The sequence below is a fragment of the Paenibacillus sp. FSL R7-0204 genome, assembly GCF_038002225.1.
In the GTDB taxonomy this organism is placed as follows: Bacteria; Bacillota; Bacilli; order Paenibacillales; family Paenibacillaceae; genus Paenibacillus_AQ.
On sequence record NZ_JBBOCA010000001.1, the window covers coordinates 2823923 to 2881593 of the forward strand.

Annotated in this window: 56 protein-coding genes (2 of these 56 running past the window's edge); 51 read left to right on the forward strand and 5 right to left on the reverse strand. The window is 55.0% G+C overall.

What is annotated here, in order from left to right; translation table 11 throughout:
* On the forward strand, positions 1–978 hold the 3' portion of the coding sequence (locus tag MKX42_RS12475) for an ABC transporter ATP-binding protein (protein ID WP_340752773.1). The gene continues 870 nt to the left of window position 1, outside the view; 978 of the gene's 1848 nt are visible here — the last part of the coding sequence; its start codon lies beyond the left edge, outside the window; the stop codon is at positions 976–978.
* A gap of 61 nt (positions 979–1039) precedes the next feature.
* A complete protein-coding gene (locus MKX42_RS12480) occupies positions 1040–1243 on the forward strand; it encodes a hypothetical protein (RefSeq protein WP_340752774.1) in 204 nt (67 codons plus the stop codon).
* 265 nt (positions 1244–1508) lie between these two features.
* Here the strand turns inward: MKX42_RS12480 and MKX42_RS12485 are convergent, their stop codons facing one another.
* Positions 1509–1814 (reverse strand): DUF2627 domain-containing protein, encoded by a 306-nt coding sequence (locus MKX42_RS12485; RefSeq protein ID WP_076086477.1) that lies wholly within the window; start codon positions 1812–1814, stop codon positions 1509–1511.
* Positions 1815–1981: 167 nt separating this feature from the next.
* On the opposite strand from MKX42_RS12485, the gene lpdA reads away from it, so the two are divergent.
* The 5 genes from lpdA (at position 1982) to lipB (ending at position 8232) form a co-directional block, all read left to right on the forward strand.
* A complete protein-coding gene (lpdA, locus tag MKX42_RS12490) occupies positions 1982–3403 on the forward strand; it encodes a dihydrolipoyl dehydrogenase (RefSeq protein WP_340752775.1) in 1422 nt (473 codons plus the stop codon).
* 294 nt (positions 3404–3697) lie between these two features.
* Positions 3698–4729, forward strand: coding sequence for a thiamine pyrophosphate-dependent dehydrogenase E1 component subunit alpha (locus MKX42_RS12495; RefSeq protein WP_340752776.1), 1032 nt, complete (start codon positions 3698–3700; stop codon positions 4727–4729).
* Positions 4730–4732: 3 nt separating this feature from the next.
* On the forward strand, positions 4733–5719 hold the full coding sequence (locus tag MKX42_RS12500; RefSeq protein WP_340752777.1) for an alpha-ketoacid dehydrogenase subunit beta: 987 nt from the start codon (positions 4733–4735) through the stop codon (positions 5717–5719).
* Positions 5720–6024: 305 nt separating this feature from the next.
* Complete coding sequence (locus MKX42_RS12505; RefSeq protein WP_340752778.1) at positions 6025–7440, forward strand: dihydrolipoamide acetyltransferase family protein; 1416 nt, start codon at positions 6025–6027, stop codon at positions 7438–7440.
* A gap of 60 nt (positions 7441–7500) precedes the next feature.
* Positions 7501–8232, forward strand: coding sequence for a lipoyl(octanoyl) transferase LipB (gene lipB, locus MKX42_RS12510; protein WP_340752779.1), 732 nt, complete (start codon positions 7501–7503; stop codon positions 8230–8232).
* Here lipB and prli42 read toward each other — a convergent pair.
* Positions 8229–8330, reverse strand: a complete 102-nt coding sequence (gene prli42 / locus MKX42_RS12515; RefSeq protein ID WP_143803916.1) for a stressosome-associated protein Prli42 — start codon at positions 8328–8330, stop codon at positions 8229–8231. The genes lipB and prli42 overlap by 4 nt on opposite strands.
* A 99-nt stretch (positions 8331–8429) precedes the next feature.
* Here prli42 and MKX42_RS12520 point away from each other — a divergent pair, with 99 nt between their 5' ends.
* Positions 8430–9557, forward strand: coding sequence for a M20/M25/M40 family metallo-hydrolase (locus tag MKX42_RS12520; protein ID WP_340752780.1), 1128 nt, complete (start codon positions 8430–8432; stop codon positions 9555–9557).
* Positions 9558–9724: 167 nt separating this feature from the next.
* Here the strand turns inward: MKX42_RS12520 and MKX42_RS12525 are convergent, their stop codons facing one another.
* The gene (locus MKX42_RS12525; protein ID WP_340752781.1) at positions 9725–9898 is read right to left on the reverse strand and encodes a hypothetical protein; all 174 of its coding nucleotides are present in this window, start codon (positions 9896–9898) and stop codon (positions 9725–9727) included.
* Positions 9899–9975: 77 nt separating this feature from the next.
* Here MKX42_RS12525 and MKX42_RS12530 point away from each other — a divergent pair, with 77 nt between their 5' ends.
* The 12 genes from MKX42_RS12530 to MKX42_RS12585 all read left to right on the forward strand — a co-directional run bounded on the left by MKX42_RS12530 (position 9976) and on the right by MKX42_RS12585 (position 22668).
* The gene (locus MKX42_RS12530) at positions 9976–10548 is read left to right on the forward strand and encodes an NUDIX domain-containing protein (protein ID WP_051493868.1); all 573 of its coding nucleotides are present in this window, start codon (positions 9976–9978) and stop codon (positions 10546–10548) included.
* Positions 10539–11732, forward strand: a complete 1194-nt coding sequence (locus tag MKX42_RS12535) for an endonuclease Q family protein (protein WP_340752782.1) — start codon at positions 10539–10541, stop codon at positions 11730–11732. The genes MKX42_RS12530 and MKX42_RS12535 overlap by 10 nt, the downstream gene beginning before the upstream one ends.
* A 67-nt stretch (positions 11733–11799) precedes the next feature.
* A complete protein-coding gene (gene spoIIM, locus MKX42_RS12540; protein WP_340752783.1) occupies positions 11800–12435 on the forward strand; it encodes a stage II sporulation protein M in 636 nt (211 codons plus the stop codon).
* Positions 12436–12585: 150 nt separating this feature from the next.
* Positions 12586–13053 (forward strand): ferric iron uptake transcriptional regulator, encoded by a 468-nt coding sequence (gene fur, locus MKX42_RS12545; RefSeq protein ID WP_036732017.1) that lies wholly within the window; start codon positions 12586–12588, stop codon positions 13051–13053.
* 535 nt (positions 13054–13588) lie between these two features.
* Complete coding sequence (locus MKX42_RS12550; RefSeq protein WP_076086452.1) at positions 13589–13822, forward strand: DUF4227 family protein; 234 nt, start codon at positions 13589–13591, stop codon at positions 13820–13822.
* A gap of 139 nt (positions 13823–13961) precedes the next feature.
* The gene (gene xerD, locus MKX42_RS12555; RefSeq protein ID WP_340752784.1) at positions 13962–14855 is read left to right on the forward strand and encodes a site-specific tyrosine recombinase XerD; all 894 of its coding nucleotides are present in this window, start codon (positions 13962–13964) and stop codon (positions 14853–14855) included.
* Positions 14856–15053: 198 nt separating this feature from the next.
* The gene (deoB, locus tag MKX42_RS12560; RefSeq protein WP_076086447.1) at positions 15054–16232 is read left to right on the forward strand and encodes a phosphopentomutase; all 1179 of its coding nucleotides are present in this window, start codon (positions 15054–15056) and stop codon (positions 16230–16232) included.
* Positions 16233–16281: 49 nt separating this feature from the next.
* Positions 16282–17106, forward strand: a complete 825-nt coding sequence (locus tag MKX42_RS12565; protein ID WP_036698291.1) for a purine-nucleoside phosphorylase — start codon at positions 16282–16284, stop codon at positions 17104–17106.
* Between the two features lie 57 nt (positions 17107–17163).
* A complete protein-coding gene (locus MKX42_RS12570; RefSeq protein WP_340752785.1) occupies positions 17164–18027 on the forward strand; it encodes a purine-nucleoside phosphorylase in 864 nt (287 codons plus the stop codon).
* Positions 18027–19358 (forward strand): pyrimidine-nucleoside phosphorylase, encoded by a 1332-nt coding sequence (locus tag MKX42_RS12575; RefSeq protein ID WP_340752786.1) that lies wholly within the window; start codon positions 18027–18029, stop codon positions 19356–19358. Before MKX42_RS12570 ends, MKX42_RS12575 begins: the two co-directional genes overlap by 1 nt.
* Before the next feature lie 352 nt (positions 19359–19710).
* Complete coding sequence (locus tag MKX42_RS12580) at positions 19711–19971, forward strand: hypothetical protein (RefSeq protein WP_340752787.1); 261 nt, start codon at positions 19711–19713, stop codon at positions 19969–19971.
* A gap of 219 nt (positions 19972–20190) precedes the next feature.
* Entirely contained in the window at positions 20191–22668 is a 2478-nt protein-coding gene (locus MKX42_RS12585; protein WP_445669316.1) for a hypothetical protein, read from the forward strand.
* Positions 22669–22787: 119 nt separating this feature from the next.
* On the opposite strand, the gene MKX42_RS12590 is transcribed toward MKX42_RS12585, so the two are convergent.
* Positions 22788–23837 carry a serine hydrolase domain-containing protein gene (locus MKX42_RS12590; RefSeq protein WP_340752789.1) on the reverse strand — a complete coding sequence of 350 codons (1050 nt, stop codon included), beginning with the start codon at positions 23835–23837 and terminating at the stop codon, positions 22788–22790.
* A 245-nt stretch (positions 23838–24082) separates the two neighbouring features.
* On the opposite strand from MKX42_RS12590, the gene MKX42_RS12595 reads away from it, so the two are divergent.
* The 20 genes from MKX42_RS12595 to MKX42_RS12690 all read left to right on the forward strand — a co-directional run bounded on the left by MKX42_RS12595 (position 24083) and on the right by MKX42_RS12690 (position 45523).
* Positions 24083–25033, forward strand: coding sequence for a DUF1177 domain-containing protein (locus tag MKX42_RS12595; RefSeq protein WP_340752790.1), 951 nt, complete (start codon positions 24083–24085; stop codon positions 25031–25033).
* A 102-nt stretch (positions 25034–25135) separates the two neighbouring features.
* The gene (locus tag MKX42_RS12600) at positions 25136–25804 is read left to right on the forward strand and encodes an AroM family protein (protein ID WP_340752791.1); all 669 of its coding nucleotides are present in this window, start codon (positions 25136–25138) and stop codon (positions 25802–25804) included.
* Positions 25805–25821: 17 nt separating this feature from the next.
* A complete protein-coding gene (locus MKX42_RS12605) occupies positions 25822–26766 on the forward strand; it encodes an aminopeptidase (protein ID WP_340752792.1) in 945 nt (314 codons plus the stop codon).
* Positions 26767–26946: 180 nt separating this feature from the next.
* Positions 26947–27603 carry an aspartate/glutamate racemase family protein gene (locus tag MKX42_RS12610; RefSeq protein WP_340752793.1) on the forward strand — a complete coding sequence of 219 codons (657 nt, stop codon included), beginning with the start codon at positions 26947–26949 and terminating at the stop codon, positions 27601–27603.
* A gap of 946 nt (positions 27604–28549) precedes the next feature.
* Positions 28550–30076 carry a PucR family transcriptional regulator gene (locus MKX42_RS12615; RefSeq protein ID WP_340752794.1) on the forward strand — a complete coding sequence of 509 codons (1527 nt, stop codon included), beginning with the start codon at positions 28550–28552 and terminating at the stop codon, positions 30074–30076.
* A gap of 241 nt (positions 30077–30317) precedes the next feature.
* Complete coding sequence (locus MKX42_RS12620) at positions 30318–31328, forward strand: ABC transporter permease (protein ID WP_340752795.1); 1011 nt, start codon at positions 30318–30320, stop codon at positions 31326–31328.
* A 30-nt stretch (positions 31329–31358) separates the two neighbouring features.
* Positions 31359–32255 (forward strand): ABC transporter permease, encoded by an 897-nt coding sequence (locus tag MKX42_RS12625; RefSeq protein ID WP_445669317.1) that lies wholly within the window; start codon positions 31359–31361, stop codon positions 32253–32255.
* 147 nt (positions 32256–32402) lie between these two features.
* Entirely contained in the window at positions 32403–34004 is a 1602-nt protein-coding gene (locus MKX42_RS12630; RefSeq protein ID WP_340752796.1) for an ABC transporter substrate-binding protein, read from the forward strand.
* Positions 34005–34111: 107 nt separating this feature from the next.
* A complete protein-coding gene (locus tag MKX42_RS12635; protein ID WP_340752797.1) occupies positions 34112–35395 on the forward strand; it encodes a M20 family metallopeptidase in 1284 nt (427 codons plus the stop codon).
* Between the two features lie 99 nt (positions 35396–35494).
* Complete coding sequence (locus MKX42_RS12640) at positions 35495–36472, forward strand: ABC transporter ATP-binding protein (protein ID WP_340752798.1); 978 nt, start codon at positions 35495–35497, stop codon at positions 36470–36472.
* Positions 36469–37431 (forward strand): ABC transporter ATP-binding protein, encoded by a 963-nt coding sequence (locus tag MKX42_RS12645; RefSeq protein ID WP_340752799.1) that lies wholly within the window; start codon positions 36469–36471, stop codon positions 37429–37431. The genes MKX42_RS12640 and MKX42_RS12645 overlap by 4 nt, the downstream gene beginning before the upstream one ends.
* Before the next feature lie 919 nt (positions 37432–38350).
* Positions 38351–39361 (forward strand): acyltransferase family protein, encoded by a 1011-nt coding sequence (locus MKX42_RS12650; protein WP_340752800.1) that lies wholly within the window; start codon positions 38351–38353, stop codon positions 39359–39361.
* 75 nt (positions 39362–39436) lie between these two features.
* A complete protein-coding gene (locus tag MKX42_RS12655) occupies positions 39437–39862 on the forward strand; it encodes a hypothetical protein (protein ID WP_340752801.1) in 426 nt (141 codons plus the stop codon).
* 188 nt (positions 39863–40050) lie between these two features.
* Complete coding sequence (locus MKX42_RS12660) at positions 40051–41286, forward strand: D-alanyl-D-alanine carboxypeptidase family protein (protein ID WP_445669318.1); 1236 nt, start codon at positions 40051–40053, stop codon at positions 41284–41286.
* A gap of 194 nt (positions 41287–41480) precedes the next feature.
* Positions 41481–41834: an anti-sigma F factor antagonist gene (gene spoIIAA / locus MKX42_RS12665; RefSeq protein WP_036727462.1), complete on the forward strand. Its 354-nt coding sequence runs from the start codon at positions 41481–41483 to the stop codon at positions 41832–41834.
* Positions 41831–42286 carry an anti-sigma F factor gene (gene spoIIAB / locus MKX42_RS12670; protein WP_036698265.1) on the forward strand — a complete coding sequence of 152 codons (456 nt, stop codon included), beginning with the start codon at positions 41831–41833 and terminating at the stop codon, positions 42284–42286. Before spoIIAA ends, spoIIAB begins: the two co-directional genes overlap by 4 nt.
* A gap of 11 nt (positions 42287–42297) precedes the next feature.
* The gene (gene sigF / locus MKX42_RS12675) at positions 42298–43053 is read left to right on the forward strand and encodes an RNA polymerase sporulation sigma factor SigF (protein ID WP_209984211.1); all 756 of its coding nucleotides are present in this window, start codon (positions 42298–42300) and stop codon (positions 43051–43053) included.
* A 553-nt stretch (positions 43054–43606) separates the two neighbouring features.
* Positions 43607–43924 carry a transposase gene (locus tag MKX42_RS12680; protein ID WP_340750981.1) on the forward strand — a complete coding sequence of 106 codons (318 nt, stop codon included), beginning with the start codon at positions 43607–43609 and terminating at the stop codon, positions 43922–43924.
* 11 nt (positions 43925–43935) lie between these two features.
* Positions 43936–44799 (forward strand): IS3 family transposase, encoded by an 864-nt coding sequence (locus MKX42_RS12685; protein WP_339311273.1) that lies wholly within the window; start codon positions 43936–43938, stop codon positions 44797–44799.
* Positions 44800–44983: 184 nt separating this feature from the next.
* Positions 44984–45523, forward strand: a complete 540-nt coding sequence (locus MKX42_RS12690) for an RNA 2'-phosphotransferase (protein WP_340752803.1) — start codon at positions 44984–44986, stop codon at positions 45521–45523.
* 101 nt (positions 45524–45624) lie between these two features.
* Here the strand turns inward: MKX42_RS12690 and MKX42_RS12695 are convergent, their stop codons facing one another.
* A complete protein-coding gene (locus tag MKX42_RS12695; protein WP_340752804.1) occupies positions 45625–47796 on the reverse strand; it encodes a YDG domain-containing protein in 2172 nt (723 codons plus the stop codon).
* A gap of 286 nt (positions 47797–48082) precedes the next feature.
* Between MKX42_RS12695 and MKX42_RS12700 the strand changes: the two genes are divergently transcribed.
* The 11 genes from MKX42_RS12700 to MKX42_RS12750 all read left to right on the forward strand — a co-directional run.
* Positions 48083–48310, forward strand: coding sequence for an RNA polymerase sigma factor (locus tag MKX42_RS12700; RefSeq protein ID WP_340752805.1), 228 nt, complete (start codon positions 48083–48085; stop codon positions 48308–48310).
* A gap of 54 nt (positions 48311–48364) precedes the next feature.
* On the forward strand, positions 48365–49678 hold the full coding sequence (locus tag MKX42_RS12705; protein ID WP_340752806.1) for a sigma factor-like helix-turn-helix DNA-binding protein: 1314 nt from the start codon (positions 48365–48367) through the stop codon (positions 49676–49678).
* A gap of 98 nt (positions 49679–49776) precedes the next feature.
* Complete coding sequence (locus MKX42_RS12710) at positions 49777–50538, forward strand: metallophosphoesterase family protein (RefSeq protein ID WP_340752807.1); 762 nt, start codon at positions 49777–49779, stop codon at positions 50536–50538.
* 85 nt (positions 50539–50623) lie between these two features.
* Entirely contained in the window at positions 50624–51232 is a 609-nt protein-coding gene (locus MKX42_RS12715; protein ID WP_340752808.1) for a TetR/AcrR family transcriptional regulator C-terminal domain-containing protein, read from the forward strand.
* Positions 51233–51362: 130 nt separating this feature from the next.
* Entirely contained in the window at positions 51363–53057 is a 1695-nt protein-coding gene (locus MKX42_RS12720) for an oleate hydratase (protein WP_340752809.1), read from the forward strand.
* Between the two features lie 73 nt (positions 53058–53130).
* Positions 53131–53352, forward strand: coding sequence for a hypothetical protein (locus MKX42_RS12725; protein WP_340752810.1), 222 nt, complete (start codon positions 53131–53133; stop codon positions 53350–53352).
* A 95-nt stretch (positions 53353–53447) separates the two neighbouring features.
* On the forward strand, positions 53448–53759 hold the full coding sequence (locus MKX42_RS12730; protein ID WP_340752811.1) for a hypothetical protein: 312 nt from the start codon (positions 53448–53450) through the stop codon (positions 53757–53759).
* A gap of 174 nt (positions 53760–53933) precedes the next feature.
* A complete protein-coding gene (locus tag MKX42_RS12735; RefSeq protein WP_340752812.1) occupies positions 53934–54992 on the forward strand; it encodes a FecCD family ABC transporter permease in 1059 nt (352 codons plus the stop codon).
* Positions 54993–54994: 2 nt separating this feature from the next.
* A complete protein-coding gene (locus MKX42_RS12740) occupies positions 54995–56029 on the forward strand; it encodes a FecCD family ABC transporter permease (RefSeq protein ID WP_340752813.1) in 1035 nt (344 codons plus the stop codon).
* Between the two features lie 27 nt (positions 56030–56056).
* Positions 56057–57097, forward strand: coding sequence for an NAD(P)/FAD-dependent oxidoreductase (locus MKX42_RS12745; protein ID WP_340752814.1), 1041 nt, complete (start codon positions 56057–56059; stop codon positions 57095–57097).
* A gap of 180 nt (positions 57098–57277) precedes the next feature.
* Positions 57278–57671, forward strand: the beginning of a protein-coding gene (locus tag MKX42_RS12750) for a spore germination protein (protein WP_340752815.1). Its footprint extends 1139 nt past the window's final position; only the first 394 of its 1533 coding nucleotides appear in the window; the start codon lies at positions 57278–57280; its stop codon lies off the right edge, out of view.

Below are 57671 nucleotides of genomic sequence, written 5' to 3' on the forward strand. Positions count from 1 at the left end.
CTGAGCTTTGCCATCGTGGCCGGAGTCGGGGGGCTGCTTGCGATCCGAGGACTGGTAACGGTGGGGATTATTATCGCTTTTGCCGAATATGCCCGCCAGTTCACCCGGCCGCTGAATGATCTGGCGAACCAGTGGAATACCTTGCTGTCGGCTATTGCCGGGGCGGAGCGCGTCTTCGAGGTGTTGGATGAGGAGACGGAGGCCCGGGATGAAGGCGAGGCGGTGAAGCTGGAACATGTGGAGGGAGCCGTAAAGTTCACGGATGTGTCCTTCTCTTATGAAGGTGGCGCTGATACGCTCCAGGGAATTACGTTCGAGGCGAAGCCCGGGGAGATGATTGCGTTGGTTGGACCTACCGGTGCCGGCAAAACAACGCTAATCGGCCTGCTGTCCCGCTTCTACGACCCAAGTCGTGGCAGTATTACGCTGGACGGGCGGGAGCTGTCAACGGTCACCCGTGAGAGTCTGCGCAGCCATATGGCCTTCGTCCTCCAGGACTCCTTCCTGTTCAAAGGCACGATCCGCGATAATATCCGCTACGGCCGGCTGGGTGCAACCGATGAAGAGGTGGAGGAGGCCGCGAAGCTGGCCAATGCCCATGCCTTCATCATGAGACTTCAGGACGGCTACGACCGGATGCTGTCTGTGGACGGCAGCGGCATCAGCCAGGGACAGAAGCAACTCTTGGCTATTGCCCGGGCAATTCTGGCGAATCCGTCCATGCTGGTGCTGGATGAGGCGACGAGCAGCATCGATACGGTGACCGAGATTAAGATTCAGGAAGGGCTCCAGGCACTGATGAGCGGCCGGACCAGCTTCGTGATCGCCCACCGGCTGGGCACGATCCGCGCGGCCGACCGCATCCTGGTGCTTGAGGCCGGACGCCTGATCCAGCAGGGCTCGCATGAGGAGCTGCTCCGGCAGGGCGGCCTCTACAGCGAGCTGGTGCGGGGCAGTAAGGAAGCGGCTGGGGAGTAAGGATGAGGGATGGTTGGGGCATGAGTGAGGTATAGTGAGGATAAAGCAAGGAAGTGTAACTTTGATGCTGGCACTGATGCTGACGCAGGCGCTGGCGCTGATGCTGGCGCTGACGCAGGCGCTGATGCTGGCGCTGATGCTGGCGCTGATGCTGGCGCTGATGCTGGCGCTGATGCTGATGCTCACCCTTGCATTGAAGGCTGTACGTAGGGGCTACGGCGGTGGAATGGGTAAGGTAACTGTATATTGTGCAATAGATATCTGATTTTTGAGTGGGAAATGGTATTCTACTGTATTTGGTACATTAGATTTTGCTGATTTGAGCAGAAAAGTGGGATTTGTTCGAATTCTATTGTACGAAGTGCAATAGCTTTTGAATTCTGCTGGAGATTACCCTTTTCTGTTGTACATTGTGCAATTGCGCTGTTCGTCAGCGCTTACAACTATACCCTCTCATAGGACAACAAGGGGATGCCTCAGCAGCCGGTTCGTTCATGGCTTGAGGCATCCCCTGTTTCAATGGAATATAATTAGGAGCGGGCTTCGGAGGACGGGGGCTGCTGCGCTTGCTGCTTCTCCCGGAAGCGGGGGCCTACGTAGTTCTTTTTGCGGTCACGGGTCAGAATCCAGCCGCCTAGGAAGGTCATGCCCGCCAGGAATAAAAGCAGACCGCCGCCGAAATGCAGCCACGCGAACACCGGAACGACCGAGTCGTCTCCATGCATCGCGAAATAGTTGAACAGATCATCTTTCATCATCAGGAAGCCCGTCATCGCCAGGAGGCCGGGGATCACCAGAATAAGGATGGCAATGAAGCGTGAAATCAGCAGTTTCATCACAGTCGCTCCTCTTCGCAGCTCTTTGAATTCACCCATATGATAACGCTTTAACCTGCAAAAGTCCATGAATACATGACGTTTGTAAGTTTTGTATTACTCCCGAAAGAGAGTACAATATAATAGATTGAACTGAATTCAAGAGGAATGACTGGAGGATACATATCATGACAATGACCTGTGATGTGGCGATACTTGGGGGAGGCACCGGCGGTTATGTGGCAGCGATCCGCGCTGCGCAGCTGGGCAAATCTGTTGTCGTTATTGAAATGGACAAGCTGGGCGGAACCTGCCTGCACCGCGGCTGTATTCCCAGCAAATCACTGCTGCGCAGTGCAGAGGTATTGGCTGAAATCAACGAGAGCGAAAGCTACGGTATAGAGACTACGGGCACAAAGCTGGTGTTCCCCAAAGTGCAGCAGCGCAAGGAAGCGGTAGTGGAGCAGCTTCATCAGGGTGTGCAGTATCTGATGCGCAAGCATAAGATTCAGGTGCTGAAGGGTAAAGGACGGATCATCGGGCCTTCGATCTTCTCCCCGCGAAGCGGCGCAGTGGCTGTAGAACTGGAGAATGGAGAGATGGAGACTGTGGTCTCTACGAATCTCATCATTGCTACCGGCTCGCGTCCGCGTGTTCTGCCGGGCCTGGTGCCCGACGGCAAGGTGATTCTGAGCAGTGAGGAAGCGTTGACGCTTGAGGAGCTGCCGGCCTCGATTATTATTGTGGGCGGCGGGGTGATCGGAGTGGAGTGGGCATCCATGCTGGCTGATTTCGGAGTGCAGGTGACTGTCGTCGAGGCAGCCGGGCAGCTGTTGCCGCAGGAGGATGAAGAGGTGGCCCGCGAGCTGCTGCGTCTGCTGAAGAAACGCGGAGTCCGGGTGCTCACCGGAACAACGGTGGATGCAGAGACCCGCACAGTGTCGGAGACAGGGATTACGATTGAAGCCCGCAAGGGGGAGCAGAGCCAGACTCTATCGGCTGATAAGCTGCTCGTATCCGTAGGACGCGTGGCGAATATCGAGAATCTCGGACTTGAAAATACAGATATCCGCTTCGATACAGGTGTCATTGCGGTAAATGCCAATATGCAGACGGGTGAGCCGCATATCTATGCAATCGGCGATTGTATCGGAGGACTGCAGCTGGCCCACGCTGCCAGCCATGAAGGCATTCGTGCCGTCAACCATCTGGCGGGCGAAGCGCTCCATCCTTATGAGACTCATCTGGTTCCCCGCTGTGTCTATACACGGCCGGAAGTGGCAAGTGTCGGCTACACGGAGAAGGAAGCGAAGCAGCTCGGCCGTGAGACGGTGACAGGCAAGTTCCCGTTCTCCGCCATCGGCAAAGCCATTGTGTACGGCATGAAGGACGGCTTCGTGAAGGTGGTAGCGGACGCGAAGAACGGGGATATCCTCGGTGTGCAGATGATCGGCCCGCATGTGACTGATCTGATCGGCGAAGCGGCGCTGGCGCAGATTCTGGATGCCACACCTTGGGAGGTCGGGGAGGCTGTGCATGCCCACCCGACACTGTCGGAGGTGCTGGGCGAGGCGATGCTGGCGGTGGATGGAAGAGCAATCGGATTCTAGCGTGAGTTAAAGAGCTTAACAAGAAGGCCGGAGGGAGCGGAAGGCGTGTACTGCGCCAATATCGCTCCAAACCGGCTATATTTGTTCGGTTTCAGAGTTCCCGCTTGGCGGAGGGATTTTGACTTTTCTTTTTGCCGGGAAAACGATTATAATGAATTTAGTACCTGGTTATAGGATCAGGGCATATATACTAATATTAAGGTCAATCCGCCTGGCGGACGCGTCCTGAACCGGTTAGTGATAGCGGGGGCTGGAAGCTGGCGCCGGCAATACTTTCAAGGAGGTACCTCTTATATGGAATCCCAAGGTACTGTAGACACCGTTAACAGACATAAGCAGCTTGGACTCACAGACGGCCAGGTTATCGATATGTACAGATTCATGCAGCTCGGACGGAAGTATGATGAGCGCAGTCTGCTGTTGCAGCGTGCGGGCAAGATCAATTTCCATGTATCCGGCATCGGGCAGGAGGCGGCTCAGGTCGCGGCGGCATTTGCACTGGACCGGGAGAACGACTATTTCCTTCCTTATTACCGGGACTATGCGTTTGTCCTCTCTGTTGGCATGACCACGCGCGAGCTGATGCTGTCCGTCTTCGCCAAGGCGGAAGATCCGAACAGCGGCGGCCGGCAGATGCCGGGCCACTTCGGACACAAGCGCCTGCGGATTGTAACGGGCTCAAGCCCCGTCACGACCCAGGTTCCTCATGCGGCAGGCTTCGCACTGGCGGCGAAGATGCAGAAGAAGAAGTTCGTCTCCTTCGTCACCTTCGGGGAAGGCTCCAGCAACCAGGGGGATTTCCATGAAGCGTGTAACTTTGCCGGTGTGAATAAGCTGCCGATGATTATTTTTTGCCAGAACAATCAGTATGCGATCTCGATTCCTGCTCACAAGCAGCTTGGCGGCAAGGTCAGCGACCGTGCGCTCGGCTACGGCTTCCCCGGCATTCGGGTGGACGGCAATGATCCGCTTGAGGTGTACCGCGTAGTGAAAGAAGCCCGGGAACGTGCGCTTGCCGGTGAAGGCCCGACCTTGATTGAAGCGATGATGTACCGCTTGTCGCCGCACTCCACTTCGGATAATGATCTGGCTTACCGGACCCAGGAGGAAGTCGATGAGAACTGGGCAAAAGACGGCATCGCCGCGTTCCGCACCTATCTGACCGGACTCGGTCTATGGAGTGACGAGCAGGAGCGTGATCTGGCTGCTGAATATAATCTTGAACTGAAAGAAGCTATAACCTACGCGGAGAATGCGCCGTTCCCGAAACCGGAAGATACGCTGCTGCATGTCTACGATGAATCCGGCCTGAAGGGAGGCGCTTAAGCCATGGCGATGATGGAATATATCGATGCAATCCGGCTGGCGATGAAGGAAGAGATGGAGCGCGATGAGTCGGTGTTCGTGCTGGGTGAGGATGTCGGCGTGAAGGGCGGTGTCTTCACAACAACCAAAGGCTTGCAGGAGCAGTTCGGCGTAGAACGGGTGCTGGACACTCCGCTTGCGGAATCTGCTATTGCAGGGGTGGCCATCGGCGCTGCGATGTATGGCATGAAGCCGATTGCCGAGATGCAGTACTCGGATTTCATGCTGCCCGCAACGAACCAGATTATCAGCGAAGCCGCCAAAATCCGCTACCGCTCCAATAATGACTGGAACTGTCCGGTCGTCATCCGTGCGCCGATCGGCGGCGGTATCTTCGGCGGGCTGTACCATTCGCAGTGCCCGGAGTCAATTTTCTTCGGGACGCCGGGACTTAAGATCGTAGCCCCATATTCAGCTGCAGATGCGAAGGGACTGCTCAAGGCGGCTGTCCGTGATCCTGATCCGGTGCTGTTCTTCGAGAACAAGAAATGCTACAAGCTGATCAAGGGCGATGTGCCGGAAGGCGATTATACCGTGCCGATTGGTGAAGCGAATCTGCTGCGTGAGGGCAGCGATATTACGGTGATCGGGTATAGCCTGCCGCTGCATTTTGCGATGCAGGCAGCGGAGGAGCTGGAGAAGGAGCATGGCGTCACTGCACATATCCTGGATCTGCGTACACTCCAGCCGCTGGACCGCGAGGCGATTATTGCCGCTGTCCGGCAGACCGGCAAGGTGCTGATTGTCCATGAGGACAACAAGACCGGAGGCATCGGCGCTGAAGTGGCGGCGATCATCGCCGAGCATTGTCTCTTCGACCTCGATGCCCCAATCTTCCGCCTGTGCGGACCCGATGTCCCGGCGATGCCGATCTCACCGCCGATGGAGAAATTCTTCCTGCTCAGCAAGGACAAGGTCAAGGCTGAGATGCTGCGTCTGGCGCAGTACTAAGTTCAATAATTCATCCTGCCTGGACACCGCGACCGTGACCCAGGCAAGAATGTTGCAGAAAGTGCAGCTTGGATATGAAATAGATAGTGGATTGGGAAGAATGCTGCAGGAAAGACAACATTATGTCCGCTCAGCCGCCCGAATGAAGAGAATTGCTGCGTTATGTGCAACATTTTTGATTTTGGGCAGATTTTTATGAGCGAATGTTGTATAAAGTGCAGGATTTGATGGCTGACTTTCGAAGCCAGTTTTGTACGAAGCAAATTTAAGAAGTCCACGCTTACAAACCATTAAGGAGTGACATTATGTCTGACAATACAACGCTGACGGATGTAATTATGCCGCAGCTGGCTGAATCGCTGGTCTCGGCGACCATCGGGAAATGGCTGAAGCAGCCGGGCGATCCGATAGAGCAATATGAGCCGATCTGCGAGCTGATCACGGATAAGGTGAATGCGGAGCTGCCTGCAACGGTAGACGGCACCATGGCCGAGCTGCTGGCCGAAGTTGGTCAGACGGTCAGCGTCGGCGAGATCATCGCCCGCATCGCAGTGACTGGCTCCGCTGCGCCAGCCGCTGCAGCCCCGTCACCGGCAGCTTCCGGTGACGCCCCAGCCCCAGCGGCTGCCCCGCAGGCGGCCCACGCCGCCGCGCGGCCGCCCGTGCCCGCTGCGGCTTATGACGCCGCAGCTCCAATGCGCGCCCGTTACTCTCCGGCTGTGCAGTCGCTGGCCGCCGAGCACGGCATCAACCTGGCGGCCGTGCCGGGCACCGGCCTGGGCGGACGTATCACACGCAAGGATGTGCTCACGTTCCTGGAGAACGGCGCCTCCGTTCAGCCGCCGACACCCGCGGCAGCCCCTGCTGCTGCGCCTGTACCTGACGCCGCCCCTGCACAGGCTGCGCAGCAGCCTGTGTTCCAGCCGGTTCAGGATGAATTTCAGCCGGTGCGCAATTCCGGCCTGCACCTCAGCGAATCGCCGAAGATTCCGACGATTGAGATTGAAGGCGGACGGGGCAGCAGCTCGGAATATCTGATCGATGTTACGCCGATCCGTAATACGATTGCTACCAGAATGCGCCAGAGCGTCTCGGAGATCCCGCATGCCTGGACGATGATCGAGGTCGATGTGACCAATCTGGTGGTGTTGCGCAACAAGCTGAAGGATGAGTTCAAGCGCAAAGAGGGCATTAACCTGACCTATCTCGCTTTTCTGATGAAGGCGGTGGTCAGTGCAATCAAGGATTACCCGATCATGAACTCGGTCTGGGCCGTTGACAAAATCATCGTCAAACGCGACATCAACATCTCGCTGGCCGTAGGCACAGAGGATTCCGTAATGATACCGGTCATCAAGAAGGCCGATCAGAAAAATGTTGCCGGGCTGGCCCGCGAGATCGAGGAATTAGCGCTGAAGACACGCGAAGGCAAGCTGCGGCTGGACGATATGCAGGGCGGTACGTTCACGGTGAATAATACCGGCTCGTTCGGCTCGATTCTGTCCTACCCGATTATTAACTATCCGCAGGCGGCGATTATAACCTTTGAATCTATCGTCAAAAAGCCTGTCGTCATCAATGATATGATTGCCGTACGTTCGATGGCGAATATCTGTCTGTCGCTGGATCACCGGATTCTGGACGGAGTCATCAGCGGACGGTTCCTGCAGCGCGTGAAGGATAATGTGGAAGGCTACACCCCGGAGACGAAGCTCTACTAAGTAAGGCGGCTGCGGACCCCTGGGACAGGGAGAATGAGAAGCAAAGGGGAACTTACGATCATGGAGAATCTGAACCTAAGCAAACTTACAGTTACCATTCTTCCGGTGATGGAGTACGGAGCGGCCTGGGAGTTGCAAAAGGAAGCGGTGCATGCGATTGACGCGGGCACTGCTTCCGAGCAGCTGATTCTGCTGCAGCATCCGCCCACATACACCATCGGTTCGCGGAAATCTCCGGAGCATCTGCTCCTCAGCGGGGAACAGCTCAGGCAGCAGGGCATTGCGCTGTTTGAGATTGACCGCGGGGGAGATATTACATATCACGGGCCCGGCCAGCTGGTCGGGTACCCGCTTTTGAAGCTGGGCGAGAACGGCAAGGTTGATCTGCACGGCTATCTGCGCAAGCTGGAGTCGGTGATTATTGCTTTTCTTAAGGCCTATGGAATTACGGGAACCCGCAAGCAGGGGTATACCGGGGTGTGGGTCGGTGATGAGAAAATCTGTGCAATTGGCGTAAAGTTCAACAAGTGTAAATTCCGCCGTGGGTTTGTCACCAGTCATGGCTTCGCCTTCAACGTATCGGCCGGGATCGGGCAAAGCGGCTTCACAGGCATTATCCCTTGCGGGATTGCGGAATACGGAGTGACCTCGCTTGAGGAATGTACAGGGCGCGCTTTTGACATCGGGACGGTCGCTGAAGAGCTAGTGCCTTATTTCCTGGAGCAGTTTCCGTATAGCCAAACAGCGCCCGGGGAACCCGGACGCTGTTACTTAAGCGCTAAGCGTGATTAACCTGCGAGGAACGGTTCGATGACGAACAGCACCGTAGAGGCGATCATAGCGAACAGCATGATGTAGATGATAATGCGAAACCATTTTTGTCGTTGCATGAGTGACTCCTTTGAGATTAGTGTAAGTTATGAGCATAAGCCCACAATTGAACGCAGTACAACCATTGTAACGTATCTGAGAAAGAGAGGGAAGTCCATATGATATCACAAGACCGATTGATCCATGAGTTCATGGAGCTTGTCCAGATTGACAGTGAGACCCGGAATGAACGGCAGATTGCCGATGTGCTTAAGGAGAAGTTCAGCAGCCTGGGGCTGACTGCGGTGGAGGACGATTCGCAGGAGAGAACGGGGCACGGAGCCGGCAACCTGTTCGTGACCTGGCCTGCGGACAGCGGAGTGAGCGCGCCGAAGCTGCTGTTCACGTGCCATATGGATACCGTGGTACCCGGCCAGAAGATCAAGCCTGCCCTGGGGGAAGACGGCTGGATTCGAAGTGATGGCAGCACCATTCTTGGAGCGGATGACAAAGCGGGACTGGCTGCCCTGTTCGAAGCGATCCGGGTCATTCAGGAGCAGAAGCTGCCGCACGGCCAGATTCAGTTCGTCATTACGGCAGGCGAAGAGTCCGGGCTGATGGGCGCACGTGCGATGGACCCGGCGCATCTGGATGCAGACATGGGCTTCGCGCTGGATTCCAACGGAGAAGTGGGAGCCATCGCGATTGCAGCACCGGCACAGGCGAAGGTAACGATGCAGATCTTCGGCAAATCTGCCCATGCAGGCGTGAACCCGGAGGATGGCATCAGCGCCATACAGGTAGCGAGCAAAGCGATCTCGGCGATGAAGCTTGGACGGATCGACAACGAGACGACTGCGAATATCGGCAAGTTCGCCGGCGGCGGACCGACGAATGTGGTCTGCGACCATGTCCAGCTTGATGCGGAGGCCCGCAGTATCGTGCAGGAGAAGGTAGAGCTGCAGATTGCCTCCATGCGGGAGGCGCTGGAGACTACAGCACGCGACCACGGCGCGCAGAGTGAATTCCGCAGCGAGATCATCTATCCGGCGTTCAGCTTTAATGGGAATGATCCGGTTGTTCAATTGGCTGACCGGGCGATCACTTCGCTGGGCCTGACGACCCGGCTGTTCGCTTCCGGCGGCGGCAGTGATGCCAATGTGTTCAACGGGCTGAACGTTCCGGTTGTGAATCTGGCGGTTGGCTACGAGGATATCCACACCACGAAGGAGCGGATCAAGGCCGCAGACATCGTCAAGGTGGCCAGCCTGGTTGTAGCCATTGTGGCCGAGAGCCAGAAGGGCTAAGCCGAATAAGAGGCTGTGCAGGGACTGGCCAGGGCAAAGCTTTTGCTAAGGCGGTCTGCTGCCGCTTAAGAATAACATTAAAGGAGCTGCTTCCGGGATGATCCGGGAGACAGCTCCTTCTTATACCCTGGAATATCATAGACGCTGACCGGAAGAACGAAGCGGCATTATCCAGCCTGGGAAGCTTTGATCCGCGAATCTGCCTGGAGCAGCAGGATGTAAGAGAGGGGCATATCGCGCCCGTATTGCTTCATCCACCCGGCCATTACGGCCATAATCTGTTCCGGTTTACCTACCATTGTAACTGCGGATGAGCTTGCTTGGACAAGGATGTTATTCATGCCTGCATTCCTTCTTTCTTCTTAAGTTTGCTATAATACACCCTATGCATAACGATGCCAAAGGAGACCACAAATCTATGAAAAAAGATGAAATAAACCGCAACCCCGCATTGGATGAAGAAACATTGTCAACGAAGCCGATTTTTGCAGGCCACATTATTTCGCTTCAGGTGGATACCGTGAGGCTTCCTGACGGCAACACCGCAACCCGCGAGGTCGTGAAGCACCCTGGAGCTGTAGCCGTGCTGGCCTTGAATCAAGGTAAAATGCTGGTCGTGGAGCAGTACCGTCAGCCGATGCACCGTACCGAGGTGGAGATTCCCGCAGGCAAGCTGGACCCGGGTGAAGATCCGCTGGCGGCTGCGGGCCGTGAGCTTCAGGAGGAGACCGGATTTCATAGCGGGGGGCTGAAGCTGCTGAAGTCGTTCTACACCTCTCCCGGCTTCGCCGACGAGATCATTCACCTCTATGTGACCGAGGATGCCCAGCCGGGCGAGATGGCGCTGGATGAGGATGAGTTCCTGGAGGTCTCGGAGCTGACGCTGGAGGAAGCCTACCAGTACATTGCGGACGGACGTATTGCCGATGCCAAGACGATGATGGCGGTCTATGCCTGGCATCTCTACACGCTGACAGGCCAATGGCACTAGCGGCGGAACTCAGCAGCGTCTATTGCGATCTGCATGTGCATATCGGACGGACCTCAGAGGGCCAGGCGGTCAAAATCAGCGGCAGCCGTGATCTGACCTTTGCCGGAATTGCCCGGGAAGCGGCGGAGCGCAAGGGGATTGGCCTGATCGGCATTATCGACAGCCACTCACCGGGCGTGCTGCGTGATATTCATACCGCGCTGGATTCTGGTGAAATGACGATAGCCGCAGGCGGCGGAATTGCGTACCGGGGGACCACGATCCTGCTGGGAACCGAGATTGAGATCCGTGAGCCCGGGCGGCGGGAGTGCCATGTCCTGGCCTTCATGCCGGACCTTGGAACGATGGAGGATTTCAGCACCTGGATGAGCGCCCATATGCGTAATGTGAATCTCAGCTCGCAGCGCCTGTACGCCCCTTCCAGGGTGCTTCAGGACGAGATTACCGGGCGGGGCGGGCTGCTGATTCCGGCACATATTTTCACGCCTCATAAGGGGCTCTATGGCTGCGCGGCCGAGCGGATGGCTGAGTTATTCGATCTGGACCGCATCGCGGCGGTGGAGCTTGGCCTCAGTGCGGATTCAGAGATGGCAGGGTATATCTCGGAGCTTGACCGTTTCAGCTTCCTGACCAATTCCGATGCCCACTCCCTCGGCAAAATCGGCCGCGAGTACAATGTCATCGAGATGCGGGAGCCCTCTTTCGAGGAGCTGAAGCTGGCGCTCCGGCGCTCGGAAGGACGCAGGGTCAGCGCCAACTTCGGGCTGAATCCCCGGCTGGGCAAATATCACCGGACCTATTGCGGCGGCTGCGGCAGCATCATCGATGAAGCCTACAGCACCTCGGAGCGCTGCCCGTATTGCGGCAGTCCGAAGCTGGTCCAGGGTGTGCTGGACCGCATTCTGCACATTGCCGACCGTCCGCTGCCGCAGGTTCCGGAATATCGGCCTGCGTACCATTACCAGGTGCCGCTGGAGTTCATTCCCGGCCTCGGCAAGCGTAAGCTGAACCAGCTGCTGGAGGCTTTTGGCACAGAGATGAACATTCTGCACCGGGCTGCGGAAGCCGAGCTTGCCGCTGTAGCGGGAGCGGAGCTGGCCGGGCTGATCGTGCTGGCCCGTACAGGACAGCTCGTGCTCTCCTCGGGTGGCGGAGGCACCTACGGCAAGGTGCTCAAGAACTAAGGACAAGTCATAGATCAGGACATTCCCTCATATGGTGTAACATGTGACCGGAAAGGGGAATGTCAGGGTGCGCAGTCTAAAGCTGATGGTGAAGGAACAGACGCCTCTATATATTTTTGTCGCGGTATTATTTCTGGTCGGGGTGGTCTTCGGAGCGCTTATCGTCACTGCGCTTACGCTGGATCAGCAGCAGGAGCTGGGCGATTACTTAAGCAATTTCTTCGTGACGGTCGATCAGCAGGGACTGCCTGCCGCGCAGGATTCATACTGGAGCATCGCCGCCTTTCATCTGAAGTGGGTCGGCCTGATCTGGGTGCTCGGCTTGTCCGTGATCGGACTTCCGGGCATTCTGATTCTGGATTTCCTCAAAGGCGTGCTGATCGGCTTCACCGTCGGCACTCTCGTCAGCCAATATTCCTGGCACGGTATGCTATTCGCCCTGGTCTCCGTCGCTCCGCATAATCTGGTGCTGATTCCAGTGCTGCTGGTATGCAGCGCGGCGGCCCTCGGTTTCTCCCTGCTAATGATCCGCAGCCGGGTACTGGGACAGCAGCGCCGCACGCAGATTACCCATCCGTTCATGATGTATACGCTGCTCTCCCTTGGGATGGCGCTGCTGGTGATGGGAATCTCGGGCTTCGAGGCTTGGGTGACACCGGTGATGATGCGCTGGGTGACGCCTCTTCTGGTGTCGGCCGGATGAGGAAGAATTTTCAAATATGGAGGATCTGTGAATGAATGGGCCAGCCCTGTCGAGATACTAAAACCGTTTGACTTCTTAAAGGAAATCCCCCTATAATGGAAGAAGTGGCTTGAAGCCCGGTGTGGTAATTTTCCAAGGGGGAGGCAGACAATGGAAGCCCGAATAGACAAGATTAAGCAACAACTACAATCCCAAGGATACAAGCTTACACCTCAACGGGAAGCGACCTTAAGAGTTCTCCTGGAGAACGAGGATGATCATTTAAGTGCGGAAGATGTATTTATGCTTGTGAAAGAAAAGGCGCCCGAGATCGGTCTTGCCACCGTGTATCGTACCCTGGAACTGCTTAGCGAGCTTCATGTCGTGGAGAAGATCAATTTCGGAGACGGTGTGGCCCGCTATGATCTGCGTACGGATACGGCGAAGCATCATCACCATCATTTGATTTGTGTACAGTGCGGAAGTATGGATGAGATTCGTGAGGATTGGCTCGGACCGCTGGAAGAGCGGCTGGAGCAGGAATATAACTTCACGGTGGTTGATCATAGACTTGATTTTCACGGAATATGCCACCGCTGCAAGGATAAGAATCCGGCAGAGGACAATACTCCCGAATAAGCGTATATAGAACGTGGACTTAAGAATGCTTCATTGCGATATTCCTAAGCTCATCTTCAGATGAAGCATGACCGCGCAAGCTCTCCCCCGGCTGAATGGCTGGAGGGGAGCTTTTTGATTGCCGGGAGAGCAAGGAAAGCGGGCTGGGGCGGGGAATGAAAGGGATAAATCCCATTGAATCCGCTGAAAGTGGGCTGGACGGGCAGTTGAAGCTGAGTAATGAAGAGCACAAGTGCCCCTGAATTCGGCAAACGTGGACTAAACAGGCGAATAAGGTGTAAAAGTGCACCTGATTTCGGCAGAGCCGTCTCAGTGAGAGCGGCCAGGGAGCCAAATATTACTTAACATACATAACACGGCCCTCAGGCGCATAAAGTGAAGGACGAGTTCTGCTCACATTCTTTCTGTTCACAACCCTTCTGCCCGCATTCTTTCTACTCGCCGCACTTGCCTGCACTTACCCAAGTGTAGCAGAAGGGGAGCATATGCAGGATGCAGAAGCAGACGCTGATATCATTTTGAGGAGGCTGCCTGGATGATTATTTCTCTGCCCCGCACGGTGCGCCGGCTGTATTTCATGACGATGCTTGTGGCGGTAAGCTGTGTACTGTATTATGTTTTGAGCTGGGTCAGCGCATGGATTAGTCCGGCCCGCAATGTTGAGATTCCGGAAGGCACCGCCGTCCGGGCGTTTCAGGATGTCCAGTATGGGGAGCAGGGGATAAGTGCGGGGGATCGCCTGCGCCTATTTTACTGGTACGGGGAGTAACGGGACGGATTGCAGGATTAAGGGAGAAGTATGTCGAATCAATCTATAGCATGTCATGGAACAACGCTGTTCCGGCTGCTGGACCCCATCCGCTGCGAAGCCGCATGAAGCAGCCTGAGTCTGACAGGAGCGTGAATTGATGAAGTCATACTTACAGCCGTTTATGCAGTATTTGTCCGGGGACAAAGGATTGTCTCCTAGTACGCTGGAATCCTATGGACGGGATATATCGCAGTTTCTGGAGTTTGCGGAAGAGCGCGGCCTGGACGCGGCAGAAGAGATTAGAAGAACACATATTATGCTTTATCTGGGCGCCCTGCGCGGAGCAGGGAAGGCAGCAGCCACGGTGAACCGGAATACGGTATCGCTGCGCGCCTATTTTCATTTTTTGCTGAAGGAACGGGTGATTGTCCAAGATCCTACGCTGGATATGGAAGCCATTAAGCCGAGTCACAAGCCGCCGATCATTCTCAGCATTGAGGAGATCGAGCGTCTGCTGGCAGCTCCGGACGAAGCTGCTCCCCAGGGGATGCGAGATAAGGCAATGCTGGAGCTGCTGTATGCGACGGGTATCCGTGTGACAGAGCTGATCTCGCTGAATGTGGAGGATGTGAACACCAGCCTGCGGTTCGCTCGCTGCAGCGGCGCCTCCGGCAAGGAGCGTGTGGTCCCGATCGGCGTCATTGCTGCGGATTGCGTAGCCCGTTATACCTCAGGGATGCGGGACAAGCTGCTGCGTGCAAGCCCGGAGGAGCCTGCGCTGTTCCTGAACAGTCTGGGCGGACGGCTGACCCGTCAGGGCTTTTGGAAAATCATCAAAAAATACGCGCGTGAAGCCCAGATTGAGCAGGACATCACGCCGCATACCCTGCGCCACTCCTTCGCTGCGCATCTGCTGGAAGGCGGGGCGGACCTGCGCTCTGTGCAGCAGATGCTGGGCCATTCCGATATATCGACTACTCAGATTTACAGCGGAATTGCCCGCAAGAATATGAAGGAGGTCTACGAGAATCATCATCCCCGGGCGAAATAGCCGGCTGCTCAGGCATGAGGGACTTTAGAAATAACGGGCAGGCGGATCTGTTTGGCCGAAAAGATGCTTTTTGTGAGTAAGAAAGTTATGATGGAATCATACTGAAGAAATCGCTCCCGGGAGAGGTTCTCCCGGAGTTTCTTCATGCTTAGAGCATAGGGCAGAATTATGCAAACTATAAAAGGAGTGAAGACGGCAATGTCCTCATTTAAACGCATCGGATTTATTGTTCTGGACAGTGTAGGTATCGGTGAAGCGCCGGATGCTGCTAATTTCGGAGATACAGGCTCCCATACGCTCGGACATATTCTGGAGCGGGTTCCGGGTCTTAAGCTTCCGAATCTGCAGCAGCTTGGGCTGGCGAATATTGCGCCGCTGCCGCCGCTTGAACCGGTAACTGCCCCTACAGGCTACTACGGTAAAATGCAGGAGGTATCCGTAGGCAAGGACACGATGACCGGCCACTGGGAGCTGATGGGGCTGAAGATCGAGGTTCCTTTTAACACCTACTTTGACGGCTTCCCGGCGGAACTGATTGAGAAATTCGAAGCGGCTACCGGACGCAAGGTCATCGGCAACAAGCCAGCTTCCGGTACCGAGATTCTCGTGGAATACGGCGAGGAGCAGATGAAAACGGGGGCATGGATTGTCTATACCTCGGCGGACAGCGTATTCCAGCTTGCGGCACATGAAGATATTATTCCTCTGGAGGAGCTGTACAGCGCCTGTAAAATCGCCCGTGAGCTGACTATGGCTCCCGAATTCTCCGTAGGCCGTGTGATTGCCCGCCCTTATGTCGGCGAGCCGGGAAATTTCGTACGTACACCGAACCGCCATGATTATGCGGTGAAGCCGCCGGAGCCAACGGTGATGAATGCGCTGGAGGATATCGGCAAGGATGTGATTGCTGTCGGCAAGATCAATGATATTTTTACCGGCGAAGGGGTAACCGCAACTTATCCGACCAAAAGCAATGAACACGGCATCCAGATTACCATCGACGAGCTGCGCAAGCCGTTTAACGGATTCCTGTTCACCAATCTGGTGGACTTTGATTCCCTCTACGGCCACCGCCGTGATCCGGAAGGCTACGGCCGTGCGCTGGAGGTATTCGATCAGGCGCTGCCTGAGCTGCTCAGTACTCTCGGTGAGGATGATCTGCTGATCATCTCCGCAGACCATGGCAATGACCCTATCCATGCCGGAACGGACCACACGCGCGAGTATGTGCCGCTCTTGGTCTACAGCCCGAGATTCAAGACTCCCGGCAGCCTCGGCATCCGTCAGACCTTCTCGGATGTGGCCGCCACAATCGCCGATAACTTCGGGGCGAAGGCTCCGCAGTACGGGACAAGCTTCCTATCTGAATTACAGTAATCACACCACAGATTGAACTGAATTTATGAAAAAAGAAGGAGTGTAACCCATGACCACTATAACCTCAAGCAAAATTCAAGAAGCAGCCGTATATATCAAAGATAAATGCACCGTCGCCCCCGAAATCGGGCTGATCCTGGGCTCCGGCCTCGGCGTTCTGGCGGATCTGATCACAGATGAAGTTGTTATTCCTTATCATGAGATTCCTCATTTCCCGGTGTCCACGGTTGAAGGACATGAAGGTGAGCTGCTGATCGGCATGATCGAAGGCCGCCGCGTGGTCATGATGAAGGGCCGCTTCCACATGTATGAAGGCTACGGCCCTGAGGTTACAGCCTTTCCGGTTCGTGTGATGAAGGAGCTGGGTGTAACCAGCCTGCTGGTCACCAACGCTGCCGGTGGCGTTAACACCGAATACACACCGGGCGATCTCATGCTGATCACAGACCACCTGAACCTGACCGGACGCAATCCGCTGAGCGGACCGAATGACAATGCGCTGGGCGTACGGTTCCCGGATATGTCTTCAGCTTACAGCCCGCGTCTGATTGCAGCCGCCAAGGAAGCTGCTGCGGCACTGAATTTCGAGTTCAAGGAAGGCGTATACGCCGGTCTGCTCGGACCGAACTATGAGACTCCTGCTGAGATCGTAATGCTGCGCCGCCAGGGAGCAGATGCCGTAGGCATGTCCACCGTATCTGAGACTATCGTTGCCCGTCATGCCGGGATTGAAGTGCTGGGCATTTCCTGTATCACCAACATGGCAGCCGGAATTCTTCCGCAGCCGCTGAATCATGCAGAGGTAATGGAGACCGCTGAGCGTGTGCGCGAGCAGTTCCTGAAGCTTGTGCTTGCTTTTATCCCCAAAATGTAGGTACTGCTTCACGTACGCGTTATTCTATACACAATCCATATCCGGGAGGATCAATCGATGACAACACCAACCACAGTCCCATACGGCACTCAAGTTCAGGAAGCTGCTGCTTATATTCAATCCAAATTCGGCGGTTATACACCGGCAATCGGCCTTATTCTGGGTTCAGGACTTGGAGACCTGGGCGACCAGATCGAAGATGCAGTCTACCTGCCTTATGAAGAAATTCCGCATTTCCCCCATTCAACGGTAGAAGGTCATGCCGGACGGTTCGTGATCGGTAAGCTGGAAGGCAAGGATGTTATGATCATGCAAGGCCGTTTTCACTACTATGAAGGTTATGAGATGCGCAAGGTAGTCCTTCCGGTCTATGTAATGGCTAAGCTGGGCATCGGCACGCTTGTCATTACCAACGCTGGTGGCGGAATGAACAGAGCGTTCAAGGCAGGCGACCTGATGCTGATTACCGATCACCTCAATATGACTGGCGACAACCCGCTAATTGGACCGAATGATCCGGAGCTCGGCGTAAGATTCCCTGATATGTCCAGTGCGTATGACCCAGAATATATTGAGCTTGCGAAAAAGCTTGCAGGCGGAGTTACTGGTGTGGACGGTGAAGCGCTTGTCCTGCAGGAAGGCGTATATGCCGGCATCAGCGGCCCGACTTATGAGACCCCGGCTGAGCTGAAAATGCTGGCTTATCTCGGCGGCGATGCCGTAGGCATGTCCACCGTGCCCGAGGTTATCGTAGCCAGCCACAGCAAGCTGCGCGTGCTCGGCATTACCTGTATCACAGACATGGCGATCGGCGATGAGCTGGAGCCGCTCACCCATGAGCAGGTAGTTAAAGTGGCGAACCTGACCAAGCCTAAATTCATCGGACTGGTGCGTGCCTTCGTCCGTGAGGTGCAGGTCTGATGCGTGCCGTTGATCTCATTCAGAAGAAAAGAGACGGCGGTGAACTCAGCCGCGAAGAAATCGCTTTTCTGATTCAAGGCTACAGCAAGGGGGAGATCCCGGATTATCAGATCTCCGCTTGGGCAATGGCTGTGTATTTCCGCGGTATGAACGCGCGGGAGACCGGCGACCTGACCCTAGAGATGGCGATGTCCGGTGACCAGGTCGACCTTAGTCCGATTGCGGGCATCAAGGTGGACAAGCATTCTACCGGAGGCGTGGGTGATAAGACGACGGTTGTGCTTGCACCGCTGGTCGCAGCGGCCGGAGTTCCTGTAGCCAAAATGTCCGGGCGCGGCCTGGGCCACACCGGAGGCACACTGGATAAGCTGGAGTCGATCACAGGCTTCTCGGTGGAGATGGACCGGGAGCGGTTCTTCGCCCAGGTGGGCGAGATCGGCGCAGCTGTGATCGGCCAGTCCGGCAACATCACGCCAGCAGACAAGAAGTTGTATGCCCTGCGTGATGTGACGGCCACAGTGGAATCCATTCCGCTTATTGCCAGCTCCGTCATGAGCAAGAAGATTGCCGCAGGTGCGGACGCCATCGTGCTGGATGTGAAGACCGGCAGCGGTGCGTTCATGAAGACGCTTGACGATTCCATTGCACTCGCCCAGGCGATGGTAGATATCGGCACTCACCTTGGCCGCAACACTGTAGCGGTCATCAGCGACATGGACCAGCCGCTGGGCTTCGGCATCGGTAATGCCCTTGAGATCAAAGAGGGCATCGAGACCTTGAATGGCCACGGTCCTAAGGATCTGCAGGAGGTCTGCCTGATCCTGGGCAGCCAGATGCTTGTACTTGGGGGCAAGGCAAAGGACGAAGAAGAAGCACGTTCCATGCTGCTGTCCCATATCGGGGACGGCAGTGCGCTGGATAAGTTCAAGCAGATGGTGTCGGCCCAGGGCGGCGATGCCTCACAGATTGATTCTCCTGACACCTTGCCCGCTGCCCGCAGATTCATCGAAGTCAAAGCTGCGACCGCAGGCTATGTGGAGAGCATCCAGGCTGAAGAGATCGGTGTGGCCGCGATGCTGCTCGGTGCCGGACGCGAGACGAAGGAGTCCGTGATCGATCTGGCGGTCGGCATTCAGCTCTCGCTGAAGGTCGGCGACGCCGTGGCCGCAGGCGATACGCTGGCAGTGCTGCATGTGAACGATGCCAGCGAGAGCAAGGTGCAGGAGGCCGAAGCCAAAGTGCTGGAGGCTTATCGCATCTCCGCCCAGCCGGTTCCGCCGCAGCCGCTGGTTTTTGCACTGGTGACCAAGGATGGGGTAACGCGTTACTAGCCGGAACGGAACCTGCACAATTAAGCCTATTCATACGAACAAGCCGTACGAATCAGCATATTGCTGGCGTACGGCTTGTTTTATTTTTGATAAGGAAATTATGATTTACGTCCGATGTGGATAAGTAGTGCATAAAGTTGGGGGAAGTGTCTTGGAGCCTCGGCAGGATGACTACATTCTGGATCAGTAATAGGAATGACTTCGCTGATTTCACCGAACACATGGACAGCGCGTGGTCATCTGGGCCGGATACGGTCGAAAAACCGACTACATTCGGTACGGCAGAGGCATGTGGGCCGGATATGGTCGAAAACCGACCACATTCAGTGCGGCGGAGGCGTGTGGGCGGGATATGGTCGAAAAACCGACTACATTTAGTGCGGCGGAGGCGTGTGGGCGGGATGTGGTCGAAAAACCGATTACATTCAGTGCGGCGGAGGCGTGTGGGCGGGATATGGTCGAAAAACCGATTACATTCAGTGCGGCGGAGGTGCGAGGGCGGGATGTGGTCGAAAAACCGATCACAATGGGGATGCCGCAGGCATTTTGTTCTGAAGACATCCGGGTAATTCCTTCACCTTTTCCCTACAAACATAGTAATTCCCTTACATAACATAACCTGAATCTCGTAACGAATGGAACCAAATCACTGATTCTAGGGTCAATAGCATACGCAGTTGAAATTGGCTTGAATAGGATAGACTACATTATATTTTATTACCGGATTCATATGGAAGGAGCCGATAGGTTCTGGATGAATCTGCAGTTCATTTAATAGAGATTGACACTTTCAGCAATGCAGCAGCTAATTTATGGAGAAGGAGGCCAGGGAATGGCGGTATGGAATACGGGGCCTATTGAGAATAATGCTGTAAACGGCTCAAGACCAACGATATCATCGACTGTAATAATCGCCAATCAAAGTACAACCCAGACCGTGATCGTCGTAACACAGGGTTACAATCTCAGTGGGATCAGAACATTATTTATCTTGAGCCAGGATGAGATTTTACCCAATACGGTGATTTCAAGAAATTATTACAGTAATCTTAATTCCTTTGAATTTGTATTTACAATCACTGGCGGTGCTGTTGATAACACAGAAATATCTGTATGGGGAAAAGGAAGTTCAGGACAGCTAACTACCCCTCATCGCTTAGTTTCTGCAGAATTACTAGGTTATTCTGGAGGGGGTGGTGTGACAGGGGCAACGGGAGCGGCTGGTGTAACTGGAGCCACCGGAGCGACAGGCTTGACGGGAGGTACGGGAATCACCGGGGCCACAGGCGTAACAGGAGCTACCGGAGCTACGGGTGCAACCGGGGCAACTGGAAGTACAGGGGCAACGGGAGAGACCGGAACCACAGGTGTAACAGGAGCGACGGGAGCGACTGGAGTTACGGGAGCCACCGGAGCAACTGGAGCAACGGGAGTAACGGGAGTAACCGGGGCAACGGGTGCAACGGGTGCAACCGGAGCAACTGGAATTACGGGGGCAACGGGTGAGACCGGGACCACAGGTGTAACGGGAGCGACTGGAGCAACCGGAGGAACTGGAGTTACGGGAGCCACCGGAGCCACCGGAGCAACTGGAATTACGGGGGCAACGGGTGAGACCGGGACCACAGGTGTAACGGGAGCGACTGGAGCGACTGGAGCAACCGGAGGAACTGGAGTTACGGGAGCAACCGGAGCAACCGGAGCAACTGGAGCAACGGGAGTAACCGGTGCAACGGGTGCAACCGGAGCAACTGGAATTACGGGGGCAACGGGAGAGACCGGAACCACAGGTGTAACAGGAGCGACGGGAGCCACCGGAGCAACTGGAATTACGGGGGCAACGGGTGAGACTGGGACCACAGGTGTAACGGGAGCGACTGGAGCCACCGGAGGAACTGGAGTTACGGGAGCCACCGGAGCCACCGGAGCAACTGGAGTAACCGGAGCAACCGGAGTAACAGGAGCTACAGGCGCAACAGGAGTCACTGGAGTAACGGGAGCCACCGGAGCAACTGGAATTACGGGGGCAACGGGTGAGACCGGGACCACAGGTGTAACGGGAGCGACTGGAGCGATTGGAGCCACCGGAGGAACTGGAGTTACGGGAGCCACCGGAGCAACTGGAGTAACAGGAGCTACAGGCGCAACAGGAGTCACTGGAGTAACGGGAGCCACCGGAGCAACTGGAATTACGGGGGCAACGGGTGAGACCGGGACCACAGGTGTAACGGGAGCGACTGGAGCGATTGGAGCCACCGGAGGAACTGGAGTTACGGGAGCCACCGGAGCAACTGGAGTAACAGGAGCTACAGGCGCAACAGGAGTCACTGGAGTAACGGGAGCCACCGGAGCAACTGGAATTACGGGGGCAACGGGTGAGACCGGGACCACAGGTGTAACGGGAGCGACTGGAGCGATTGGAGCCACCGGAGGAACTGGAGTTACGGGAGCCACCGGAGCAACTGGAGTAACAGGAGCTACAGGCGCAACAGGAGTCACTGGAGTAACGGGAGCCACCGGAGCAACTGGAATTACGGGGGCAACGGGTGAGACCGGGACCACAGGTGTAACGGGAGCGACTGGAGCGACTGGAGCCACCGGAGGAACTGGAGTAACGGGAGCCACCGGAGCAACTGGAGCAACTGGAGTAACCGGAGCAACTGGAGTAACCGGAGCAACCGGAGTAACAGGAGCTACAGGCGCAACAGGAGTCACTGGAGCAACTGGAACTACAGGAGCCACCGGAGCAACTGGTGTAACAGGAACAACAGGAACAACAGGAACAACAGGAACAACAGGAACAACAGGAGTCACTGGAGCAACCGGAGTAACAGGAACGACAGGCGCAACGGGAACAACAGGAGTCACAGGGACAACAGGTGCTACCGGAGCTACCGGAGCTACAGGTACACCTACTCTGGCATTTTCCAATACTGCAGGCTCGATAGCGGTCTATCCGCCATTGAACACAGAAGTCATTGTTGTTTCGGTGACTCAGAACGAAGTGATCTCTCAGCAGCTGAAAATAGATTACGCTATATCATTAGAAGCGATCACTTCGTCCAACTGGTCACTTGTTGCTGAACTTCGTATCTACCGCTCTGCTACTTTGATCTCTACCAGAACACTTAACCGTAGCGGAAATGCATCGGGAACGCAACGTTTTCCGATTGCGGACACTTATGTTGATACAGCTCCGGCTACTGCTTCTGTATCCTACCAAGTTCGTGCAATTGTTACCACGGATAGCAATATAACCTCAGCAACAGTTATCAATCGAAATCTCAATATTATTACTTTCACTCCCTAATTCCGCTCCACCCAGCAGACTAAAAGTAAAATAGCCTTAGCCCAGAAACTGAGCTAAGGCTATAAATGCATCTGAGGACAATTGAATCATACTCCGTAACTGCTAAACGGAACATACCGCTACCCCACCGGCAGATAGCCCTCCACGGCAGACATCATCATATAAGCCCCGTTGCTCTTGTTACAGAGAGCAGTAATGGTTATGCCGCGTTCAGGATAATAGGCGGAATGGAAGCTGATCCCGGGATCGTAGCCCATGATATGGTACTTTAGCACCTTCCCGCTGGGGCCGGTTTGTATCCACACGCCGTAACCATAATAGCTGTCCTTCCGCTCATAAATATGCGGTGTCAGCAGCAGAGCGGTGGTCTCTGCCTGTAACAGCTTGTGTTCAAGCAAGCCGCTCCACAGCTTATGCATATCCGCCGCCGTAACAAATGCCCCTCCGTCCCCGCCTCCGACCACCGGAATGGAGTAGATGTTGCTGGTCTTTTTCCCATTGCTGCTGTCAATGTATCCCTGAGCGGTGTGGGCCGGAAGCGCATCAAGCGCGAAGTAACCGGAATCCTTCATCCCGCAAGGCAGAAAAATATACTGTTCTACATATTCCGTGAACGGTTGCCCGCTGACGGCTTCTACGAGCATAGCAAGCATGATATATCCTGCATTGTTATAGTGAAAACGACCGCCTGGGGCAAATTTCATAGGAAGTCCAGCAAACAGCGGGAGGAAATCCGCAGGCCGCCTCAGCGTGTACATCGGGGTCTCCTTCCATAGTGTCGCGAAATCCTCCATCTCTTCTTCATCGAAGTAATCCGGTATGCCCGAGCTGTGAGTCAATAGCTGATGCACGGTGATCGCTGGGTCGAACAATGGGAATTCCTGCTTCGGCAAGATGTCTAGTATTTTGGCGTCAAAAGAAAACAAACCTTGCTCTGCGAGCTGGCAGACCGCAATAGCGGTAAATAGTTTGCTGCCGGAAGCAATGGCGAAGCGGGTGTGGGCCTGGTTGAGCCGTACGTCCCCGATATTAGCTATCCCAAAAGCTGCGGCTGCAAGGACATGCTCCCGTTCCGTCACTTGTACGACCCCTGAGAACCCCGTCCGCCGGGCCTCTTCACTGATAATCTGGACCAGCTTGTCCTTATTAATCTGATGTGCAGGCTTCATCGTATGAAGCACCTCCTGTCTGAAAATAAGCATCAGTACCCTGTTATATTTCGCTGCTTGGGAGAATTAACCTTTATTCATTGGCGGTAAGCCGCAAGAGTGTACGCTGCGCGTAAGGTTTATCTGCAAAGGACAAGAAATGCTGTTCCAGTTTGGCAGGGCGGTACATTGTGGACATTTTGCCGGATGCGATAGTATAAATGCAAACATGACAAACATGAGCATGCATCCGGGGAGGAATTAGAATGGCACTTCAGCAAACGATTACAGTCTTGAACGCACTGGACAGCGCTTATGTTAACGGTAAGCAGGTCAAGCAGTTGTTCGCAGAATATCCTGCGGTTAAGGTTGAGGTTCAGAAGGTGGAAGGGGAAAAGGGCAGCACAGAATTCGTCAAAATCACGATCCCGGGCAGCGAAGGCAAGCTTGGCGGCGGATCTGCTCCAACGTTCGGCATTGTCGGCAGACTGGGTGGGATCGGGGCGCGCCCGAGCCGGATTGGCCTGGTCTCTGATGCAGACGGTGCGGTAGCGGCGATTGCTTCTGCGCTGAAGCTGGCAGACATGCAGACCAAAGGGGATGTGCTGCCGGGGGATGTGCTGGTTACCACCCATATTTGCCCGGATGCTCCAACCCTGCCGCACGAGCCGGTGGATTTCATGGATTCTCCTGTAGATATTCTGCAGATGAATGAGCATGAAGTGCTGCCGGAGATGGAAGCGGTTCTATCCATTGATACGACCAAAGGCAACCGTGTGGTTAACCACAAAGGGATCGCCATCTCACCGACGGTCAAAGAAGGCTATATTCTGCGGGTCAGCGAAGATTTGCTACGGATCAAGGAAATGACGACCGGGCAGTACCCGGTTACTTTTCCTGTGACGACTCAGGATATTACCCCTTACGGCAACGGGCTGTATCATATCAATTCCATTCTTCAGCCTGCGGTAGCTACCTCTGCTCCGGTGGTGGGCCTCGCGATTACTGCCCAGTCTATGGTGCCGGGCTGCGGGACTGGTGCCAGTCATGAGGTGGATATTGCCCAGGCGGTGCGTTTTGCTATCGAGACGGCCAAGGAAGTAACGCAGGGGACATGTTCTTTCTACAACGAAGCAGAGTTTGCCAAAATTACTGAGCTGTACGGCTCCATGAGCGTGCTGCAGACGCTGGGCAAACCGGCAGTCACCTCTCAATAACTGGATATTGGTATTGCAGGTAGGCGCTGAATTTCCTTCAGCGCCTGCTCTGCAATCACTGGGGGTAGCAGAAGCAGGCAAGACAGCAGAGGAGGGAAGCGCATGAAGAATATCGGGCTGATTACGATTGGGCAAGCACCCAGGCAGGATGTCGCGCCCATCATTGAGAAATATCTGAAAAGCAAGGCGGGACTGGTTCAGTCCGGGGTGTTGGACGGGTTCACGGCTGAACAGGTGCGTGAATTCTACAGTCCAGGGCCGGGAGAGTATGTGCTGACCACCCGCATGGCGGACGGGTCCGCTGCGGTAATCTCCCGCGAGCGGATACAGACCGTTCTGCAAGGGAAGATTGATGCTATGGAAGCCGCTGGGATTCGGACGATCCTGCTGGCGTGTACGGGAGTTTTTCCGGGACTGCATACGTCTGCTGCCCATCTGATTGAGCCGGACCGGATCATTCCTCCGGTCGTGCAGGCGATGCTGGACGGGCGTCGTCTGGGACTGATTGGCCCTTTGCCGGAGCAGGAGGACGCAATGATTGAGAAATTCGCTGGCGCCGGAGCCAGGTTGCCGTTCGCTGCGGCTTCACCTTATACGGGTACGGAAGCGGATTTTCGCGCCGCAGCAGAGCGTCTGAGCGGTCATGCGGATGTGTTAGTGCTTGACTGTATGGGATATGTGGAGCAGCATAGACAGTGGGCGGCCTCCGCAGGAGTGCCCGCCGTGCTGTCCAATGCCCTGATGGGCAAGCTGGTCGCAGAAATGGTGTAATTCGGGAGGAAATGAAGATGAGTGAAGCAAGAATCGGAATTAGCATGAATGTTCTTAAGGATTGTCTCGGGCTTGCCGGCGGAGAACTGCTGGCCGTAGTAGCCGACGATGATAAGCGTGATCTGGCCGAGTCGGTCTATGAGGCGGGCAAAAGGCTGGGAGCGGAATCAATGCTGCTGGTCATGCAGCCGCGAAGCAGATCGGGGGAGGAGCCTCCGGCTCCAGTTGCCGAAGCTATGGCTAAGGCGGATGTGGCCGTATGCATCACGACACATTCGATGACACATACGGCGGCGCGCAAGCAGGCAGCCGCGGCAGGAACCCGGGTAGCTACCATGCCGGGGATCACCGATGATATGTTCAGCCACGGCGCGATCACTGCGGATTATGGGCAGGTGAAGGCGCTGACCGAGCAGGTCGCTGCGCTGTTGTCTGCGGGCAGCCGGGTGCGTGTGGAGAAGGAAGGGATGGTTCTTAGTTTCTCTATTGACGGCCGGGATGGCATTCTCAGCACCGGGCTATACCTCAATCCGGGCGAATCAGGCAATCTGCCCTCAGGTGAAGCTTATATTGCACCCCTGGAAGGCACGGCTACCGGCCAGATTAAGGTGGACGGCTCGGTTGCAGGGATCGGTGCCTTGAACGGCCCGATGGTGCTGACCGTGGAAGATGGACGGCTGATCCATGCCGGCGGGGAGCATGGCGGCAAGCTGCTGGACATGCTTGGCGATGGCGATGGCCGGCTGCTGGGCGAATTCGGCATCGGGACCAATAACAAGGCCCGGATTACAGGCGTGGTGCTGGAAGATGAGAAGGTGTACGGGACGATCCATGTTGCTTTTGGCAGCAATAATACGTTTGGCGGGGTCGTTGCGGCTGGCGTGCATATTGATGCTGTGGTCATGAAGCCGGATGTGTATATCGACGACAAGCTGATTATGCAGGCTGGGGAGCTGCTGTAAGCAGAATGGAAGCTGCTGATTGCAAGGTTAAATAAGCCGCACCACAGATTTGGACGGTGGGTGCAATCGCCACTGTAGTGAACCTTTGGATTTCCGGCTGCTATTGCTGTTTACGGCTGAAATAGGGTGGCTGGTTATGCTTTTGCAGCATCTAAACCAAGGCGGTCAGGAGGAGATAGGATGCTTGGAATCATACGTGTCATTACATTGCAGGAGAACTCTGCAATCCAGTTACATGGAGATTTAATTGAGTGGCGGTATGGTCTGCCGGTGATGAGCCGCTGCATCCCGGATCAGCCCCGGGGTGTGTATGATGCGCAGACTGAGGCGGAATCCATTCCGAAGATTATAAGGCTTGCCGGGGAACTGGAGCAGCAGGGATGCACGGCTATCGGCATCAGCTGTGCAGCCGATCCGGCACTCTTGGAAGCCAGAGCAGTGGTGAATGTTCCTGTGCTGGGAGCGGGCTCCTGCGCGGCCCATATGGCTATGGCTTACAGCAACCGGGTGGGGGTGCTGACGATTCTGGAAGAGGTGCCGCCGCTTATCCGCAGCATTCTCGGCGATGCCTACGTTGGCATGGACCGCCCCGACGGCGTGACAACCACGCTGGATCTGAACACACCCGCCGGACGGACAGGCGCGCTGGCGGGTGCCGCCCGGCTCGTGGAGCGCGGCGCCGAAGCCCTTGTGCTGGCGTGCACAGGCTTCGCCACCATCGGCTTGGCAGCGGAGCTGGAAGAACAGCTCGGCATTCGGGCGTTCGATCCCATACTCTGCCTTGGTGCCGCTGCTGCTGCGTCAGCCTCTGGTGAGGGAGCTGTGCATCGCATGTAGAATGGCTTTTTGTGTTGGGCAGGCTTTGCAATTTGCTAGAACTCGCGTCCTTGTAAGTGTGGGGCAGACTACGTGTATAGGCGATGTGTGGCAAATAATGCGTGAAAATCAATGTGTGGCAAACTAATAGCTGATCTCTTCGAAGCGTTCCTCCTGGCTCAGGGCAGGGGACGCTTCTTTGTAGTTAGGGGATTAGAGGAGCACAAGTGCCCCTGAATTCGGCGTAAGCGGGCAAAAGGAGAGAATGAGGTGCAGAAGTGCACCTGAATTGGGCAGATGCGGGCAAAAGGAGAGAATGAGGAGCACTAGTGCCCCTGAATTCAGCGGGATGGACTATGAGGCTGATAGCGGCGGGGGGGACAGATTTGGGGAAGCAGGAGTAGCACGGCGTAGATGAATATCTTTTGAGTAACTAAATGGGTTAGAGCACTTTGTCATAGGTAACATATCTGCGTACATCTGCCGTCTGTAATCAAAGGGATAAATCCCTCTGAATCCGGCGAAACGTGCCTGCCGCCTGTAATCAAAGGGATAAATCCCTCTGAATCCGGCGAAACGCGCCTCACGCTCGTAATCAAAGGGATAAATCCCTCTGAATCCGGCGAAACGTGCTCCACGCTCGTAATTGGTGGGGGAGGGGGCAGAGACGTAGGGACTATAGGAGCGGCCATTTAGGAGTTGGTGAGAGATAGATCCTTTTGATCCACTCCCCCATACTCCGCCTCTTGCAATCGCTTCTCATTCTTCCACCTGTGATCCAATTTCTTCCTAATGTGCTTTCACACCGAAAATCTGCCGTAACTGGATATCAATTTCCTGTGGCTCGGCGGGAATCTCTGATAAACTAGCGGGAACGCAAAAAGTGGGCTGGCGGCATTGTCATGGCATATTGGCATATTTCAGGAAAAATCATGAAATACTGAAGACAGCAGAGGGAGGCGGAAGGGTGAATACACGAGGAATTACGCTGCGGGAGCTAATGGAGCTCTCGGTTCTTGGGAAAGCGAAGGTCATCAGCGGCGAGCAGGGGCTGGACCGGGTGGTCCGGTTCGTGGATATTATGGAGGTTCCGGATCTGAAGGGCTGGATCAGCGAAGGGGTGATGCTGCTGACGACAGCCTATTCGATCCGGCATGATCCTTCACTGCTGACCGAGGTGATCTACACGCTCGACAATCTGGGCGCAGCGGCGCTGGCGATCAAGCCGGCCCGCTTTCTGAAGGAGATCCCCCAGGGGGCCATCGAGGCCAGCAATGCCTGCGGTCTGCCGATTGTGGAGATCCCGCCCGAGATTCCGTACACAGATATCACCCAGCCGGTGATGGAGCTGCTGCTGGGACGGCAGGCGATGCTGCTGCGCCGGGCGGAGGAGGTCTACCGCACGCTGACCACCATGGTGCTGGAGAACAGCGGCATTCAGGCGGTCAGCGACAGTGTGGCCGAGTTCCTTAAGGCCCCGGTGGCACTCGTAGATACGGAGCGGAAGATTATCGTATCCTCCCCGGCAGACTATGACTGGACCCAGAGCGACTCTCCGCTTAGCTGGAACATCCATGTGGACCGCCGGACGGTTGCCCGGCTGCTCGTCGACAAGGAGCGGCTGGATGATATGGAGGAGGTGGGCATCGAGCAAGCCCGGCTTGTTTTTGCCCTTGAAATAATGCGGCGTAAGGTAGCCGAGGATACGGAATTCCGGCTGCGCGGCAACTTCATCGATGAGCTGCTGACCCCGCCGCTGCCGTCGAGGCATGAGGTGCAGCGGCGGGCCCGCCAGCTCGGGATGAACCCTGAGCACAAGTGGGAGGTGGCCGTCATCGAAGGGGAGACGGCGCCGAGCGAGGAGACGGTGAACCGGCTGCTGGAGCGGGAGGCGAAGAAGCGCGGCGTCACGCCGCACGCCGAGTACCGTTCGAGCCGGGCGGTGCTGTTCCTGCCTACGCAGGAGGGGCGCAGGTTCACGCCGGGCGGTGACGCGGAGGAGCCGTGGGAGAAGACGCTCTGCGGCTGGCTGCAGGACAAGGCAGAAGGCTTAAGCAGTTACCGCTGCGGTATCGGCACCTCGGAATACCTGTGGGACATCCACACCAGCTATAACGAGGCGCGCAAAGCGCTGTCCATCTCCAGAAGACTCGGACAAGGCCCCGGCGGGATTACCCGCTACGAAGAGATGGAGGTCTATCATCTGCTGGAGGGGCTGGACGGTCCCGGATTCGAGCGGCTGTTCGAGCGTAAGCTGGGCAAGCTGCTGCAATACGACCAGGAGCATGACAGCAATATGCTGCTGACCTTCTATCATTATCTGGAGTGCCGGGGCAGTCTGATTGAGACGGCGAACAGCCTCTATATCCACCGCAACTCCGTCAAATACCGGCTGGAGCGGATTCGGGATATCACCGGCTTCGATCTGAATGATCCGCGCGAACAGTTCGTCTGCCATTTGTGCCTGATTTACTATTACCTCCAGGAAAAATAGGGCGCTTTGGAAGAATTCTGGAATTTCGTGTGAGTAAATCTAACATTCATAGTCCTTGATAGTGCACAACCGACAAACGGTTGTGCATTTTTTTAGCTGAACGGGACGTAGAGGGGCTGTGAAATTCTATGTAGAATTAGCTCAACACTTTAATAAGACAAAGGATACACGTATTACCTGACATGAGAGCGGAATTCAGTCACAGAGACACAGCAGTCGAAGTCGTAAGGGGGTTGATTCATTGTTTGCTTATACATTAAAAAGACTTGTGCAGATGATTCCAGCCTTGCTCGGCATTATCGTCATCACCTTCATTCTGTCGAGAGTCCTGCCGGGCGATCCTGCGATTATGCTGGCCGGAGAGCAGGCTCCGGAGGAGATTGTGAACAAGATCCGCCAGGATATGGGGCTGGACAAGCCGCTGTATATCCAGTTCTTCGCTTACATCGGGCAACTGCTGCAAGGCGATATCGGCTATGCCTATCACACCGGACATTCGGTCGCCAGCGACCTGGCCTCACGCTTCCCGGCTACGATTGAGCTGACCCTGGCCAGCATCCTGATTGCGGTTCTAATCGCCATTCCGGTAGGCATTGTGGCCGCTACCCGTAAGGAATCGCTACTGGATCACATCTCGCGTGTATTTTCCCTGATAGGTGCTTGTGTGCCGATCTTCTGGCTCGGACTGATGTTCATCTATATCTTCTACTCCATTCTGGGCTGGGCACCGGCACCGATGGGCCGGATCAGCGGGGACCTCAACCCGCCGGTGCATATCACCGGGCTGTACGTGCTGGACAGTATACTCTCCGGCGACACCGCTGCACTTAAAAGCAGCCTCGCGCATCTCGTGCTCCCGGCGATCTGCCTCAGTACCGGTACGATGGCGATCATCGCCCGGATGACCCGCTCCAGCATGCTGGAGGTGGTCGATCAGGACTTCGTCCGCACCGCCCGGGCCAAGGGGCTGCGGGAATCGGCCGTCATCTACAAGCACGCACTGGTTAATGCGCTGATTCCCACGCTAACGGTGCTCGGACTCCAGTTCGGCTTCCTGATGGGCGGCGCGGTCATCACGGAGACGATCTTCTCCTGGCCGGGAATCGGCGGCTATGTCACCGACTCCATACTGGCAGCGGATTACGCGCCGATCCAGGCGTTCACCCTGGTCAGTGCCGTGCTCTACTGCGGGATTAACCTGGCGGTCGACCTGATCTACGGGTTCATTGACCCGAGAATCCGTTATGAATAGAACAGCTTGTGTGAGAGGAGGAGATTGCTTGTGAGCACTGCAGCACATTCAGCACAGGGCAGCCCGGCGAAGCCCGCACCGGCCAAGCCCCGGACCCTATTATCCCTGCTGCTGCACAACCGCCTGGCGGCCTTCGGGCTGACCTTCATCCTGATCTGGACCGTGGTAGCCGTCTTCGCCCCCTGGCTGGCTCCCCATGATCCATTCGTCACAGATATGGCGAATAAGCTGCAGCCGCCCTCCGGCAGCCACTGGTTCGGGACCGACAACTTCGGCCGGGATATTCTCAGCCGGGTGCTGTACGGCGCACGGATCAGCATCTGGACCGGCCTGATCGCGGTCTCGATCTCCTTCCTGATCGGGATGCCGCTGGGCGGGATTGCCGCTTACTACGGCGGCCGGACCGGAACCATCATCATGCGGGTCATGGATGTATTGTTGTCCTTCCCGTCACTGGTATTGTCGATGGCGATTGCCGCCTCGATCGGCGCCGGACTCAGCAGCGCAATGATCGCCGTCGGCATTGTCGGCATCCCCGAATTCGCCCGGCTGATGTTCGGCCAGACGGTCTCTCTGCGGGAGAAGGAGTATATCGAAGCCAGCCGGGCCATTGGTGTGAAGGATAGAGTCATTCTGTACCGGCATATTCTGCCGAATGCTCTGGCGCCGCTAATGGTGCAGGCTACGCTCGGGATGGGCTTCGCCATCCTGACCGCGTCCAGTCTCAGCTTCCTGGGGCTGGGGGTCAGACCCCCGATTGCCGAATGGGGCGCGATGATCTCCGAAGGCCGGGAATATATCATTTCCGGGCAATGGTGGCTGGTTACTTTTCCAGGCCTCGGCATTGCTACCTCCATCTTAGGCTTCAACTTACTCGGAGACGGCTTCCGGGATGTGCTTGACCCGCGGTTGCGTTCGGGGAAATGAGGCGGAGCAGGGGAAACCCCCAAGGCTGCCCCATCCCCGATAGAGATAGATAGATTAACGTCAGCTAGAACGTAAGGCGGCAGATAATCATCAGCAGCACAAGTAGTTGTTATGCAAGCAGGATATAGAAAAGGGAGGAATTACCCGATGAAAAAAGTTAAACTGTTGTCCACACTCGTCGCTTTTTCAATCATGCTTGCCGGATGCGCCAGCAGCGCCAATCCGCAGACCCCTGCTGCCACTTCGGCAGGAACGGATACTGTAGCAACAGCAGCCCCGGTCAAAAAGAATCTGACGGTGGCCTATTCCGAGGGCGGCACCACGCTCGACCCGGCGGAAGCCAATGATCTGACCTCCGATACGCTTGTGCTGGCCGCTTATGATCAGCTGGTCACCTACGGCATCAAGACCGAGAATGGCGCCAGCATCGCCAATACCGAAGACATCAAGCCCATGCTCGCAGAGAGCTGGGAAGTGAATGCTGACAACACGGTGTATACGTTCAAGCTGAAATCCGGCGTGAGCTTCCAGAGCGGCAATCCGGTGGATGCCGAGGCGGTGGCGTACTCTTTTGAACGTGTGGCGAAGTCCAGCTCCGGCAGCTTCCTCTACGGCATGGCCTCAATTAAATCCGTTACGGTAAAAGACGCTTCGACCGTTGAAGTTACTCTGACTAATGCCAATCATAATTTCCTGCAGATTCTGGCGATGTACACCTTCTCCATCGTGGACCAGAAGACGGTAGAAGCACAGGGTGCAGACTACCTGAAGACGAATGCCGCCGGTTCCGGCCCGTTCAAGCTTACGAAGTGGGACCCGGCTACCGAAGCTGTTTTCACAGCTAATGACAGCTACTGGCAGGGTGCGCCAAGCCTCGGCAAGGTAACCCTGAAGTTCACCAAGGAAGCTTCGAACCGCGTGCTGCTGCTGGGTAAGGGCGATGTAGACATGGCCATTGAGATTCCTCCGAAGGATGTATCCACGCTGGAGAGCAATTCGGCGCTGACGGTCGCTTCCAATGCGAGCAACCGGATTCTGTTCTTCGCCATGAACAACAAGGTCAAGCCGTTCGATAATGTAAAAGTCCGCCAGGCGATCAACTATGCGATTCCCTACGATCAGCTGCTGAGCGGGGTGATGTACGGCCAGGCCAAGCAGATGAAGAGTGCGGTAGCCAGCAACACGCCGGGCTTCACCGATGCAGGCTATGTGTATGAGTACAATCTGGACAAGGCCAAGGCACTGCTGAAGGAAGCAGGCTATGAGAAGGGCTTTGACTTCGACTTCACGCTGGGCTCCGGCTTCGATGACTGGGAAGATGATGCGGTCCTGATCCAGGCTGAGCTGGCCAAAATCGGAGTCAACATGAAGATCAACAAGCTGGCCCGCGCACAGTTCCTGGAGCAGCAGAAGACCAATAATCTGACCTCTTATATCTCCAAATGGACTTCATTCGTCAATGATCCCGGCTACCACCTCGGCTTCCTGCTGTACGGCAAGGGCTCTTCCAACTACATCAACTACCAGAATGCTGAAGTAGACAAGCTGTGGGAGCAGGCGAACCTGGAGACAGATACGGCGAAGCGCACAGAGCTCTACAAGCAGGCTCAGGAAATCATCACGACAGAAGCACCTTGGGCGTATCTCTACGAGTATAACCGCATTGTGGGGATGAGCAACAAGATCAGCGGCTACGCCTTCTACCCGGATGAAGTGATCCGTTTCTATCCGCTGTCGATTACAGAATAAGCAGGTTTGGCTAAAAGAGAGCGGACAAGCCCTAGGCTTCGTCCCTCTTCTTGTCACAAATTTAAGCGGTCCCCTGCGAGGGGATCACAAAGGAGAATTCGTAACCCATGACCGACTGGAAAAGCAAGGTGCTGGAGGCCATTGATGCCGGGCAGGAGGAGCTGCTGGAGCTGTGCTCTAAGCTGATCCGATTCCCTTCGGAGAATCCGCCGGGCGATTCGCGGGAGATCAGCGCCTACATTATTAGTTATCTGAAGGAAGCCGGGATTGACACTTCAATCTATCCAGCCACCGAAACCATGTTCAATCTGGTGTCCACCCTGGGCGCAGGAGCGCAGGAGCGCACCGGCAAAAAGCTGATCTACTGCGGACATACCGATGTCGTTCCGGCGGGAGACCGCTCGCGCTGGGATTTCGATCCGTTCTGCGGCGATATCGTGGATGGCTATCTGCTGGGCAGAGGCGCTTCGGATATGAAGGCCGGGCTGGCCGGGTTAATCTACGTTACTGCACTGCTGTCGAAGCTGGGCGTTCCGCTCAAAGGGGATCTGTCTCTGCTGATCGTACCCGACGAAGAGACCGGAGGTCACCTCGGGGTTCCCTGGGTGCTGGAGCGCGGCCTGATTACCGGAACCGCCGCTGTGATTGCCGAGCCTTCCGGCCCGCTGAACCCGACCATCGGGCAAAAGGGCAGCTGCTGGTTCGAATTCACCGTCGAAGGCACACCGGGTCACGGCAGCTTGTCGCCTGTGGTTGGAGACAGCGCCATTGTGAAGGCCGCCAAGGGCATTGAAGCCTTGCAGCGCCTGTGGGACATTAAGGTCGAGGTGCCTGAGGAGGTCCGGGAGATTATCCGCATCTCGCAGGAGTATGTGAAAGGCAGCGAAGAAAGAGATTCCCTTGCCTATCAGGTATTCGACCATGTGACGGTCAACATCGGAACCATTCAGGGCGGAACCAAGGTGAACGTAGTGGCGGACCGCTGCACCATTCAGGTCGATTCCCGTGTACCGTTCGGGGTAGACTACCGGGATGTGCTGGACCGTGCCCGCTCCCTGCTGCTTGAAGCCGGCATTGAATCCGAGGTGAAGGGCTTCGGCTTCCAGGGCAATGCCAACTGGACCTCCAATGAGGAGCCGGTGGTCAAGGATCTGGTGGAGAGTATCTGTGAGGTGAGCGGGGAAGAAGCCTACGGCGTGCTGCAATGGGCCTCCAGCGATGCGCGCCATTTCCGCACTCATAACATTCCGGTGCTGCAATACGGCCCGGCCGAGCTGTCAACGATTCATAATTTCAACGAGAAGGCTCCCGTCTGGCAGATTATCCAGTGTGCGAAGGTCTATGCTTTGACGGCGCTTAAATATCTGGGCGTGGAAGATAGAGAGAATTAAAGAGAAGTACATCTTTTTTGGGGCCCCCGCAAAGTACCTGAGTAATCAACGCAGGCGAAGCATCACTTTGTGGGGAGTTTTTTGGAGGGAGGGGCAATCATGACAGAACTGCTGGAGGTATCAGGGCTATGCACCGAGTTTCAGACAGCGGCGGGTACGATCCGTGCGGTGGACGGCATCAGTCTGTCAGTGCGCAAGGGAGAGACGCTGGGAATTGTCGGTGAATCCGGCTGCGGCAAAAGCATCACCTCACTCTCCATCATGCAGCTGCTGCCGAAGCGGATCAGCCGGATTGCTTCCGGCCACATCCGCTTTGAGGGTAAGGATATGCTGGAGATGTCGGTAAAAGAGGTGCGGAGCATCCGGGGGAACCGGATTGCGATGATTTTTCAGGAGCCGATGACCTCGCTGAATCCGGTGTTCAAGATCGGGCGCCAGATCTCCGAATCCGCCCGTTATCATTTAAAGCTAAGCAAGAAGGAAGCCGATGCCCGGGCGGTAGAGATGCTACGCAAGGTGGGGATTCCCCGTCCGGAGAAGATTGCCCAGCAGTATGCCCATCAGCTCTCCGGCGGGATGCGGCAGCGGGTGATGATTGCGATGGCGATGGTCTGTAGTCCCCAATTGCTCATTGCCGATGAGCCGACGACGGCGCTGGATGTAACGATTCAGGCGCAGATCCTTGATCTGATGCGGGATCTGCAAAAGAATGAGGGCATGTCGATCCTGATGATCACACATGATCTGGGGGTCGTTGCCGAGATGTGCGACCGGGTCGTCATCATGTACGCGGGTCAGATCGTCGAGGAGACGGATGTAACTACCCTGTACAGCCAGCCGCTGCACCCGTATACTCAAGGGCTGCTGGCATCCCTGCCCCAACTGGCGGGAGATGAGGACCGCCTCAGCTCGATTCCGGGCCAGGTGCCGAATCCGGCCAGCCTGCCGCCCGGCTGCCGGTTCGCGCCGCGTTGTCCTGTAGCGGTGGACCGCTGCAGGGAGCAGCTCCCGGAGCTGCTTGAAGTGCAGCCGGGCCACACATGCCGCTGTATCCTGCAGCAGGAGGGGATTCTATGACCACATTATTGGAAGTCTGCAATCTGAAGAAGCATTATCCGATCCGCCGGGGGTTCTTCTCTAAGCAGGTCGGTGCAGTCAAAGCCGTTGACGGCATTACTCTATCCGTTGAGCAGGGAGAGACGCTGGCTGTGGTCGGAGAATCCGGCTGCGGGAAATCGACCACCGGACGGGCCATTCTGCGGCTGATTGAGCCGACAGAAGGCGAGATTATATTCGGCGGCACCGATGTGCGCAGCCTGAATACCGAGCAGCTACGCAGGTTCCGTACCGATATGCAAATGGTGTTCCAGGACCCTTACGCTTCGCTCGACCCCCGCTGGACCGTCCAGCGCATTCTGGAGGAGCCGCTCCGTACCCACGGATCAGCTCCCGCCGGAGAGCTGAAGAGCAGGGTCGAGCAGCTGATGGAGGTGGTGGGCCTGTCCCCCTATCAGGCCCACCGTTTCCCCCATGAATTCTCCGGCGGCCAGCGGCAGCGGATCGGGATTGCCCGCGCGCTTGCGCTGAATCCGAAGTTCATTGTCTGCGATGAGCCGGTATCGGCACTGGATGTTTCCATCCAGGCCCAGGTGCTGAATCTGATGCAGGATCTGCAGGAGCAATACGGCCTCACTTATATGTTCATCTCGCATGACCTGTCAGTCGTGAAGTTCATCAGCGACCGGGTGGCCGTCATGTACCTGGGGAGGATTGTCGAGCTGGCGCCGACGAAGGCACTCTTCGCGAAGCCGCTGCATCCGTATACGCAGGCGCTGATGTCTGCCGTTCCAGTGCCGAATCCGGGCCTGAAGAAGCAGCGTATCGTCCTGACAGGGGATGTTCCGAACCCGGAGACACCACCCACGGGCTGTGCCTTCCACCCCCGTTGTCCGCATGCGATGGACCGCTGCAAGTCGGAAGCGCCGGTGCTGCGGGAGTTGGATTCAGGCCATCAGGTGGCCTGTCATTTGTATTAAGTAATAAGTGAGGAGGGGCCATCCGGCAGCGGGTGGCCCTTTGCTTTTGCTGGATGCGAAAAACAGCATACGATGGGCCGGGCGAAGACAAGTGGACCGAATGTATGCTGAAAACAGCATACATTGGGCTCGCACGCAGGCCCGTGGACCGAATGTATGCTGAAAACAGCATACATTGGGCTCGCACGCAGGCCCGTGGACCGAATGTAATCGGAAAACCGATCACATTCGGAGCTGCGGAGGCACGTGGTCCAAATGTAATCGGAAAACCGATCACATTCAGCGCTGCAGAGGCATGTGGACCGAATGTAATCGGAAAACCGATCACATTCGGAGCTGCAGAGGCATGTGGACCGAATGTAATCGGAAAACTGACCACATTCGGCGCTGCGGAGGCATGTGGACCAAATGTAATCGGAAAACCGATCACATTCAACGCTGCAGAGGCATGTGGACCGAATGTAATCGGAAAACCGATCACATTCGGCGCACTGCGAAGGCGCATGGTCCAAATGTAATCGGAAAACCGATCACATTCAACGCTGCGGAGGCACGTGGTCCAAATGTAATCGGAAAACCGATCACATTCGGTGCTGCGGAGTTGCGTGGGTCCAATGTAATCGGAAAACCGATCACATTCGGCATCCTGCCTCCTACTTCCCCGCACCATACCAGACGCTTTTCCTGCCCGCTACGTCACCGGCAACACCGCCGGACTTTAGCCCTATTTATTATCCCGGATGGGACAACGTCTCCCGTCTAGGCAGAATGACTTATTTTTACAGAGTCTGCTCCGTTGTTAAGGGAATATCCTTTCAGAAATATCACTGAAATATTTCATTAAAGTTTGAAAATAAAAACAAACCCTTTTATAATTACTTTAAATTACAACTGACATGGGAGGAGATGGGAGAAGACAGTGAATAAGCCACGCGAATTATGGATTGATGCCGCCAAAGGATTCAGTATTATTTTTGTCGTGATGGGCCACTCGGGCGATGCGGCAGCGAACCATTATTTGTCCTGGTTCCGGATGCCTTTGTTCTTCATGCTCAGCGGGCTGCTGTTTAAGCCGGTTGAACCCGGACGTTATCTGCGCTGGGCAGTGAAGCGGACACGGGGGCTGATGACTCCTTATTTTGCCTACGGACTCCTGATTGCGGCAGTGCTGCTGCTGTTCAACCTGAATCTTAAGGGGTTCGCAGAGAATGTAGCGAGGCTGCTCTACGGGGGACTGTCGCTCACGGGGCCTTACGGGGTGTTCTGGTTCATCACCTGCCTGCTGTTCACCCAGCTGCTGTTCGGATATATCGTCCGTTATTCCCGCAGTATCCAATTTCTAATAATAGCCTCTGCGTACCTCCTCTCCCATGTGATCTCCCTGACCTCGCTCAAGAACTTCAACCTTCCTTGGAATATAGATGTGTCGCTGCTCGCCATCACTTACTATGCCATCGGCTTCTATGGCAAACAGGTGATTCCTGCACTGATCCGCCGCTATTCGGCGCTCCCTGTACTGCTCCCGTTATGCGGCCTTGTGCTGCTGCTGGAACGGAGGGGGATTATTCAATACAGCCTGAATATGAAATACAAGGAGTATACCTCGCTCGTGCTGGATCTCGCGGTGCCACTGCTGGTCTCGTTGACCATTTGCGCCGGAGTGTACCGGCTGGTACAGCTTGTTCCGCTGGACTGGATGGGCAGCCTGGGGCGCAACTCTATTGCGATTATGTACCTGCATCTGCCGCTGAATTACAGCCTGAAATATCTGCTTGGCGCGAATTACGGACTGATCCCCTTTACGCTGATCGGGGTGGGTGTGCCGCTGCTCGTAGCCATGTGGGCTGTGCGCTCTCCGGTACTCTCCAGACTCTATCTCGGGCATAAGGGCGGGAGCCGTCCGGCAGTGAACTCTAGCAACGCACGCTAACGCGCGGACAGGTGCACAAGCTCTTTTTCATATTTTACATATACTTTAGTAGAATATGAAAAGGAGTGATACCCTTTGGCCAAAATACTGTTGGATTATAACGCCTCCGTAGTTACACCTATTACTAACGGGGTTTCCATACCCGTCCCTATTTCTCCGGCAGGTATACAGATTGCAGGAACATCGGTGTATATCGATCCCGCAGTTCCAGGACATTTCCCCAATAAGGTGGAACTGAAAGCCACTATCGGCGTGGATGTTACTCTGGATACTCCTAATGTGCTGGTCCGCATCTGGCGGGCAGGCACCGAGATATTCTATGCTCGTGTAGAGCTTGAAGAGAATTACAATGACGACGGTATTATTTCGCTGCATATGGTAGATATCAACGTCCCGTCCGGTGTGCAGAACTATCAACTGATTGTGGAGAACCAGGATGTTGACTCCATTGCTACAGTGGTGGGACCTGTTATTTTCAGCGCATTGGCTATCGGCGGATAGGCCATTCTTAGCACTATGGAAAAGAGGCTTTCTCAAGTATCTGTGAAGATACCTGGGGAAGCCTTTTTTGAAATATAGTTTGAATTACAGAATGTATCTGTTTCAGAGGATAGCTAATCCTTCTATTTCTCGCTGAAATGGAATAATTTCCTGCCATTCTGACGAAACTGGAACACAGTACCTGTGAAATGAAGGTTAAGTTCAGGAGGGGAACCATTGTGAGGAAAATTCGTTATGTTACGCTTGTGCTGTGCATTGCTGTATCGGTTCTGGGAGGCGCTACCGGAGCCTGGGCCGAGGAAAAAGCCAAAGGCACCGCAAATTCCGGCAATGCCGGAGGGGCGGCGGAGCTGGCGCCGGGGGCGCGTTCTGCCATTCTTATGGATGCCAGCACGGGCACGGTCATCTATGAGAAGAACAGCCATGATAAACTTCCGCCGGCCAGTATTACCAAGATTATGACTATGCTGCTGACGGTGGAGGCGCTGGACGAGGGCAGACTGCAGCTGACCGACAAGGTGCGGACCAGCGAGTATGCGGCATCGATGGGCGGTTCGCAGATTTTTCTGGAGCCGGGTGAGGAAATGACGGTTGACGATATGCTGAAGGGCATCGCGATGGCCTCCGGCAATGATGCTTCCGTAGCTATGGCGGAGAAGATCGCCGGCTCGGAGAGCGCCTTCGTCGATCTCATGAACCAGAAGGCGCAGGACCTGGGCCTGAAGGATACTCATTTCGCCAACTGTAATGGTCTACCGGCTGCGAATCATTATTCCTCCGCGCATGATATTGCCGTTATTAGCCGGGAGCTGCTGAAGCATGAGCAGATTATCAAATACACCGGCTCTTATCAGGATTACCTGCGCAAGGATTCCACCAAGCCGTTCTGGCTGGTCAACACCAACAAGCTGGTGCGGTTCTACACAGGGGCGGACGGTCTGAAGACAGGATATACGTCCGAAGCAAAGTTCTGCCTGTCGGCGACGGCGGCCCGAGACGGCCTGCGCGCTGTAGCGGTGGTGCTGGGCGAGCCGAACACCAAGACCCGCAACAGCGAAGTTTCGGCGATGTTCGACTACCTCTTTTCCCAATATAAATTGCATACGATTCACAAGGAAGGCGACACCATCGGCACGGTAAGGATTGAGAAGGGCGTGAAGTCGCAGCTGCCGCTCGTGGCGAAGGAAGACTATAGTGTGCTGCTCCGCAAAGGAGTGACCCAGGAGGGCATCCGCCACGAGCTGGTGCTGAATGAGCAGGTGAAGGCTCCGGTCGCTGAAGGCCAGACGGTTGGCAAGCTGGTCGTGTACCAGGGAACCGCTGTGCTGAAGGAATACGAGCTGAAGGCCGGTGAGAACATCGCTAAGGCGGGCTGGTGGAAGTTGTTCAAGCGGGCAACGGGCGCTATGTTCACGAAGGATTAAGGCCGCAGCCGTTTCAAGCTTGTTTGTTCCTTTTTGTAGATTGGAACAGGGGCTTTGTGTAAGTTCTTAGGGTTTTTCTTCTAGTTTTGTCGTGAGGCAGGAATCCTCAATTGCGGTGTAGAAACCTTGTCCTTGTAGGGGAAAGAAATGGTTACAGGGCGGTTGTCCAAGCAACGAAGAGGAGAGTGGCAAACATGAATTCTCATGTGGAGATGGAGCATCACCGGGGTGTGCTGATTGTCCGGTTGTCCGGGGAACTGGATCATCACGCAGCCGATTATGTACGTATGGATATGGATGAAGCAATTATGCGGGGCCAGGTGGAGCATCTGATCCTGAGTCTGAAGGAGCTGCAGTTCATGGACAGCTCGGGTCTCGGAGTGATTCTGGGACGGTACAAGCTGATCCGCAGTAAGGGCGGTAAAATGGCAGTCTGCGATGCCACAGCGCCTGTGAAGCGCCTGCTGGAAATGTCGGGCCTGTTCAAAATCATGCCCCTATATGACGACGAGAGCGCTGCACTCTCGGATTTGGAGGTCGCGTTATGACTAGTAGCGAAGCTCGTAACTTCATGAGTGTCCAGTTTGCTGCGCTGTCGGAGAATGAATCGTTCGCGCGTGTGGTAGTGGCTGCCTTTGTCTCCCGGCTCGATCCGACGATGGAGGAGCTGAATGACCTGAAGACGGTAGTCTCGGAGGCCGTCACCAATTGTATTATTCACGGTTATGACAGTGATCCCGCAGGCGTTGTCAGTATATCCGCTTCGCTCGACAATGAGACCGTGCACCTGACGATTGAGGATAAGGGCCGGGGCATTGAGGATCTGGAGCTGGCCCAGCAGCCGCTGTATACCTCGAAGCCGGAGCTGGAGCGGTCAGGAATGGGCTTCACCATTATGGAGAATTTCATGGATGAATTCGAGGTTATCAGCGAACCGGGACGCGGAACTTCAATCTCCATGAAGAAAACCATCGTCTCGAAAAAAGCTTTATACAATTAGGGGTTGGAGCCATGGAAGCAGAATCAAAAAAAGCTCCGCCGACCTATTTGGACGATGCGGAGGTCAAACGTCTAATCGCACTTAGTCAAGCAGGGGACCATACGGCCCGCGACACGCTGGTCAACTGCAATATCCGCCTCGTCTGGTCGGTGGTGCAGCGGTTTATGAACCGCGGATATGAACCGGATGATTTGTTCCAGATCGGCTGTATCGGACTGCTGAAGTCCGTTGATAAATTCGACCTCAGCTATGAGGTCAAGTTCTCCACCTATGCGGTACCGATGATTATCGGCGAGATCCAGCGGTTCCTCCGCGATGACGGCACACTTAAGGTCAGCCGCTCGCTGAAGGAGATGGCCAACAAGGTGCGCAAGATGAAGGATGAGATGTCCAAAACGCTCGACCGCCTCCCGACCATCGGTGAAGTGGCTGAAGCGCTGGGCGTCACGCCCGAAGAAATCGTCTTCGCCCAGGAGGCCAACAAGCCGCCGACTTCGATCCACGAGACCGTCTTCGAGAACGACGGCGATCCGATCACGCTGATTGACCAGATTGCCGACGAGTCGCAGGAGCGCTGGTTCGACAAGCTGGCTTTGAATGAGGCCATCGGTGCGCTAACGGAGCGCGAGCGTCTGATCGTGTACCTGCGTTACTACCGCGATCAGACCCAGTCCGAAGTCGCCAGCCGCCTCGGCATCTCCCAGGTGCAGGTGTCGAGGCTGGAGAAGAAGATCCTCGCGAACATCCGCGAGCAGATTGCGCAGTAGGGGTGGAGGTTGCAGCACGACTGGGCTGCGGCAGGTATGTCGCAACATTAGGTAGAGACAACAGCTCAGTAAATCCGATACAGCAGTCGGGTTAGCTGTGGTGCTTAGCAAGGTTAAGTATGTGGTGTACAGTGACGGGTGCAAGGGGCCGCCTCGGGAGGGGCGGCTTTTTGCGTGCGCTCACAGCCCTCTTTTACCACTATCATTATGCTACCACGCCACCCATACTTGAGTTATACAGAGACCGGATTAGTTTAAGGTCAGTGTGGAGAGAACTGCTTAACTATCATGCATAGCTGAGAAGTGTGAGGTGGACTCAGATTCCCTTATTCGGCCGAAACGTCTCTTTTTAGAGCTGAAACGGACTCGGATTCCGTTAACTTGTCTATCCGGCCCCTGATCAAGCGGAATCTGGTTACTTAGCGGATTCTGAGTCCGTGCACTTCGCATATCCGCCGGATTAGCAGAAATAGCGGAATGTCTGGGATTAGAATTGAAAGTAGACGACAGTTAACGGACGGAGGGATAATAAGGGCAACGGAGGTGCATCCCTATGGGAGAAAAACGACAACGGTACAACGAAGAATATAAGAAGCAAACGGTAAAGTTCATTCAAGAGCAGACGAAGAGCATAGGGGACATCGCGCAAGAGCTGGACATTCCGAAAAGTACGCTGCACCAGTGGATGGGGAAATACCGGGAGCTAAAGAATGAACCGGTAGCCAGTATGGATCGGGTACGGGAACTCGAAGCCGAGCTCCAAGAGATGCGCCGTCAGCTCCAAGAGAAAGACAGTCGACTTGCCGATACAGAGGAAGAATTGGCAATCGTAAAAAAAGCAGTGCACATCTTCAGCAAACCAAGGAATTAAGATTCCAGTTTATGAAGGACCATCGCTCCGCATTTCGCTTGGAGAAGATGTGCAGTACCCTACAGGTATCCAGGAGCGGATATTACAAGTGGCTGAACGCCAAAGCCAGTGTGCAAGCCCTCCGCAAGGCTGCTGTTATGGAGCGAATCCGGTACCATTTTGACGACCATCAAAAACGGTATGGAAGTCCGAAGATCACCCGCCTGCTGCATCAGGAAGGCTATACGGTCACGGAACGCACAGTGAGTGTGTACATGCGAGAAATGAAGCTCCGCTCTATTGTATCTAAGCCATACCGAGTGCAGACGACCGATTCCAAGCATAATAATCCCATTGCACCAAACACACTGAACCAAGAGTTTAAGGTGCTTAAGCCCAATACCGTATGGGTCACCGACATCACGTATATCCCTTGTCGTGGAGGTCGCTTATACCTAGCTAGCGTCATGGATCTATGCACGCGAGAAATTGTAGGGTGGCGGCTGTATAACCATATGGAGACGAGCCTGGTCTTAGACGCGCTGCAGGCGGCGTACACGGCGAAGCGACCCGGCGAGGGCCTACTGCACCACTCTGACCGAGGGTCTCAATATACCTCAAAAGAATATGTCGACCAACTAAAGACATACCACATGAAATCCAGCATGAGCCGTAAAGGAAACTGTTACGATAACGCCTGCATTGAGTCTTGGCACAGTATTTTAAAGAAAGAGCTCATCTACTGTAATCCGCGCTTCAAAAACCCGGAACAGGCATATGATGCTATTTTCCAATACATTGAGTTCTATTACAATCGCAAGCGAATGCACAGCTCACTGGGGTATCTTTCCCCCGCCCGCTTTGCTAAGCAATTCACTAAAAAATCCGTTGCGTAACAGTCTACTTTCTTGACAGAAGTCCAGTCAGTCCACTTCCGTGGCCGATGGAGCCCCCCCGATGGTCCTGCGCACGGTTATACCAGAAGCTTCACATATGCTAAACTAGGCTAAACTTGTAACAATCGATGATTGCTTGCGACAACTAACAATAAGACAAAATGACTATGGAGGACTAAATCCAATGGATTATGCAAAGCTCAGCAAAGAGGTCTCCTACGCTCTGCGTCACGCGCCGTGGGAATATGAACTGGAATTGGATGAACAGGGATGGGTGGACATTGAACAGCTGCTCCACTCGCTGCATCAGGACAAGAAGTGGGCAACAGTCGGTGCAGAGGATCTGGACAAAATGATCGCAGCATCGGATAAGCAGCGGCATGAGCTTTCGGAGGGCAGAATAAGGGCGCTGTATGGTCACTCGGTCCCGCAAAAAATTATCAAGCAGGCTGAAACGCCGCCCCCTACTCTGTACCACGGTACAGCCAGGCAATGGGTGGAGACGATTCTGCACGAGGGACTGAAACCCATGAAAAGACAGTATGTTCATTTCTCAGTGGATAACGATACAGCCAAGCTGGTGGGAGGGCGCAAGGACTCAAGTCCTGTAATTTTAACCATAGATGCCGGGCGGGCCGCACAGGAAGGAATCAAGTTCTACCACGGAAATCATAATATCTGGCTGGCGGACTATATTCCGCCCGAATTTATTAATGACTTGTAGCCTACTCTATCTAACCCCAACCATAACAAAAGCGCCCCAGGCCAGCCGGTTCACGGCTCGCGGGACGCTTTTATTCATACCATGTGTTCACAGATATCTTCTTAAGGCGCTACAATCACACCCGTGGAAATCATATAGTTCCCCGGTGCCGAGTAGTTACCAGCATCGTCGCCGGATAAGGTGTAGACCACGGTGATAAGTTTGCCGCTGCCCGCAGCAGCATCGCTGTAGGTTGCGGTTGCACTGACGGTAACATCATCCCCCGGAATAACTCCGATCAGGGTACCTGGAGTGATCTGGGCCGATGTATTCCCGTCATAGAGCTTAGACTCTGTGAGAACGGGTGCTGTAATGTCGAGCTGCAAGGCTGTGATAATACCTGTATTAATGGTATAGCTAACAGGGGGGGAATAGTTCCCTGCGTCTATACCTGTTAAGGTGTAGGAGATGGTGATGATTTTGTTCACTCCCACGTTAGGAGTGTCATAGGTCCCAGCAGCATGCACGGTCACATCATCTCCTTCATAACTTCCCGTTACCGTACCGACTATCACTGCCGCTGCGGTAGTTCCGTCATAGACTCTGGAGCGTGTGATCTGATCCCGGTCAATTTCCCCGTTGGTGACAATGTAGCTCGCAGGTGCAATATAGTTGCCTGCATCTGCTCCGCTAAGTGTATAGACTACAGTTATGGTTTTGTTCGTCCCAATGGATGATGTGTCATAGTTGGCAACGGCGCTCACAGTGACATTTTCCCCGGGAACTACCCCTATAAGCTGTCCGGGAGTCACCGCTGCTGCCGTGGTTCCGTCCTTGAACTTCGCCAAGGTCAAATTCGGAGCTTCGATGGTTAATGGATGGAGTGCGATGCTGCCCGTATTCACGATATAGGGAGCGGGTGCAAGATAGCTGGCTGCTTGTGCTCCGCTTAATGTGTAGGTAACGGTTATGGTCTTGTTCACCCCAAGCGCTGCGCTGCTGTAGGCAGCAGAGGCATGAATATTAACTGTGTCTCCGGCCAATACACCGGACAGCGAGCCCTCGGTTACAGCTGCTGAAGTATTGCCGTCATAGGTTTTGGACTCTGTCAAGGAGGCAGGAAGCCCTATAGTCAGTTCAATCGCTCTAACCTCAATCGTGCTGGAAGGGGCCGAGATATTGCCGGAGGCATCTAGAGCATACACAACATAATGACCGGCAGGCAGACTCTGCGTATTCAGCGGGGAATAGACGGAGGCGGTTACCGCCAGCTTTTTACCAAGAGCAGCATGAATAGAATCCTCCAGCCCGGTTGTAGTTCCAACCACTGTGGAAGGGACCAGATACAAATAACCCGCTTCGTTGCTTGTTCCATATACATTGTCTCCTACAGTAACCGCTCCAAGGGTCACACTGGTAAGTAGAGGGGCTGACGTATCACCCGGATCAGGAGTAGGTGCTGGTGTAGGAACTGGTGAAGGTTCTGGTGTAGGTGTAACTGCAGGTGTTGGTGTCGCTACTGGTGTAACTGTAGGCGCAGCCGTTGGGTCGGAAGGGACATAGGTGCTCCGAACCGGCGTAGGTGTAGCAGTTGGTGTGGATGTTGGACTAGCTGTCGGTGAGGCGGTTGCTGAGGATGTGCCTCCACCATTTACTGGAGTATTAGCCGGAGCTTCCTCAATAACTTTGGTGCGCGTTAAGGACACTACGGCTTCCGCACGGGTAATATCTCTGCCGGGTCTGAAGCTGTTATCTTCGGAGTAACCCTTCATGACTCCTGCGGCAGCCACGGCGTTGACAGAATCCAGTGCCCAGGCGGCAATATCCTTGGAATCGCTGAAAAGAGCACCGGTCTGCGCGGCATCCAGCTTCAATAACCGGTTGATGATCACTGCGGCTTCCTGTCTGCTGATCGTCTTGCCGGTACCGATGGTACCATCTGAATATCCGCTGATATATCCGGCTTTCACGGCTTTGGCAACCTCGGTGTAGGCCCAGTTGCTTGTAGAGAGATCCTTATAGGCAACAGGTGCCGTCTCGGTGAATCCGAAGGCACGGTTGATGAGCGCCATGAACTCTGATCTTTTCAGACTATTGTCCGGTTTGAAGCTGCCGTCGGCGTATCCCTGAATGAGCCCTTTTTCAACCCAATCGGTAACTTCATTCTGTGCCCAGTGGCCTGTGATTCCAGTTAATTGAGGAGCTGCTGCGCCAAAAGCTGTTCCGGCAGAAGAATATAGTGCAGTTACTATCATTAGTGTAGAGAGAAAAAGCTTGCCCGGTGTATGATTCAATATTAAGCCTCCTGAAAGTGTATTGTCTTCGCTGATATAGGCCTTGGGTTTCACTTAATATCCTCCGGGCAACAGTTTTGGCCTCCGAGCTTGGCTAAATGAAATAATAGTAACACATATCATTCGAAATTGATTTAAATAAATATAATCATTGCAAATTTAATTTACCAAAATATAAATCTAACACTGGTCAATACATTCTGCACCCTCTTTGTAACCTTTTCCTCCCGGACCGGCACTTATCATTAGAACACGATAAAAATACAGAAATGAGGTTTGCAGACGTATGCTGCATTGGATTGAAAAGGCGCAGAAGGGCGATGCCGAAGCCTTCCGGGAGCTTAGCGGGCATGTGCGGGGGATGGCTTACGTAGTAGCCTACGATATGCTCGGGGATGTGCAGCTCGCGGAAGATGCGGTACAGGAAGCCTTGCTGGAGGCGTATATGAACCTTGCCAGCCTGCAGGAGCCTGCGGCGTTTCCGGGATGGTTCAAAACCATTGTGGTCAGATAGTGTCACCGGCTGCTGCGGCGTAAGCGTCAAGCCCTGCTGCCTCTGGAGGCGGCGGTGCATGTCGCGGGCTCTTCTCCAGGGGTTGCGGAGATTGCCGAACATAGGGAATGGACGCAGGTGCTCCACAGGTCAGTGTCGGAATTGTCTGCCAAGCTGCGGGTACCGCTGCAATTGTTCTACTTCTACGGGTACTCGCTTCAGGAGATTTCCGTGTATCTGGACCTTTCCGTTGCTACGCTGAAGAAAAGGCTGTACGATGGCAGACGCAAGCTGAAGGGGGCATTGCCTGTTGTCGATCTGGCGGCTGCATTTCATTTGTTACATGAGGGAGGACAGCGAATGCTGCATATTGTGAATGGTGACACGGTGGGAGACAAGCTGAAGCAGGGGATTGTCCAGGGGGAGGTGCTGGTGTGGAGAGAGATCTATTCGGCGGGACCGATTTTCATAGATCCGGCGGCAGAGCAGAATCAGCAGCTGCGGGCTGAGGTGCTGCAGGCCACGATGGGCATTCCGGCGGCTGAATATTTGGCGGGCTGTGCGGAACAGGAGCGGAGGATTAGCGGATTCCGCCAGTATGATGAGGTGGTGTTGTGGTTCGAGCATGATCTGTTCGACCAGAGTATGCTGGCCTATCTATTACACTGGTTCAATGGGCAAAAGCTGGGCAACACGAAGCTGAGCCTGCTCTGCATCGGAGAATTCCCCGGGATAGAGCTGTTCCAAGGTCTGGGACAGCTGACGGAAGCTCAGCTTAGTACCCTGCCGGGAACCTGGCGGAATATTGGACGCAAGGAGCTGCAGCTGGGAAGCCTGCTGTGGGAGGCTTACGCGGCTGCCGATCCCCGCGAGCTGGCGGATTTATTGGAGACGAGGCGGGAGGAGCTTGCGGAAGGTGCGCTTGCTTTTGCCTATGACGCCTTCATGGCCCATCTCTCCCGCCTGCCCTCCGTAGAGAATGGTCTCGGGATCGTCGAACAGACCACCCTTCAAGCCGTGGCTAATGGAATGGACACGCCGCTCAAGCTGTTCCGGCAGGTGACGGATGAGCTGTACCGGCTTGGCATGGGCGATACGGAATACTGGAAGATCCTGCGCACACTGACAGCCGGGGAGAAGCCTCTGATTGAGATTGATGGTGTAGCAGAGCTAACAGATTACAGGGAAGTACCAGAATTCCTGCATCGCAGCGTTACGCTGACTGGATGGGGAGAGCAGGTGTTGGCCGGAGCAGCCGACCGGCTACAGCTGCAAAGTATCGATGAATGGTACGGCGGCCTGCATCTGGAGGGGCATGACGCCCCCTGGCGCTGGGACCGTGCTGCGGAACGGCCGGTACAGCACCCGCCATCCGCGCGGATGGAATAGAATGTAACATGGAGGTTTCCCTGCTAAGCTGAACGCTTGGCGGGTGAACCTCTTTTTTGTGTTAGTATAATAAATACTCCAGGTCAAGACAGTTACAAGTGAAGAAGGAGGAGAGCGGCATCAGAACATTAGTGATCAGTGACATTCACGGCTGTATAGAGGAATTCAACCTGCTGCTCCGCCGGGCGGAGTATAACCCTTCCAGGGATCAATTAATCCTGCTGGGCGATTATGTGGACAGGGGGCCGGACAGCAGGGCGGTTGTGGATCAGGTGAAGCGGCTTGCCGAGGCAGAGGGGGTTATTGTGCTGCGGGGCAACCATGATCAGATGGCTTGCGATGCGCTGGCGGGAGAGGATGACAAGCGGGATACCCACTGGATTACGAATGGGGGATTCCACACCCTGCTGAGCTATTGCGGAGGCCGGGATTCGGTGCTGCTGCACCCGGATTCAGGCTGGAAGGATTATACGGAGATGAAGCAGTTCATGCGTACGGAGTATAAGGAGCACCTGGATTTTCTGGGTTCGCTGCCCTACTACTATGAGACGGAGACCCATCTGTTCGTTCATGCGGGCATTGATCCTTCCCTTGGCGACTGGCGGACCCAGCGGGAGTATGATTTTATCTGGATTCGGGAGCCGTTCTACAATCATCCTGTTACTTCTACGGAGAAGACCGTCGTATTCGGCCATACCTCTACGGTAGATCTGCAGGACGGGGCAGGCGTCTGGTTCAGTCCGCTGGGCGATAAAATAGGCATCGACGGCGGCTGTGTGTACGGGGAGCAATTGAATTGCCTGGAGATTAGCGAAGCCGGATATAAAACCTATGCGGTCCGGCTTGGGGAGCGGGAGTAACAAGAGCTGGGGAGCAGACGGGGTGAAAACAAACACCGAATTGGTTATAATTGGAATATAAAATCCGAATGTTCAGGAGGAAGAGATGTCCAATTCACTCTTAACTAAGAACGCGTTAGCCCGTTCCCTGAAGAAGCTTATGCTCACAAGGCCGCTTAATAAAATAACGATCCAGCAGATCACGGCGGATTGCGGGGTGACACGCCATACGTTTTATAATCATTTTCAGGATATCTATGAGTTGCTCGGCTGGATCTACAAGTCAGAAGTGATTGAAGGACTGGACCAATACTGCTGCTGGGCGGGCTGGAAGCAAGGATTTTTAAGCGTCTTGCGCTACACTGTGAATAACAAAACCATCTGTCTGAATACCTTCCATTCGCTGGGACGCGAGCATCTGGAGCAGTTCCTGTACGGGGTGATTTACCGCGTCATGATCAGTGTAGTGGAGGAGCTGGACGGACAGGTCTGGCCCGGACAGGAGCAGATTCCAGAGCCAGTGAGAATGCAGGCTAGGCTGGATATAGCCGATTTCTACACGCTGGCCATCCTTGAACAGGTGATCCACTGGCTCAGAGCAGGGGCGAATACAGATCCGGCTGAAGTGGTCGACAAGGTATCGCGGATTATGGACGGCTGCATTGCCCGGGGGCTGGCGCATTACCAGTCTGCAGTTCATCCGGTGAAGTCATGACACAATGTCGGACGGTTGTGTAATCCTTATACAGTTGCGTCCGGCTGTCCATAGAATCCCTGGTTCAAGGCGGGTATAGTGAAGGCAGTTAGCAGGCACTTATCCCCTGATCAAGGAAGGAAGAGGACACATGGGTACATATCAAAGAATTCATCCGCAGGTTCAGGAAGGTATCGCTTCACGCAAGGCATATCTCGTCGGAGGAGGGATCGGCTCCCTGTCGGCGGCGGCATTCCTGATCCGTGACGGGCATATGCCCGGCCGGAATATTCATATTTTGGAGCAATCCTCTATATACGGCGGTTCCATGGACGGGGCAGGCAATGCCAAGGACGGCTACAGCGCCCGTGGCGGACGCGAGATTGAAGAGCACTTCGAATGCTTCATGGAGCTGTTCGGCTTCATCCCTTCCCTGACCAATCCGGATCGGACGGTGCTGGATGAATTCCGGGAGCTGAATCTGGCTGAACCGATTGAATCGCATTGCCGTCTGGTCGAAAAGCAAGGCACCCCCGCCGACTTCTCATCGCTTGGACTTTCAACTGCACATGCGCTGGAATTAGGCAAGCTGACGCTGGCTACCGAAGAGAGACTGGGCACGGTGACGATTGAACAGTTTTTTGACCCGAGCTTTCTGGAGACGAATTTTTGGTATTTCTGGCGCTCCATGTTCGCCTTCGAAAATTGGCATAGTGTGGTAGAGGTCAAGCGTTATATGGAGCGGTTCATGCACCTGATCTCGGGGATGAACCAGCTGAAAGGGATTTTGCACACCGAATACAACCAGTTCGACTCGCTGATCCTGCCGCTGATGAAGTGGCTGGAGCGTGAGGGCGTTCAGTTCGACACAGGGCATCAGGTCACGGATCTGGAGCTTGATATCAAGGGGAATGAGAAGGTTGTAACCGCGATTCAGGTGCAGGTGAACGGTTCCCCAAAGACCATTCCGGTGACACGCGGGGATCTGGTCATGGTCACGAACGGCTCAATGACAGAGAATTCTACTGTTGGCGATCTGGACCAACCGGCGGTGCTGAACCGGTCTGTTACAGAACGGGGCTGCTGGAGTCTATGGGGCAAGCTTGCTGCCAAATCCCCGGATTTCGGCCGTCCCGAGGTGTTCTGCGGGGATATCGACAAGTCCAAATGGCTGTCGTTCACGATGACTTTTACCGATGATGAGATTGTATTCCCTTATCTGCTGGAGCTGACGGGAGATGCTCCCGGCATGGGCGGCGTGGTGACGATCAAAGACTCCAGCTGGATGATGTCCTGGACCGCACCGAAGCAGCCCCATTTCATTAACCAGCCGGACAATGTGAAGGTGCTGTGGGCGTATGGCCTGTTCCCGGATGCCGAAGGCGACTATATCAAGAAAAAAATGAGCAACTGCACCGGACGCGAGCTGCTGGAGGAATTGTGCTACCATATGGGCCTTGCGGACCGCATTCCCGAGATTCTGGAGCATACGACTAATGTCATCCCTTGTATGATGCCTTATATCACTGCGCAGTTCATGCCGCGCGCTCTTGGTGACCGTCCGCAGGTCGTGCCGCAGGGCAGTGTGAATCTGGCCTTCCTCGGCCAGTTCGCCGAAGTGCCGGACGACTGCGTATTCACGGTGGAGTATTCGGTCCGTTCCGCGATGATGGCTGTATATGAGCTTTTGAAGCTGGAAAAAGAAGTGATTCCCGTCCATCCGAGCAAATATGATGTCCGGGTGCTGCTGACCGCTTTCCGCACCTGTCTGGGCAACAAGCCGCTGCCGCTCGATAAGACGCTCGGTGAGCTGCTGGCGGGAACGGTGCTCTCGAAATTGATCTAGCTGCCAGCATTCGACAGGATTCGTCCGCAGATTATGATACAGTTAGACTAAAAAATTCTGCGGAGGAACCCTGATGAAGAAAATTCTTAACCGGATCGCACTTGCACTGCTGCTTATGACCTTTGCAGCCATTGTATTGTGCTTCTATTTCAACCAGTTTATCTATGCCTATGGTCTGATCGTAGTGCTGCTGTTGATCTTTGGTGCAATGGGCCAGCTCTATAAGCTGAAGAATGATGAATATATGTACTCCAAGCTGAACAGGAGAGACGAATACGAGGATTACACGAGGTAGCTGATTCCGCTGCCCAGGCATGCCAGGGGTCCGGCAGACATAGGATGGTAATAAGCAAGCGCTTAACCATTTAGTCACTGCAGGAGGAGAATAGTGTGAACAAGAGACTGGCAGCTGTTATTCTGCGGATTGATGCCATTGCTACAGATATTCTTGTACCGCTGCGCCGTAAGACGATTAATGAAGCGGCTATGCATCAGCTCTATGAGGCACTGGATGAGACCTATGCTCTGATGGAGCATGAGCGGCAGATTGACCGGGAGCTTGCGGCCATCCTCTTCTTGCTCTATTCTCAGCTGGTAACCCAATCCAATTATGTGTATGACAAAAGCCTCTTCGTGCCGCATATCGGCAAGCTGCAGGGGTATATCCGCAAAATATTCGGCGGTACGCTTCAGAATGTATAGAACTCATTTAACAGCCAATCTAACAGCTTATACTCCAGCTACATCTTTAACAGGATGGGACCGGGAGGATAGGCTGTTTTATTTTATTTTTTTGTCCATTGCCAAACCTTGACCTGTTCCTTTACAATATTATAATGATAATGAGAATCAATTTCAAAGAAACAGGTGACATTCATGAATCAACAGGCAGTGTCCGGGAGCGGGCTGGATGAGAAGGCCAAGCCGCTGAAGCTGCGGTCCCGTCCCTGGGCGGCAACACTAATTCTTATTGGCGGTCTCATTGCGCTGGCGCTGGGGATCGCTATATCCGTATCGTTCGGGGCCGCAGATATTAAGCTGTCGGTCGTATGGACCGCAGTCTTTCATTTCAATCCCGATATTACCGACCATCAGATCATCCGTGAGCTTAGGCTGCCGCGTGTGCTGGGCGGCGTAATGGTGGGAGCCAGCCTCGCTGTGGCAGGGGCTATTATGCAAGGGATGACCCGCAATCCGCTGGCGGATTCGGGACTGATGGGCATTAACTCTGGAGCGGGCTTTGCGCTGGCGGTCTGCTTTGCATTTTTTCCGGGATTGCCGTTCATGTATCTCATTCTCTATTCCTTCGTTGGCGCCGGAGCGGGAGCGGGAATTGTCTATGGAGTAGGCTCACTGGCGAAGGGCGGGCTAACCCCGGCCAGGCTCGTATTGGCAGGTGCTGCCCTCAGTGCGCTGCTCTCAGCGCTAAGTGAAGGCATCGCCCTGTATTTCCGGATCGGACAAGATCTCGCCTTCTGGTATGCCGGCGGTCTGGCCGGAACGAAGTGGTTCCAGCTGCAGATCATGTCTCCATGGGTGATAGCGGCTATCCTCGGAGCCATTGTGCTGTCCCGTTCGATTACGATGCTCAGCCTGGGTGAGGATATTGCTAAAGGGCTTGGGCAGCGTACAGGGCTGGTGAAATTGGCGGGTACGCTAATTGTCCTGATTCTAGCCGGAGCCTCGGTAGCTGTAGTGGGAGCTGTAGGGTTTGTCGGCCTGATCATCCCTCATCTGACGCGTTATCTGGTAGGTGTGGATTACCGCTGGATTATTCCCTGCTCTGCGGTGCTTGGTGCGCTGCTGGTGGTCGGGGGCGATCTGACGGCCCGGATGATCAATCCGCCGCATGAAACGCCGGTGGGTGCGATTATAGCGCTGATTGGGGTACCGTTCTTCCTGTATCTGGCCCGAAAAGAAAGAAGGGAGCTGTAAAGATGCAGAGCCGAAAGAAAATTTCTTCAGAAGATGCAAGGCGTAAGCATGGCCTTAGGGTGATTGGCGTGCTGGCCGTTCTGATTGTGATCATGTTCATTATAAGTGTGAATACAGGATACATAAGACTTACTCCGCTTGAGCTGTTGGATACGTTGTTCGGTAAGGGTACGGAGAAGCAGGAGCTGATTCTGTTCCAGTTCCGCCTGCCGCGGATTGTCATTTCTCTGTTAATTGGTACCGCACTTGCCGTATCCGGCGCAGTGATGCAAGGGGTCTTCCGCAATGATCTGGCCGATCCGGGTATTCTCGGCATTAATGCCGGGGCCGGGCTGATGGTCATGCTGCTGATTTCCTTCTACCCGACGACCTCGGCGGCACCGGTCTATCTGTTGCCTGTGGTTGCTTTTGCCGGGGCGGCCTGCACTGCTGCTCTGATCTACAGCCTCGCCTACAAACGGCATCAGGGCATTTCGCCGATCCGGCTGCTGCTTACCGGGGTCGCAGTGGCGGCAGGCATGAGCGCGGCGATGATCGTGCTGACGCTTCGCCTCGATCCGGACAAGTATCAGTTCGTTGCCACCTGGCTGGCGGGCAGCATCTGGGGCACAAGCTGGAAGTTTGTCTTATCCCTGCTGCCCTGGATTCTGATTCTCCTGCCTTATGTCATCTACAAGGCACGGGTGATGAATGTACTTAATCTGGGCCAGCAGACAGCGACAGGACTCGGTGCTAATGTGAGCAGAGAGCAGTTCCGTCTGCTGGCAGCAGCGGTCGGCCTTGCGGCTTCCAGCGTAGCGGTCAGCGGAGGTATCGGCTTCGTCGGGCTGGTCGGCCCGCATCTGGCGCGGCGGCTGGTTGGACCGAAGCATCAGCTGATGCTGCCCGCCTCTGCGCTGATCGGCGCGCTGCTTGTCATTGCGGCGGATACGATCGGACGGCGGATTCTGCAGCCGTCCGAGATTCCTACCGGCATTGTAGTAGCCGTCATCGGTGCTCCATACTTTCTGTATCTTCTGGCCCGTACCAAATCTTAAATACAACCAGACCTTGGAGGGATATCAATGAACGAAGCAATGGAATTATACGATGTGACGATTATTGGCGGCGGCCCCGCAGGCATGTATACAGCGTTCTATAGCGGAATGAGGGATCTGAAGACTAAGCTGATTGAAGCGAAGGATGAGCTGGGCGGCAGAATGCTGATCTATCCTGAGAAGATGATCTGGGATGTCGGAGGAGTAACACCTATTCTCTGCCGCCAGTTAATTGATCAGCTGGCAGAGCAGGCGCGCACCTTCGATCCTACCCTTGTATTCGGACAGCAGATTGTTCACCAGGCCCGCCAGGACGACGGAACGTATATCCTGACCTCAGCCACAGGCGAGCAGCACTGGACCCGTACCGTCATACTTACCATCGGATACGGTATTCTGCAGATGGCGAAGCTGGAGATTGAAGGCGCGGACCGCTATGAGGTGACGAATCTGCACTACACGGTACAGGAGCTGGAGCCCTTCCGCGGCAAGCGGGTACTGATCTCGGGCGGCGGCGATTCCGCAGTGGACTGGGCGAATGAGCTGGAGGGGATTGCCGCCAGCGTAACCGTGGTGCACCGCCGGGAGCAGTTCGGCGGGCATGAGAAGAATATTGCCCGGATGAAGGCCTCCTCGGTGGATGTGCGTGTGCCTTGTGCGGTAAGCCAGCTGCACAGCAGTGACGGAGAGCAGATCGATCAGGTGACCGTCTGCCATATTCAGACCGGAGAGCACGAGCAGCTTGAGGTCGATGCCGTCATTGTCAATCACGGGCTGAGAAGCGACTTCGGTCCGCTGAAGGACTGGGGACTGGATATGGGAGAATGGTGTGCGAACGTCAGCGGGAAGCTGGAGACCAATCTCCCGGGTATCTTCGCTGCCGGAGATTTCGTGGATCATGAGAGCAAGGTAAGGCTCATTGCCGGAACGTTCACCGATGCGGTGCTTGCCCTGAACAGCGCAAAGCTGTACATGGACCCTACCGCTGAGAAGGTAGCCTACGTCTCCTCCCATAATGACCGGTTCAAGGAGAAGAACAAGGCACTTGGCGTAGTAGATAACCACTAGCATTCCTCCTTCAGAGATACCAGCCGGTGTACCGGCATTATCTCATAAGCTGTATCTGCACAAGCTGTCCCTTACACGGATTATTCCGTACCGGGGACAGCTTGTTTCTGCTTTTACACATTCCATATGCTGTATAAAAAAAGGATCGCGGGCGAATAGTAAGAGCCAGGAGGTGAGGATATGGAGGATATAAATTCGCCGGTCTCCCCTAGGCTGGAAGACAACATCAGTACCATTCAAGCAAGGCTCGGGAACAGCCCCGATCTGGTTATACGCACTTATGAATTAATTAATAGAACAGCCCGTGTGGCTGCAGTATATATCGCTGGCATAACAGATAGAGTGATGGTCGATGACTATATCTCGCATGTCATGTCCTTTCAAGCTCTGAATGACCGTGCACGGCTTGCGGTAACTCCGGAGGAAGTCTACAGCTATATTAAAGAGAATGCCCTTAGTATAGGCAAGGAGAAGCTGGTTACAGATATTAACGGGCTGCTGGAGGCGCTGCTCTCGGGCGATACGGTTATTCTGGTGAACGGAGTGGAAGGAGGTATTAGTGGAAGCACCTGCG

Coding starts and splice junctions, on each gene's coding strand:
- MKX42_RS12485 (WP_076086477.1), bottom strand. CDS start 1,814: ATGAAACTGCTGATTTCACGCTTCATTGCCATCCTTATTCTGGTGATC.
- lpdA (WP_340752775.1), top strand. CDS start 1,982: ATGACAATGACCTGTGATGTGGCGATACTTGGGGGAGGCACCGGCGGT.
- MKX42_RS12495 (WP_340752776.1), top strand. CDS start 3,698: ATGGAATCCCAAGGTACTGTAGACACCGTTAACAGACATAAGCAGCTT.
- MKX42_RS12500 (WP_340752777.1), top strand. CDS start 4,733: ATGGCGATGATGGAATATATCGATGCAATCCGGCTGGCGATGAAGGAA.
- MKX42_RS12505 (WP_340752778.1), top strand. CDS start 6,025: ATGTCTGACAATACAACGCTGACGGATGTAATTATGCCGCAGCTGGCT.
- lipB (WP_340752779.1), top strand. CDS start 7,501: ATGGAGAATCTGAACCTAAGCAAACTTACAGTTACCATTCTTCCGGTG.
- prli42 (WP_143803916.1), bottom strand. CDS start 8,330: ATGCAACGACAAAAATGGTTTCGCATTATCATCTACATCATGCTGTTC.
- MKX42_RS12520 (WP_340752780.1), top strand. CDS start 8,430: ATGATATCACAAGACCGATTGATCCATGAGTTCATGGAGCTTGTCCAG.
- MKX42_RS12525 (WP_340752781.1), bottom strand. CDS start 9,898: ATGAATAACATCCTTGTCCAAGCAAGCTCATCCGCAGTTACAATGGTA.
- MKX42_RS12530 (WP_051493868.1), top strand. CDS start 9,976: ATGAAAAAAGATGAAATAAACCGCAACCCCGCATTGGATGAAGAAACA.
- MKX42_RS12535 (WP_340752782.1), top strand. CDS start 10,539: ATGGCACTAGCGGCGGAACTCAGCAGCGTCTATTGCGATCTGCATGTG.
- fur (WP_036732017.1), top strand. CDS start 12,586: ATGGAAGCCCGAATAGACAAGATTAAGCAACAACTACAATCCCAAGGA.
- MKX42_RS12550 (WP_076086452.1), top strand. CDS start 13,589: ATGATTATTTCTCTGCCCCGCACGGTGCGCCGGCTGTATTTCATGACG.
- xerD (WP_340752784.1), top strand. CDS start 13,962: ATGAAGTCATACTTACAGCCGTTTATGCAGTATTTGTCCGGGGACAAA.
- deoB (WP_076086447.1), top strand. CDS start 15,054: ATGTCCTCATTTAAACGCATCGGATTTATTGTTCTGGACAGTGTAGGT.
- MKX42_RS12565 (WP_036698291.1), top strand. CDS start 16,282: ATGACCACTATAACCTCAAGCAAAATTCAAGAAGCAGCCGTATATATC.
- MKX42_RS12570 (WP_340752785.1), top strand. CDS start 17,164: ATGACAACACCAACCACAGTCCCATACGGCACTCAAGTTCAGGAAGCT.
- MKX42_RS12575 (WP_340752786.1), top strand. CDS start 18,027: ATGCGTGCCGTTGATCTCATTCAGAAGAAAAGAGACGGCGGTGAACTC.
- MKX42_RS12580 (WP_340752787.1), top strand. CDS start 19,711: ATGGTCGAAAAACCGACTACATTTAGTGCGGCGGAGGCGTGTGGGCGG.
- MKX42_RS12585 (WP_445669316.1), top strand. CDS start 20,191: ATGGCGGTATGGAATACGGGGCCTATTGAGAATAATGCTGTAAACGGC.
- MKX42_RS12590 (WP_340752789.1), bottom strand. CDS start 23,837: ATGAAGCCTGCACATCAGATTAATAAGGACAAGCTGGTCCAGATTATC.
- MKX42_RS12595 (WP_340752790.1), top strand. CDS start 24,083: ATGGCACTTCAGCAAACGATTACAGTCTTGAACGCACTGGACAGCGCT.
- MKX42_RS12600 (WP_340752791.1), top strand. CDS start 25,136: ATGAAGAATATCGGGCTGATTACGATTGGGCAAGCACCCAGGCAGGAT.
- MKX42_RS12605 (WP_340752792.1), top strand. CDS start 25,822: ATGAGTGAAGCAAGAATCGGAATTAGCATGAATGTTCTTAAGGATTGT.
- MKX42_RS12610 (WP_340752793.1), top strand. CDS start 26,947: ATGCTTGGAATCATACGTGTCATTACATTGCAGGAGAACTCTGCAATC.
- MKX42_RS12630 (WP_340752796.1), top strand. CDS start 32,403: ATGAAAAAAGTTAAACTGTTGTCCACACTCGTCGCTTTTTCAATCATG.
- MKX42_RS12635 (WP_340752797.1), top strand. CDS start 34,112: ATGACCGACTGGAAAAGCAAGGTGCTGGAGGCCATTGATGCCGGGCAG.
- MKX42_RS12640 (WP_340752798.1), top strand. CDS start 35,495: ATGACAGAACTGCTGGAGGTATCAGGGCTATGCACCGAGTTTCAGACA.
- MKX42_RS12645 (WP_340752799.1), top strand. CDS start 36,469: ATGACCACATTATTGGAAGTCTGCAATCTGAAGAAGCATTATCCGATC.
- MKX42_RS12660 (WP_445669318.1), top strand. CDS start 40,051: ATGAAGGTTAAGTTCAGGAGGGGAACCATTGTGAGGAAAATTCGTTAT.
- spoIIAA (WP_036727462.1), top strand. CDS start 41,481: ATGAATTCTCATGTGGAGATGGAGCATCACCGGGGTGTGCTGATTGTC.
- spoIIAB (WP_036698265.1), top strand. CDS start 41,831: ATGACTAGTAGCGAAGCTCGTAACTTCATGAGTGTCCAGTTTGCTGCG.
- sigF (WP_209984211.1), top strand. CDS start 42,298: ATGGAAGCAGAATCAAAAAAAGCTCCGCCGACCTATTTGGACGATGCG.
- MKX42_RS12680 (WP_340750981.1), top strand. CDS start 43,607: ATGGGAGAAAAACGACAACGGTACAACGAAGAATATAAGAAGCAAACG.
- MKX42_RS12685 (WP_339311273.1), top strand. CDS start 43,936: ATGAAGGACCATCGCTCCGCATTTCGCTTGGAGAAGATGTGCAGTACC.
- MKX42_RS12690 (WP_340752803.1), top strand. CDS start 44,984: ATGGATTATGCAAAGCTCAGCAAAGAGGTCTCCTACGCTCTGCGTCAC.
- MKX42_RS12700 (WP_340752805.1), top strand. CDS start 48,083: ATGCTGCATTGGATTGAAAAGGCGCAGAAGGGCGATGCCGAAGCCTTC.
- MKX42_RS12715 (WP_340752808.1), top strand. CDS start 50,624: ATGTCCAATTCACTCTTAACTAAGAACGCGTTAGCCCGTTCCCTGAAG.
- MKX42_RS12720 (WP_340752809.1), top strand. CDS start 51,363: ATGGGTACATATCAAAGAATTCATCCGCAGGTTCAGGAAGGTATCGCT.
- MKX42_RS12725 (WP_340752810.1), top strand. CDS start 53,131: ATGAAGAAAATTCTTAACCGGATCGCACTTGCACTGCTGCTTATGACC.
- MKX42_RS12735 (WP_340752812.1), top strand. CDS start 53,934: ATGAATCAACAGGCAGTGTCCGGGAGCGGGCTGGATGAGAAGGCCAAG.
- MKX42_RS12740 (WP_340752813.1), top strand. CDS start 54,995: ATGCAGAGCCGAAAGAAAATTTCTTCAGAAGATGCAAGGCGTAAGCAT.
- MKX42_RS12745 (WP_340752814.1), top strand. CDS start 56,057: ATGAACGAAGCAATGGAATTATACGATGTGACGATTATTGGCGGCGGC.